The following is a 57,671-nucleotide window of genomic DNA, read 5'->3' on the forward strand; positions in this document are numbered from 1 at the left end:
TCTTTAGGATATAGCAAGCGAATCGACCGGCCAAGTATGAACAATATGGATCCCACAAAGGTTTATAGCGACACTTATTCTTACTCGGAAGGAAATGACAGGCTTGTTCCGTCCATCATGGATAATTTAGAGTTTAACTATGTCTTTAAGGGAAACCTTAATGTAGATCTGTACTACTATCACACCTCTGACGCCATACAGAGCCTGAGACAAGTGGTTGATGATTTATATACCAAGTATTATCCCAAGAACTGCCTAACCATAAACACCTACGGCGGAGATGTTAGTTATAATTTCTCGTGGGGTAAATTCAACTTGTATACAAGTGCCTCTATGTACTATCTGAAGGCCAAGTCTATGGCAGAAGAACTGGATGATTCGGATTTGAAGAGTTTGAACACGACTCTCTCTGCAAATCTTAGTTATCGCTACAAGGCTATGACCATTTTTGCAAATTATTATCATGTATTTCCAGGAGTGGAAGAATCTTTTCATACCGGGAATATCGATTGCTTAGGTTTGGGCTGCAAAATCAATCTCCTAAAGAATAAGCTCTTGCTGAATGTTCTGGCGCAGGATATCTTTGGAGGTACCAAAGCTCATAACCGAGTGGCATACAACGATTATATGTTCAGAAATAACATAGATAATGACAATACTTCGTTACGTGTAGGGTTAACGTATAATTTTGGAAAGCATAAAGCCAAACGAACGGATGTAAATATCAATAACAGCGAAATGAATCGCCTGCCGGATATTAAGAAATAAAAATAAGAGAGATGAAAATTATTCAAAGTTTTTGGACTGGGTAGATTCAAGTACCAATTGCGAATTTACTGAATCTTTTTGTTAAAAACAAATGTTGGTGATTTAAACATTAATTTTTCTCTTGGTCTCCTATTAATTTGTTCTGTATATATGCCAAATACTGTATAGATATCGTGTTTATATTGAATCCTTTTGGTACATATTGTTTTACTTTCATAATCTTAGATGATTTTTATATTATACTCTCTTTATAAATGTGTTCTCTACATTCTTATTCAATAAAGGTTCCAGATGAAAAAAGAGAGGCTTGGTATTGTTTCCAGCCTCTCTTTTACTTACATTATTGTGGGGACCTATTCAAATTTCTGTACCTGCATGCCTACATAACGTTCATAGTAACTACGTACATAGACATTATCTATGTCCGATTCATCTATCGTAAAGCGAAGACAGTTGGCTGATATGACCTTACCATAACCTGCACTTCTGTCACCATTGTTAACTGGATTTGGTGTACTTGCCCAGTAATAGCCACTAACTCCTAAACCGGTTAATTTCCCATCAGTGTATTTTCCAAGTGCTGGAAGATAGAAATAACTACTTCTTACTGATGCTTCTGGTTTGCCAGAGATATCTACACTAAATGGAATATCTAAACCTAAATTCCACGTAAATGTACCTGGATAGCTCATCGCAGAACTAAAATTAAAAATTTTGCTCTGTTTCTTTATCCAGATGCCTCCTACATAAAGATGGTTTGCAAATACCCATAAAGTTGTTTTATCCAATTGTGGAGATGCTGCTTCACTAACATACCATGTAAGTGCTTCGAAGGTCGGCTGATCCTTGCATGAGTTTATAGCCTTTGTCTGGACATTTTTCGTGAATGCAGTATTGTACCATCTTGAGTCCGCTGATGATTTTGCATAGTTTGTATTTGCAGCGTTGTTGAGTAAAGGCTGACTGGTCTCATACCCATTCCAATAATTGCTCTTTGCATCCCACATGTAATAATCGGTCTTGCGAGAAGTATATGTCGCCATGCCAAGGTCAGTACTGATTTTCTTATTCTTTCCAGCAGTACATGTTATACCACTATATGTATATGAAATAGTGCTATTTGTACCAGTTACGGAATCATATAGAGTATAAGTAACCTTAAAGGTTGAGTAAGTTCCTGGAGCTACAACCATTATGGCTGCATTCTTAGATGCTGTAGCGGTAGTAGGAATAGGGAAACCAGTTGTTGAACTTGTTCCGTTCAAAGTCAAGGTTACACTGTTAGAAGAAGAAGAACTAATTGCAGTTCCTAAACCGTTGTCGCTAAAATTGAACGTTCCAGCAAGGCTTTCACCATTAGCCGCTGTAACATTGATTTGTGTTACTACAGCAGAAGCAGCCAACTCCTCTTTTGAGTAGTATGGCATAAATGTTATGTACGAAGCCTTATGACTGAGATTAAACTTATAGGATCCATCTGTTTTGCGTGTTGCAGTACCGACACCGCAGTCTCCAACAGTTCCTAACTGAGTCGCATTGTTGGCTTCGTCCTGATTCTGACTTGTTGCTATTGTAACAGTGTTACCTGAAGTGCTTGCTTTCCCTGTGTATCTAACAGGATAGCTCGCTGCCGTATAAGTTCCATCGAAATAGAACTTTGCAGAAGCTGTTGTTGATGTAATATCGTTGGAACTACTTGCTGTTAGTGTAGGAGATGATGTAGAGCCACTATTTACCCAAATATTGTCATCTGTAGTCCAGTAGAAATCTACCCCTGAGCCATCATAAACGCCTGAGGTACGTGTCTTAGCCTCTGAAGTAATAGAGAAAGAAGTCTTACCTGTTAAATCCTTATCCTTAGCACTATTGTTAGAATCCGCGTCACTTACATTGTCATTAGAACAAGCCGTCAGCCCCATAAGCAAGCATGTAGCAAACAAACTTGTGAACTTGTTAATCTTCATAATTCTTATTGATAATTATTTTGAGTTAATCTGGGTCAACATCAAACGTGTTACTGTTGTCATCATCTGCCTTTTCGTGATCAGACTTAAAGGGTGAGTTTGTACCCATGATTGGTTCTGCCAATACAGGAATAACTGAAAGCTCGGGGCGACAGTATTCCTTTTTTACATAACTTTTTCTTTGCATATCTGTTTTTTTATATGATTATATCCTCTCTAATCTACATGTGGCATCTCTGTAAATCACATTATTTATTAATAGATGTCATCGATTTGGTAGGGCAAAGGTATTTATAAATTTTTAGATAAATAATTTTTTTCTCTATAATTTAGACAATAAAGGTTATGTTTATAAAATCTTAACTAACACTTCTTATCTTCGGCTACATTTTTGGCGTATAGGTCACAGTTTTTGCTAAGAAAGACAGGGTAATAGAAAGACAAGGTAACAGATGAACAAGTTTTTAGTTAACAAGTAAACCAGTTGATAAGTTAACTGTTATATGCTTTGTTTACTATTAACTGGTTTATTCTTTTTCAAAACCTCAAGAAAACAGACAATTAAGAATAATTAATGCACAAAAACATTTTGTATGTAAGAGAAAGACTATCTTTACGCTTAAATAATAATTTAACACCAATAACTTATGAAGAATGAAGTACTTATTAGAATAACAGGAGAGCAGACAGGCGATAGTTATTTAGCAAAATCTTATCCTGACAATGACTATGACAATGATGGCTGGGGGGAGTTATATGCTGTTCCCGTTTATTACATTAATATTATCAATATTAGCACTCCATCTATTGAGCGCAGATGGAAATGCTTAAGATTCATGCCTTATTGGAACGACCCTGTCTTACCCTCTCCCCATTATAGGTTGCGAAAGTGGACGGTTGCAGGGTTGAGTGATGGTAAAGAACGCTTTAAGGTAGCATATTACGATGCGACATACGGAACTAGAAACAGTTATTCCCCTCATAAAGGTGCAATCCAAATCCAGAATAGTTTTCTTATTCATAGCGGTCCTCCTACCTTGGAGGATAGTGGGTGGGGAAGTGCTGGATGTGTTGAGATTATTGGAGATTTTTCCGAATTTAAGGAAGATATCAAGACTGTATCGGGAATAGGAGGATATTTGCCGAGCGATGAAGTTATTCACAGATTGACAAAGGCAGGAAAGTTATATATAGAGATTGAGGCAGCTCCAAAGCCTTCTATTACTCCAATGTCAAATCGGTATAGGTTTAAAATATAACAATAATATGAAGAGATTAGCATTATATTTCGCAGGTCTGGTTTGCATACTTTGTAATTGTACGGCGCAAACAGTATTATCGTCGGCAAAAGACAATACACAACAAAATCAGAATAAGCAACTGCAACAAAACGCCAAAGGGCAGGAATCTACCCCTACTTACAGCATTATATCTGTAGAGAACACTTATAAACTACGATGGACTGGTAAGGCTTTTACTGGTGTTCACAAAGACAAAGCAAATACATGGCTTATCAAGGCTGTGGTGAAAGGCTTGGATGCCAAATGGCTCAAACATCCTCTTTCGATTACAACAAAGGATGTAAGGTTGCTTAAAGACAGCCTACGAAAAGAAGTAGTAACAATCATAGCCTTGGAGTCAGCAGAGGCGGGATGGAGTTTTACTACCTTCAACAAAGAATATTTCATGATAGAAGAATGCAAGGCACCCTTGTATGCTGTTCCATACTTTATAAACGGCAGTGTCTACATCCTTTGTATTACCCCATCATTTAAAATCATAGGCAACGAGATGCGCCCCGCTATTGACAAAAAAACATTGCAAGAAAGCGTATTGATACCACTGATGAACGTATTTAGTTGACGAGTTGCTTGCTAAGAAAGACAGGGTAATAGAGAGACAAAGTAACAGAGGAACAAAGTTCTTTTGAGTAACAAATTTACGAGTGGACAAGTTAACGAGTTGTTTGTCTACTTGCTGACTTGTGCACTCAAAAACTCGTCACAAAAACGTTCTTATGTTACTTTGTATTTTAACGTGTGTTCGACGAATTCAGAACAATGCAAGCTGTGTGTCAACGGTCCTTTGTACATTGATGCACGGCTTCTTTGGAAACAGGCAATAAGCAGCAATTGCCCCTAATAAATTGACGATGAAATTGTCAAAGCATCTATGTCTGTAGTGTTCCACCTGCGCAATGTTCTTAAGTTCATCATTCACTGTTTCAATAATGGCTCTTTTTCTAAGTAAAAGTCTGTCTGAAACGCTCATTAACGCTCCTTTCATGTTACTCTTCAATTTGGTAATAAGCTGTATTCCATCAGCGAAAAGCCTTTGAAAGGGCTCTTGCTGATGTAGCCTTTGTCTGCATAACTTCTACCTTTGTCGTCGTAGAATTACGATGATATTTTCTTTTTCCTGTAGGTATTAGCGTGTATTTGCTGTCATTGTATCAAAAAACTTGCAGAAGTCATCTGCCATACAAAATATTTCAGTAACTTTGTCCTCGGTGATCATAGCGATTTTTGTTTGTAATTGTTTGTAAATCAACACCTTAAAATTACAACAAATTTTGCTAATCACCAAATTTATAGACACTTATAATTCATCGAACTCACGTTATAATAGAGTGGTTTGCTTAATCGTGAAGTTGAAAGGTGAATAGATAGTGAGAGAAAAGAATAAAAATAAAACAACGAAATAATGAAGAAATATCTGTTACTCCTACCCATCTTAATTTTATTTGGCTGCAAAAATAATCCAAGTACAAAGGAAAATAATCCTGATAACAACGATTCGACTAAGGTGCTTAATACGGAGAACAAAACCTCTTTGCCTTTAGCAATTCAACAACAGTTGGGAATATCGGAAGATATGATATTGCCATTTGATTCTATAAGAATGGATTCGCTAATACAAGATTATAAAATTGCTTTATCTGATGATTCCGAAGGCGATGATTATGAAGAGCCAGAATGGTTTTCTGATAATGAACAGTACATAAAAACTTTAATTCCTTATGCTTTTAACGATTTGATAAAGCGAGGATTTGTGCCTTTGTCTGCAATTCAATTTCAGAATAAACTAAAAACATTGGGTTTGGAGATGCAAGAAAGAAAGAAAATCCCTGTAATCAATGAAAAGAAGCATTATTTTACTATGCCTTCTTTTACTTATGAGGCAATCGATGATATGGCATCAGATGGCTTAGACAAAAAAGAACTTAACTATATCAAATATGGAATGTCGAATGATATATTTGTAAAAGGCTACAATTTTATTTTGCCAACAACATATATTACGGATTACTTAAAGGAAAAGAAAGGAAACGTCGTATTTAGTTTAAGCGACGAAACAATTCATCTGAATAAGTTTTTATTAAACAATGATAAAGCAAGTCTTGCGTGGCTAAAACAGAATAGTCCGTTATCATTGATAGCTCTTCTTAAGACTTATGGTTACGATACCAACGAATCAATCAATAATATCGTTCTGGCGGATATAGCGCATCGATATTTACAAGATGGAAGCGCATCTTACATGCTAAACACATTCATACGTAAAATATTCTTTAATAAGCCACATATGGAGATTAGAGAAGGATTATTAAAGTCTCTACTACGCTTACCCGTAAATGAAAAGAATAGTATATGGTTAGCAATGCTTGATATTTATATAGATTTCCTTATTAAAGATGCAACCAAAGACACCTATTATTGGCATTCTTGGTTTACACAAAAAGAACGTTACAAGGCTGCAGCTTATTTCGCATATTATTTGTTTAAGCTAAGAGCAAAGTATAAAGAAACGAGCCCAATCTTTTTTTCTCATGAGCTATATTACAATAAAAACTTCTACAAATATCTTTATGAACAGAAGTATTTCAATCTTCCTAAATTCAAGGAGATATGCGATTCTGTCTACGAAGAATATGATGTAGATGTTAAAACGTACCTTAATAGGGTGGGGAATAATGGATGAACAAAAGGAAAATCCCGAAGGAGAAATACGTTTGGCAAGTCGGGAAGATACTGTAAAAGTTCATGAGTTGGCTGTATGTCATTGTGCAAAGATATCTTTATGTTATTCTGTCTATAGAATGGAGACTCTATTAGTGACTGGATAGGGAGAATTGCAAGATTAGGATGCTGAAAGCTTAAGGATTAATTTTCAAACAGACAGAAGAGCTTTTCCGCCGATCCATCTCCCTATATAATATAAGGTGTAATCCACTTTAGAGCCTCCCTAAGGAAGAAAAATAATATTTTTATTAAAATTTTCCATAGAAACGTTTGGAGGTTTGTAGAAAAGTCCATACCTTTGCATTGCTTTTCGGATATAACGTGATATTTAATCTAACTATACGATAAGCCGGGACATCTCGGAGTGAGAATTGTCGCCGATAAAGAAAGAGTTCTTTGAAAAGATTTACATAAACAGAGAAGTAGTACAAGAAGCGTCTGTTTGATTTTATATCAGATAGATGGGTAAAAGAAACGAACCGATCAATTCATTGTCTGTACTTTAGTAGTATTGCTACGAAGTATGGATCAAAGAAAAAGGTGCTTTTTACTTGATATTATTTAGGATAAGCGTTCTGAAACAGAGATTATTCGGTGAAAGTGTTTTGGTTTGTGGTATTCATTATCACTTATCATCCATCACTTATCACCAAACCATATTTTACAATGGAGAGTTTGATCCTGGCTCAGGATGAACGCTAGCTACAGGCTTAACACATGCAAGTCGAGGGGAAACGGCATTAAGTGCTTGCACTTTTTGGACGTCGACCGGCGCACGGGTGAGTAACGCGTATCCAACCTTCCCATGACTAAGGGATAACCTGCCGAAAGGCAGACTAATACCTTATGGTCTTCACTGACGGCATCAGATGTGAAGTAAAGATTTATCGGTTATGGATGGGGATGCGTCTGATTAGCTTGTTGGCGGGGTAACGGCCCACCAAGGCAACGATCAGTAGGGGTTCTGAGAGGAAGGTCCCCCACATTGGAACTGAGACACGGTCCAAACTCCTACGGGAGGCAGCAGTGAGGAATATTGGTCAATGGGCGAGAGCCTGAACCAGCCAAGTAGCGTGCAGGATGACGGCCCTATGGGTTGTAAACTGCTTTTGTATGGGGATAAAGTCAGTCACGTGTGATTGTTTGCAGGTACCATACGAATAAGGACCGGCTAATTCCGTGCCAGCAGCCGCGGTAATACGGAAGGTCCGGGCGTTATCCGGATTTATTGGGTTTAAAGGGAGCGTAGGCTGGAGATTAAGTGTGTTGTGAAATGTAGACGCTCAACGTCTGACTTGCAGCGCATACTGGTTTCCTTGAGTACGCACAACGTTGGCGGAATTCGTCGTGTAGCGGTGAAATGCTTAGATATGACGAAGAACTCCGATTGCGAAGGCAGCTGACGGGAGCGCAACTGACGCTGAAGCTCGAAGGTGCGGGTATCGAACAGGATTAGATACCCTGGTAGTCCGCACAGTAAACGATGGATGCCCGCTGTTGGTACCTGGTATCAGCGGCTAAGCGAAAGCATTAAGCATCCCACCTGGGGAGTACGCCGGCAACGGTGAAACTCAAAGGAATTGACGGGGGCCCGCACAAGCGGAGGAACATGTGGTTTAATTCGATGATACGCGAGGAACCTTACCCGGGCTTGAATTGCAGAGGAAGGATTTAGAGATAATGACGCCCTTCGGGGTCTCTGTGAAGGTGCTGCATGGTTGTCGTCAGCTCGTGCCGTGAGGTGTCGGCTTAAGTGCCATAACGAGCGCAACCCCTGTCTTTAGTTGCCATCAGGTTAAGCTGGGCACTCTGGAGATACTGCCACCGTAAGGTGTGAGGAAGGTGGGGATGACGTCAAATCAGCACGGCCCTTACGTCCGGGGCTACACACGTGTTACAATGGCCGGTACAGAGGGACGGTGTAATGTAAATTGCATCCAATCTTGAAAGCCGGTCCCAGTTCGGACTGGGGTCTGCAACCCGACCCCACGAAGCTGGATTCGCTAGTAATCGCGCATCAGCCATGGCGCGGTGAATACGTTCCCGGGCCTTGTACACACCGCCCGTCAAGCCATGAAAGCCGGGGGTGCCTGAAGTCCGTGACCGCAAGGATCGGCCTAGGGCAAAACTGGTGATTGGGGCTAAGTCGTAACAAGGTAGCCGTACCGGAAGGTGCGGCTGGAACACCTCCTTTCTGGAGAGGATGTTTATCGGTTGAATAATGACGAGTATCTTGAGATGATTTCTTAAGTATATCAGTTTGTAATTTGACGGTAATATCAAGACTTGAAAAAGAACCTTGGTTCGTTTTTCTTCTTGTACTGCGCTGACTCTGTTTTCAAGAATAAGAGAAAGGGAAGTCTGATAAGATAGCCTCAGTGCTTTCTTCCAACTCAGTCCTATAGCTCAGTTGGTTAGAGCGCCACACTGATAATGTGGAGGTCGGCAGTTCAAGTCTGCCTGGGACTACACATCGGCTCGGTCGGATGTGCTCCAGGCTTCAGTTCCTTGAAGGGGACATAAGCTCATGCAGATGTTTCTTAAGGATTTCTTCTCTCTTTTCCCTTGGGGGATTAGCTCAGTTGGCTAGAGCACCTGCTTTGCAAGCAGGGGGTCAACGGTTCGAATCCGTTATTCTCCACCATTAAAGGTAATCATTTGTTTTAAGGTATTTCCTTATTCATTTTCGATTTTCCTTTATCCGATCTTTGACATATTGACACAAGCAAGACTGTAATGTAGAGCTGGTCTTTTTTTAGACCAGTATTCTAAAAGAGGTTTTACTTCTTTAAATTAGAATCACACAACAGCTGAAAGTATGAGCTACATTCTTTGTAAGGAATTACAGAGAAGGCGAAGAAAGTAAGAAAGGGCGCATGGCGGATGCCTTGGCTCACGGAGGCGATGAAGGACGTGATAAGCTGCGATAAGCCTTGGGTAGGTGCAAATAACCTTTGATCCAGGGATTTCCGAATGGGACAACCCGGCAGGCTGAAGGCCTGTCATCACTGCTAATGCAGTGAGGCGAACGGAGGGAACTGAAACATCTTAGTACCTCCAGGAAGAGAAAATAATTTAATGATTCCCCTAGTAGTGGCGAGCGAACGGGGAAGAGCCCAAACCTGTGACGTAGCAATGCGCCGCAGGGGTTGTAGGACCACGCTGTCGTACTTTGATTGTGAGGCGAATATACTGGAAAGTATAATCATAGAGGGTGATAATCCCGTATCCGAAGCATGATGAGACGTAGTGGTATCCTGAGTAACGCGGAACACGTGTAATTCTGCGCGAATCCGCCGGGACCATCCGGTAAGGCTAAATACTCCCGTGAGACCGATAGTGAACGAGTACCGTGAGGGAAAGGTGAAAAGCACTCCGATGAGGAGAGTGAAATAGTTCCTGAAACCATGCGCCTACAAGCGGTCGGAGCTGTTAATTCAGTGACGGCGTGCCTTTTGCATAATGAACCTACGAGTTACCATGTCTGGCAAGGATAAGTGCCATTAGTCACGTATCCGCAGTGAAAGCGAGCCTGAACAGGGCGTCGAGTCAGATGGGGTAGACGCGAAACCAAGTGATCTACACTTGCCCAGGTTGAAGTCCGGGTAACACCGGATGGAGGACCGCACGGATAAGCGTTGAAAAGCTTCCCGATGAGGTGAGTGTAGGAGTGAAAGGCCAATCAAACTTGGAGATAGCTCGTACTCCCCGAAAGGCATTTAGGTGCCGCGTGCATCGATCTCCATGAGAGGTAGAGCGACCGATAGGTCAAGAGGGCTTCACCGCCTATCGAGACCTGACGAACTCCGAATGCTTATGGATAGCAGATGTGCAGTAAGGGGGCGGGTGCTAAGGTCCGTCCCCGAGAGGAGAAGAATCCAGACCGCCGTCTAAGGTCCCGAAATTCTGTCTAAGTTAGTCTAACGAAGTCTGGTCCCCGTGACAGCTAGGATGTTGGCTTGGAAGCAGCCATTCATTCAAAGAGTGCGTAACAGCTCACTAGTCGAGGGTCCGGGCATGGATAATAATCGGGTATAAGTCAGATACCGAAGGCGCGGGATAGCAATGTAAATTAAAAGTATCGGTAGGGGAGCATTCCATCGACGTTGAATGGTGAAGGTAACTGATCCTGGAGTTTATGGAAAAGCAAATGTAGGTATAAGTAACGATAAAAAGGGTGAGATTCCCTTTCGCCGAAAGACCGAGGTTTCCCGGGCGATGCCAATCAGCCCGGGGTTAGTCGGGTCCTAAGTCTCAGCCGAACGGCGAAGGCGATGGCAGATGCGGTTAATATTCCGCAACTCGCATATTCAGTGATGTGGAGACGGAGCAGTGACACTGCCGCGCCCTGACGGAATAGGGCGTTTAAGTCTGTAGGCTATGAGGATGGCAGGCAAATCCACCATCCGAGCTGAAGGATGAAAGTACAGGTTGTCCTTCGGGACGACTTGAGTGCAGGTAATCATACTTCCGAGAAAATCCGCTAAACTTAATGTTTATGCGACCCGTACCGCAAACGGACACACGTGGTCGGGTAGAATATACTAAGGCGTTGAGAGATTCATGGTTAAGGAACTAGGCAAATTGACCCCGTAACTTCGGGATAAGGGGTCCTCATGTATAATGAGGCGCAGAGAATAGGTCCAGGCAACTGTTTAACAAAAACACAGGGCTGTGCAAACTCGAAAGATGACGTATACAGCCTGACACCTGCCCGGTGCTGGAAGGTTAAGAGGAGATGTCACCAGTAATGGGAAGCATTGAATTGAAGCCCCAGTAAACGGCGGCCGTAACTATAACGGTCCTAAGGTAGCGAAATTCCTTGTCGGGTAAGTTCCGACCTGCACGAATGGTGTAATGATCCGGACGCTGTCTCAACCATGATCTCAGTGAAATTGTAGTATCGGTGAAGATGCCGATTACCCGCGATGGGACGAAAAGACCCCGTGAACCTTTACTACAGCTTAGCATTGACCTTGGTCATCCGATGTGTAGGATAGGCCGGAGGCTTTGAATCGGGAGCGCCAGCTTTCGTGGAGCCATCCTTGAAATACGGCCCTTTGGCTGTCTGAGGTCTAACGCGCCTAAAGGTGCGGACACTGCTTGGTGGGTAGTTTGACTGGGGTGGTCGCCTCCAAAAGCGTAACGGAGGCTTCCAAAGGTGCCCTCGGGCCGATTGGTAACCGGCCTTACAGAGTGCAATGGCATAAGGGCGCTTGACTGGGAGGGAGACATCCCGAGCAGGCAGGAAACTGGGGCATAGTGATCCGGCGGATGTGTATGGAAACTCCGTCGCTCAAAGGATAAAAGGTACTCCGGGGATAACAGGCTGATCCCCCCCAAGAGCTCATATCGACGGGGTGGTTTGGCACCTCGATGTCGGCTCGTCACATCCTGGGGCTGGAGAAGGTCCCAAGGGTTGGGCTGTTCGCCCATTAAAGTGGCACGCGAGCTGGGTTCAGAACGTCGTGAGACAGTTCGGTCTCTATCTATCGTGGGCGTTGGAGTTTTGAGTGGTGCCGTCACTAGTACGAGAGGACCGTGATGGACAGACCTCCGGTTTACCAGTTGTGCCGCCAGGTGCACCGCTGGGTATCTGAGTCTGGACTGGATAAGCGCTGAAAGCATCTAAGTGCGAAGCCATCCGCGAGATGAGAACTCCTCATAAGGGTCGTCATAGACGATGACGTTGATAGGGTGCAGGTGTAAAGACGGTGACGTCAAAGCCGAGCACTACTAATTGCCCGAAACTTTCTTCGGTTCTGCCCCGATTTCTTTAAGGAGAGGGCAGGACAGGTGACTCACACTTTGAGCTGTGTTGCTCTTCATTCTTTTTTGCTTGTGGAAATAGGTCACCTTATACTGTTGATGTTTAATAGTCAACTTGAAAAGAATTATCAGGTGGTTATTGCGGCGGGGTCTCACCTCTTCCCATTCCGAACAGAGAAGTTAAGCCCGTTTGCGCCGATGGTACTGCAATGCAATGCGGGAGAGTAGGTAGCCGCCTTCTTTTATAGAGAGAGCTTTGAAGAGAAATCTTCGAGGCTCTCTTTTTTTGTTTTATCTTTGGATGACTCCGGTCAGCCGTCTTATATCCTACTCGCAATCCCTACTCTCAAATCCTTGCCTTAGCCTTATTCCTAACCCGATTATAACCAACTCATCCAAATATACAATACATCCAAAAATACAACACATCTAACACAGACAGCTTTTCTTCTTTGTACGGATACATTTACAAAATAATGTTGTATATTTGCCTTAAAATAACACATGACATAGTAGTCTGCGGACATTAGGTCTTACGGTGGAGGAGGTGTTGTGGTGTAGGAGAACTAGGTCTCTTTGTGCTGTGATGAGAGTCACAGTAGGGACTGATGTCTCTCATATTTATGTTCTAACTTCACCACAAACACTATTCTGACGCTCCAAAATATTATTTGACGAATACTCATCATCCGAAGACCTGCCCTACAAGTTCAACGGCAAACAGTTCGATGAAGAAACAGGTCTGTACTATTATGGTGCAAGGTATATGAATTCAGTCACGAGTATTTGGTATGGAGTTGATCCGTTAGCAGAGAAGTACCCTAACTATTCGAGCCATATATATTGTATGGATAACCCGATAAAATCAGCTGATTTGTTTGGAACGGATATATGGAATATAGATGTGGGAAGTGGAAACGTTGTTCAAAAGATTAATTATATAGGTAAAGATATAATAAATCTTGTCTATAATGTATCTGAAGGTCTGTATGAAACAAGAATATCGTCTATTATGGGGGAAGAGCTTTCTTTAGAACTCCCTTTCCAAGCTATAACACAGTTGAGTGAGCGAGAAACTAAAGTGTCAGATAAGAATGGTGATTTCTATAGAATTAATAATGGTAAGTGTAGTTCACAGATATTTGAGTTCCTTTCTGAGAATACTGCTGTAGAATGGATGCAGATCAAAACCGTTCATAAAAATAATGCTATTGACTTCATAACAACAAGCCATCAAAATGGTTCAGAAGATGCTGTTAATTTCTTATTGGATGGAATGTTAAGTACTGGGTATGACATAAAAGAATTAAATCATAATCATCCAGAAGATTATTATGATGTAAGTTATCCTTCAGGAGCATATACTAATCCTAGAAATCCAAGCCAGACAAGAGGGACATGGGGTGATGTAGGTTTTGTACGTTATTATTCAGAAAAATTTAAGAATTCTTCCATTAAGTTCCAAATATACTTTAAAGATGATGATAGCTTTAAATACATTCAATACACAAAAGATTCTAAAAAAGAAGATTATGTTAAGTAAGTGTTTTATTTTTTCTTGTTTTTTGTGTTGCTTTTTGTGTAGTCATGCACAAGGAAGATTTTGTAAAAAAGATAATACTTGGAAGTATAGCTTTATTGCTCGTGAAATAGAAATTGATACTTTTTTTATAAAGTCTTTCAATACAACCATGTATGATTTGAAAAAGAATTATATGGATAATATGAGATTATTAGCAGTAAATGATCGTGATTTAAATTTCTGGCTTAGTTTTAAGTCTATATCAGATTCTTCGTATATAATTAAGGCAGAACTTGACATCTATCCACCTGTTAATCACTGTGATTTTTTCAGATATAAAGGTTATACATATTGGGTCAATACTAAAGAGATTCCTTGTAATTTAATAAAAAATAAAAAAAGGTGGCGGAGAATAAAGTTTGTGGAAAAGCCACGTATTCATACTCCAATTTATTTTATTCTCAAATATTTAAATACAACACAAGAATTAGTATATATAACCTCTACGACTGACTATTTCAGATATTAATATTAGCAAATAAAAACTTTAAGGACAGAGATACCTGGTATTGTTAGTGACTTCGGCAACTATCGTCCCTGGACTGCAAGTGAACAAAAAGCTGCTATAGATCAGAGGAACTCGATCATTTATAATTTCTGGAATAATAGGAATGGGCTCATAAAGTAACAAGGATACTTCGTGTTTAATTATTATAAAAATGAAAAAGTTCATAAATATCTTCTGTCTTCTATTCGTTTTTGCTGTTTGGGGATGTGAGAAAGGAAATACTGTTGATGGTACTTTTAAAGATTCTATTATAGTCTTTTTTAGTCCGATATTTTCATCGCATAACGATTCTCCAAAAGAGTTATTGATAAAGTCAAAAAAGAATCAGGTTAATGACACTGTTTTTATGTCAAAGAAGGACTTTTTTTCTATAAAGAACTATATTCAAAAGCAAATCCCATTAACAACCAAAGTAAAAGGTGTTCCAGAAATGCTAATTAAATCAGGGAATAAATCTATATTTCTTGTTAGACTTAGTAAGCGTTATACAACTGATGTAGAAGGACGTGCTTTGATTCCAAACAAGAAGATAATACAATTAATAAATGATTCTATAAAGGTGTATAATTATTTTTATAAAGATGATATTTTATTAGGAGATATGTATGACAAAGTACCTCAAGATTATAAATACTATAGAAAGTCTGGAGATAACAGATATTTGCAAGACAGGGGTATAAAAATTTGGATAATAGAAAGATAAAAGCTTCCATGAAAATTATTTAAAGTGCAGACGATGACTTATCCTGACGGTGAAGTGGTGACTTATCACAACAATACTGCTGGGCACCCTGTAGATGCAAAGGATTATAATAACTTTCTGAAAGTACGAGGGTGGCAAGTTGTGAGTACCAGTCAAGTCTTTCGACCTCAAAAGGGTGATATAGCTATATTTAGAGATTTTCAAGGAGGCAAAAGGTATCATTCAGCTGGCCATATTCAAATGTTTAATGGGGATAGGTGGATTTCCGATTTCAGACAAAATGGTTTTTGGGCAGGAGGTGATTATAGACGTCATCACCCCTCATTTGTGATATTAAGATTCGGCAGAAAAGAGTAAATAATGAAAAAGTCAATTCTATTTTTGGTTTTTGCTTCACTGATAAGTGGGTGCAAGTTGGCAAGTTCTAAAAGCATTTTATCCAATAAATATAATGAGAAAGTCATTTATGCTAAAAGAAAAAAAATGAAGGATGATATAGATAAAAGAGTATTTTCCTTTTATCGGGAATTTCTTAGTAAGTATATCTTAACAGATAAGAATCCATATGTAATAGGAACTTTGAAAAATAAATTTAGCAAAAGCTTACTACATCGTCTTCATGAATGGTATATAGAAGAATATGATGATTCTGATGGACAAGGGCTTGCTTTATGGCTATTTCGAGTTGGAGGACAAGATCCCGATAATCAAGACATGCTTTCATCACTAAAAATGGAACAGCTTGGACATGACTGGTACAAAATAAAATTGCGTGATAAGAAGAAATGGGGAGAATACAAAGTAAAAATAATAAAACATAATAACAGTTTTGTTATTGATGACCTTATAAATAATAATATTCTCTTATAGGAGTTTAATTTACGAAAAACGTAAGTCTTTGCATTCTAAATATAGAAACATTTGTCTCATCGAGGAAAGACATATTTGTAAACCGGATAGGAACGGGTATTTAATTTTGGCAACTTCTTATATGGATTTAGTGGACGCCAACTTGGTGTAGCGTTATCAATGTTGAAACTATGTGGTCACATTAATAGTCTTGTAAATTCCCCACAGAATGGTTACAAGCCCCAGTTGGATTCTTCTGATGATCAATACTCCATTGAAAAAGGATATTTCTATTCTCATAAAGGACCAAAAGTAGGTTATATAGCCTATGAGATAAATGTGCCAACTTATAGGAAAGGTGCAGCGAGGAAATTAATAGGAAAATTTTATGACAAAACAAGAAGAAAGTAATAATATGAATTCTAAGATAAAGATATTGCTTCTATTTATGGTCCTTTTCGTCTTTGGCGACTGTACTTCTGAAGTCAGATATAGTAGTCAAATAATAAACTATGATTATCGTAATTTTGATGGAGTCTTAATCTATAATAGAGATTCTGAAGTTATAATATTTGAGTTATTTAGGGCAAAAGAAAGCGGTCTTGTTTTTGTAGACAGTAATTTAAAAATAATAAAAAAGCCAAGGAACTATATTTTAAAAGATAAAGAGATAATTAAGCTGATTAGGGCTTATAAACGGCTAAAGCTATCATATTGTCGCATAGACTACGATAAAATAATAAGAGTCATATGTAATGGTATAGACTATATAAGAATAAATAAAAATCACAATGACAAAGTATATCTTTTCGAAGAGCATAAACATGAGTATAAATATATCGGAAATGATTGGTATGTAAAAAATATAACATATAATTAACTTGAAGTAGGTTTAACAACGTTTATGGCCGCAATGGCTCATACGTCACCGCTGGTCAGCAGGACTATGCTGAACGTATGAATCATATTCAGACACAGAAAGAAGGGTGTTAGAAGATGGTGGTTATGTTCCTGTCTCTAATTGACCACATGTTGTGTATCAACCATCAACTCCTGCAGGAGTTGTTAATCAGCTATCAGCTAAATCATAGATTAAAGGTTCTCCAGTTAGAGATGTTACATTTAAAATGAATAGAGAAATAAAAGATTCAGTTCATGCGAGATAAGAGAGTAAAACTTTTTGTGATTATATTTTCTTTATATGTGCTATATTTAAGTATTAGTGTAGTACTGAACGGGGAAGTCAGTTTAAAATATAATGCAATAAGTATGGAAGATATAAATCATATTATTCATTATGCATTGTTAGTAATAGTCTATGAAATAATAGTTTTACTTGTATTACTATTACCCTTTTCTCATAAAAGGAAGTGAGTGAAAAATAATTTATCGTTAACTCAAATGGAACATGCTCCAGATTGAAAGTTACGAAGATCAGAAAGATGGATAATTTTAAACATTTCTCATGGGATGATATTATCTCTTTTTCAGAAATAGATAGACCAATGTGGCATTATCATAAAGGTGGTAATGGGGATTGGAAAGGAGAAGGAAAACCAGCCAATGGCTATCTTCTTGTGGAAATTGAAGGCATTCCTTATTGGGCAGATGCCATCGGACAAATCCCGTTTGCACTTAATGATTATAGGAATTATTATAAGAACAGTTTTGATTCGGAGTATGCAGAGAGAAACACTATTGCGGATGGTACACAGTTCGCTAATGGCAGTTTGTGGAATTTAATATTTCCGTCTTATGACTATTGTAATGAAATAGAATGATTATCCAGCAAGTAATATGGGTGTTTATATTTTAAAGTAAAATGAAGATCGAAGTTAAGAAAATATTATCTATTGTTATGTTATCTTTGGTGTATATTTTAGTGACCACCTTTGTTCAATATAGATACAAAAATAGTTTTGATATAGGGGACGGTATCCTTTATTTTTACAGCAACACATTATATACGTTAGGTTTCATAATTACCTTTCTTATATACGGAACTCCGATGATACGAAAATGGATATCTTCATTCATAGGTGTTGTCTTCATTGTTTGGTATCTATGTATATGGATTGATTGCATAAATTACATGCCATATGAGGCTCCGTTCTATATAGCATTTGGATTCTTAATATTCATAACCGAAATGATTTTCTTGTGTTTTTTATATAAGAAAAATTCTGTCAAGAAAGGGCATCAGTGAATGGATATAATGATAGTTATTCATATTGATATATATTAAGCTCATGAGCCAGATAGGGAGCCAAAAGGAAGAATACTCATCAAGTGAAGACCTACCGTATAAATTCAATGGCAAACAGTTTGATGAGGAAACTGGTCTGTATTATTACGGTGCAAGGTACTTGAATCCTATGGCAAGTCTCTGGTATGGGGTGGATCCACTAAGCGAGAAATATCCATATATTGGTAGCATTGTGTATTGTGAAGGAAATCCCATTATTCAAATAGATAACTTTGGTTTAGTCCTAAAAAACCGAATAGGAAAGTAAATAATAATTCAAATCAATTTCCCCTACGTATGAAATAGGAGGCATAATATATCGAGGGGGGACAAATGGTTGGAGAGAAGCCGCTTGAACCAGTTCACCCCAAATTTTATTTTTTATTCACTTCTGTTGGATTGGCAAAATCAGTATCTGCTTTATCCAATATCAATATTAGCTCTATTATAAGTATTTCTTCAAAGAAAGTATCATCTTTTCTTGAATCAGTCCCTCAACAGATATATAAAGCTTGTAGAGCTATAAAAAAAGGTGGTCCAACCTTTGCACAGTATAAACGTCAATATTGGTGAGAACATTCAAAAAGAAACCTCTCAGACTTATATTCAAGGGAAAATGGAACAGTTTGGAGACAGTATGAGGAATTACATCATCGCTTTATAACACAAAGAACAAAATGGGCACCCAATTGGCTTAAAAATAACAGAATCAATTTAAAACGTGTATCAAGCTTGGAACATGTATAAACAGATCCTTACCGTGCAAGAACAGCGCCGAAGTGGACTAAAGAAGAGTATAATTTAAAAACAAAATAAGATGTTTAGCTTTTTCAACAGAAATAAAATAGAGGAACAGGATATCTCCTTTCTTAAAAATGTGATTTGCATTTTGCCAAATAGATGGAACTTTCTACTAAAACAAATTAATAGCAAACATATTATAGGAAAATGTAAAAATAAACATTATGGAAAAGGATTTTATAGTTTAATTCTCAATAGAGAATATCACGACTACAGTGATTACAACTATCCCGAGTTAGTAATACTGTCAGGTATTCTTATTTGGAATAAAAAAAGACAAGAGTATGTAGAAGTACAACTAGATATTTCGTTTGGTACAATAATTGGCTATTATTTTAATTCAAAATATAGTTCTCTAGATTGGCATAAAATCTGTCTAAATACGCTAGAAGAAAATACATATGCAAATCATTCAAACGGAAAGAAAAATATCATACAAATGTTTTTACAAAAACTTTCTTTAGAAGAACAAAAGAAAATAGATATAGGTGATATTAATGAACTTGAGATTGGAGGAAAAATATATTATACTATTAAAAATTTAGATGATGGGGATTATATAGCTATTAATAATGCAGGAGAAGTCTTCTCTATAACTCATTCCCCTTTTGAAATAAAGAAGTTGTCTACCTCTATTGATGCATTTCTCAACAAACATCATGACTATTAATCTATGATGGAAATATCACGTTGCGTATACCTATTAGTAATGGTAAATCTGGCAATAAGTACAGCTGAACCTACGTTTATAATATATAATAGTTGAACCTGTTTTATAGGTATGACTTTATTGCAATAATCGTATCGCTTCAAGAATAGGAACGGGTACGTTCAACAACGTCTATGGACGTAACGGCTCATACGTCACTGCTGGTCAGCAGGACTATGCTGAACGTATGAATCAGATTCAGATACAGAAGGAAGCGTATTATAAGAAGGTGGGTGTAGCACCTGGTGTGCCAACAGAGAAGGGTGCGTATAGTAATCTGAGGGCTACAGGAACAGCTGGACATTCAATATTTTGGAAAATAGAGAAAAGATGAAACAGATTATAATATTAATTACATTTATCATTTTTCCCTTTCAAATAGGAAAGGCTAATAGTCTTATTTCTTTAAAGAGTGATATAGATACTTCTATCGTTATACAGACTCAAAGACAAAAATGCATAATTGTCCAATTAATTAATAAATTTACGGATACGGAAGGATTGACCAAAATACTTCTAATTAAAAAAGACAAAAAGAAGCTTATAAGTAAAACTTTACCATCGGCAGATGACATAAAAAATCTCAATATTAATATAAATAAATACAGGACAGGCTTCATACTTAAAGCTCAATATGGTGGAGGAGATAATTTTTACAATCGCGATTTCTATTTTAAGTGGATTAAAGGTAGTTTCTTCTTATATAAAATTGTAGGTACACACGCTAAGCCTAATTTCACTAAAAGTATAATTACAGTAAAGAATATTCTGCCATTTATAAATATCAGAGATTTCAATATCCAATGTTTTTTAGAGAATACTCCATAAGTTGTTTCTTCAATTGATATAATAATCTATTCAAGAGAACAACCGCTTGATGGCTTTAAGTGATAAAGCAAGTTGAATCCTTACTCTTACAATGTTGTTGGTGTTCACTAATGGAGAGGCGTTACTTTTGTCAAAGAATAAACTAGGTGTTCCATTGTTACTCTAAAACCCTAACATAGTTTTTGTTTTTAGTTGCTGTCACTTTTAACATTTCTCGTAAATATCTTGTTGTCAAGGTGTTGAGCCATGTAGAAAAGTGACGGGAGTGACAGGAAAATTGAAAGGTGGTTGTTTTTATGGTGTTCGACTAATTATGCAGGGGGAGAGATATTTGCTTATTATGAAAAAGAAAAGGGCATAAGAAGGGGTGTAATAAAGATTCATACATTGAGAATAGTAGGTGGTTTTTTGTAAAGTAAAAGATGCCCTTTTGCAACGCAAAAGATGCTCTTTTGAGGTGTGAAAGACGCCCTTTTGCAATGTAAAAGGGCATCTTTTGGAACGGCATTTGTAAGTCTTTGATAGAGAATGGCATACAAGTCTGAATGCTTTGCATAACTCCTGATTTTGTGGACATGCAACTTCAAATCACTGTAAACATATTTCTGATTAGTCCGTAATGGGGCGATGGTATATGAAAGGATGGATAATCTTACGAGGATCTGTGCTGGAGCGTTTTACCACAAACAGCCATATCTTATAACTATAAGTCTCCCTTTCCCACTCAAGGACAAAAGCCTACCGTATACCATTTCCGTTTTTGCTGTCATTTCTGTCACTCCGTTTGTGTCTTTAATGGTCTGAATATAAGCCAATTACAGGAAGTGTTAAAAGTGATAGCAACTAAAAACTAAACTTAATTAGGGTTTTGATGGTTTTCGTTTGGTTACATTTAAACACACAACGCCCTTCATCTTTCTCCTGTTTTCCCATACTCTAAAGCCCCATTTACAAAATAAAGTTGTATATTTGCCTTAAAATAACACATGACATAGGAGTCTGCGGATATTAGGTCTTACGGTGGAGGAGGTGTTGTGGTGTAGGAGATATAGATCTTTTTTGTGCTGTGAATGAAAGTCACAGTAGGGACTGGTGTCTCTCATAATATATGTTCTAACCACAAACACTACTCTGACGCTCTAAACTCTTAGTCGATGAGCATTCAACATCCGAAGACCTACCATATACGGTTTCTACGACAAGAGGCTATAGACAACAAGAACCTGTAGACAATGTAATGGTGGGGGAGCCCTTGGAAAAGTTTTCTCAGGATTATTAAATGTTTTTGAGAAAGTTGCACAACGTGCTACCCCAATATTGATACCAGCCACAACAATTTATATGAATGAAATTAATGATGGTAGAAATCCACAAATACAATAATACAAACAGATGAAAGAGCTTATCAAAGATTTAGAAAACTGTTTAATTGAATGCAGAAATCCGATATTAAGCAATATGGATCAAGATTGCGACAGAAAAACAGAAAACGATATTGTAGAGGCCTTTAAGTCCATAGGGCTGATATGTTGCCAAGAACTTATGGACTTGTATCTCTGGAAAACAGGATGCACTAAAGAGTTTATTTTTGATTTGGGCGAAGACGAAAATGAATGGAATCACTTTTTACTTTGCTCATATGGTAACTATGCGTCTTACATGGATTCTAGGAATATTATGATTTCGAACAAGAGCAACGATGCTGTCTATGCAGAAGACCACTATATGTATCCTTTTATTTATTGTGGCGTTTATGAAGATCCTATACTCATAGATCTTAATCCTAGTAGGGAGACTTACAAGGCTTTATTCTACTATAGCCCTGAAGTAACATTGTCGGAATATCCTATTATGATTTATGACTCTATTGAAAGCTGGATAAAAACAATTATTCAATGTTATAAACAACAGATTTATCATATAGATAGTAATGGATTTTTTCAGTATGATAGAGAACGTGAACCAAAACTATCACGAAAGATGAATCCCAAATCTGTGTTCTGGAAATTATTTGATTAATATCTTTAAGAAGTTTTAGTTCTCCAACACAGATTGGTCACGACCATTACACCTATGATGCCTACTTGCCATACGGTGAACTCCTTGTGTAGCAGTGAAGACCTGCCGTATAAGTTCAATGGCAAACAGCTTGATGACGAAACCGGCTTGTATTATTATGGTGCAAGGTACTTGAATCCTATCATGAGTCTATGGTATGGGGTGGGGTTGCACATGAGCTTGTTTTACTTGGTTCAGATGTTTCTAAATATGTAGAAGCATATAGAGAGAATAAGAATAATCCTGCAAAAGCTAGTGAAGTTATAGACAGAATGATGTCTCAGGACCCTCATGGAGACAAGGATCATGCAGATTTGGAAAATAATAATTTATCAAATATAGGAGTTGTCAATTATCTAAACACAATGAAAGAGATGGGATTTAACCCTATAAAACAAGTAAAAGAATAAAATGAAAAATCTCAAATCACACCTTTTACAGTTTTCTATTGCTTGGGAGGCTATAGGAGTATGTATGCTGTTTTGTTTTATCTCATGTAACCAGCAAAATAAAGAGATATTTATAGGAGAAGTGAAGAATCAAATTGAGGTAGAATATTTTAGAGATTCTATTTTAATAAAATCCTTGGATAAAAATGGGAAAGAGGAAGAATTCGTCCGTAGAACCAAATTACCAAGGAGAGGTAACACATACCTTGATGAAGAACATCATGTAATCTTTTCTCTCAAGGATACTACCTATACTTATAGGAGTTCACCTTTAGACGAGGTGACTGTTTTTATTAAGAAAGAAAAACGAAATATGTTCTCTTCCACGAGAATGGAAACTGTTAAAATGTCTCTTAAGAAGTATGAACTTATCGAGGGTATATACTATACTTCAGATTTCCACATTAAATCATTTGTCGCAAATCAATATGTAACATATAACAATAAATAATACCTATGATGCCAACGGTAGTCCAACACTGGTAAGGAATGAATCAGCGAATAAGAAAGTATGTCTATAGATAATATTACGAAAACGTTTTTTGTTTCGGTTCTCTTTTTTGCACTTTCGGGTTGTACAATCAAAAAGGAACCATTTTCTCTATCTCTACAATATGTGCTTGACCAATTCTCTAAAGAGCATCCAGAGTATAATGTGATACAAATACAAGTGTCTAAAATTAATAATTATAACTTGTTATTTATGACAGGGTTAGGTGCTTATGACCCGGACATGATTGATGGTTATTATATCTATAATGGAAAGTTAATAACATATTTCCAGACGGATAGTTTAGATAGGACACATATAGTAGACACAAAAGTCTTAAAGAAATATAGTGGCAAGATAGATGGCTACAGAAATGTTTTCCAATCAAAAGGTATAACGGAGCCAATTCAACGAGCATTTCTTATCACTAATGAAAATAAAATCGTTAGAATTCCCAAAGGTTTCTCCTTATTATCTAAGGGAGGAAGATATGTTGATACAAATGTTATAAAGAATACGGGATTAAAGAAATTTCTTCATAGCTATATTGAAAACAATCCTTCAGTATTTTCTTCATAGCTATATTGAAAACAATCCTTCAGTATTATTTGAGCTTCGTTTTAAACAAGAGAAGGGTAGGCAGTATGTTATCTTCCGTCCAATGATTTTTTATGATTCTTCAAAACTTAATGGTTATTTCTTTTGGAATGGGCACTTGATAGTGCTGTATAATCTAAAACAATCAGGAGATTTATTGAACAAACAGAAGCTCTTGCATAGTCATAAGATACCCAATTATCGAAGTCTATTGATTGACGATTGGAACTTCCCTTATCCCATCAAGTTAGAAATAATAAATGATAAGGCGCTAAAAGAACTCTCATTAGACGAAGGATACTCCTTATGATCAGGTGATTGGGACTTGAATCTCCCAATCTAATAAATGTAAAGCCCCGAAATGTATAACATCTCGGGGCTTTACTCTTATCTCGTTCTGGACTATCTCTTTCCGTTAGCAGTCCATATTTTCCCGTCTTTAGTGTATAGAATATGCAATGAAGAAGCATCGATTCTAATTATTTTTAGACCTTCTTTCAAGTCGATATTCACTAAAGTGTGGTCACCTTCCTTTTTAAAAGTTACGCCTTTCAGGTCAGGGATACCGTCTGAAAACCTAAAATAATAACTGTCAGCAGCTTTAATGACGGTTATAGAACCATTTTCGGCACTTTTCTTTATTCCATTACCAGAATAAGTGATTCTTCCTTTGTATGTTCCTATAAATATTTCATTGTCTGTTGGGTCATCTGTCTTACTACAAGAGATTGAAGTAAGAGCTACTATGAATAAGCAAATCAAAGTAGCTAAACTGAAGATTCTTTTCATACTTATTTTCTTATTTTGATTTTAGTGATTCCTAATTACCTAATATTATTTCTTAGCTTTTTCTTTCAAATAAGCTAATTTCTTTTCTAATAGTTTGATAAGATCTTCTGGCTTATTGTCTGAATCTGATAAAAGCGAGTCTACCTTTTCTTCTAAAGAGCCTTTTAACTCCATTGATTTATCACGCATTTTTCTGGTAAGACTATCTAACTGATCTTTCAAACCATCAACTTTATCGCCTATAGAATTCTTTTTACATAAGGTTTTATCTTTGTCAAGTGCAAAAAGTATACCTATACTTGCAACTGTGCCAGCTGCTACTCCTAATACAATGCTTCCAAATTTTGACATAGCTTTTCTGTTTTAATTATGTTATAAAGTGTAAGACTTATGTTGCAAAAATATGTTTGTTATGATGACCTTTGTCACATAAGCCAACTAAACTCTGATATAAAGATACAACATAATGATGATAAGAACAAACCTTATACGAGAATTCCGATAGAATGATACAAAAAATAACATTCAACCTGTTTATCTTAGGATAATGTTTTGTATGTTAACTTTTTTTCTATCTGATAAATAGAGTCTACTAAAAGATAATATTTATCTGACAGTTATAAAATTTATAACAGTCAGCATTGGTATTAATAAGTGCTTGTATGAGGATAATTTATGTGTCAACGAGCATTTCAGATGCTGTTGAAAGTATAATACTCTTTGCTGCTGGGTACACCACTTAAAGTTCTTCTGATAAATATAAACTTTCTGGTAAAGAAGTACTTATATGTGAACTATTAAAGAATAGAACATCTTTACGCAAGATTGCTAAGCTTTCTCACGTAGATAGGAATACCCTTGCACGGTTTATTAGTCTCAAAGGATTGGTAAAATATTAATGAGCTATTTTACGGGCAGGGATATAAAGCGATATAACTATGAGGGGGCGGATCTATGGCTTATTGCCACATTCCCATCGCTTCATTATGACATCGAAAAATACCCATCTTTTAAGCAATATTTACTATCTTATGGCATTGAAAGACTGTAGCAAACTGGAATGGTCCACAATGTTAACGGTGTCAAAATCAAGGCTCGCAAAAAAACAATAATAAGTGGTTTGGAACACAAGATAGTATCAGTTATTGGGACGTTTTATCACCGTTTATCTTGTCACTTTTCTTTATGATTTCATCCATGTAAGAATAAAAAAGCGGTGCAGGAACGTGGGCGGTTGTGCCTGTTTGGTAGACACTGTTGCAGATGTAAAGCAGGTCGGCGGTGTCGCCATGTAGCTCCATGATTCTTCTTGTGAGTTGGTTTCGGGCAAACATACGTTTCATGAAACGGGCAGAAAGACAGGAAGGTAACTTGTAAAACCATAGTTCGTTGTAATATTTTGACAATGTAACACCCCGTGAAACGACTATCTTTGTAGTCTCTCGGATGACCTTTATGACGTTTCTGAGTAAGGAAACCGAGTTCATCAGACTGCGGGCAGCCTCCGAACTGTTGGTGATATCCCCGTGTTTTCCAGCCACACTAATGACTGCGGCATTCACTGCCATGTGTATCCATGTCCATTCCAGCATGTCATGTGGATGTTCTAATTTGATATTACAAGAAGTAAACAACTGGTAAATATTTTGATAATTGGTGATGTTTGTATGGTCTTCTCTCTCTAACATGAAATGATTGAACAGACAAGCCTCCAACTTCATCTCCTCCTCCGTGTCCCCTTTGCGGAGCGAACCACCTGCAACAGGGAATCCGAGGATGTAATGATATCCCGTCATCATCTCATGAAGCTGTTGTTTGTCGTACCATATATTACAACATAACAGTACCGTTCCCGTTATTCCTGCATGCTTTATCTCCTGCATAACATCAGCAATTTTCCCTTGTGTGATGCTGATGACGATCATGTCATACGCCCGTTTTGAGCATGTCAGTACCGTGTATTCACTTGTCGTCCCGATGCCTTTCGTCGTCTTTCGCCCATCGAGCAGAGAGACCGTGAGGCGTTTTATGTTCCTCTTTCTGCTCCCTTCCCTTATGTAATGTTCAACATTGTGTCCTGCCTGTTTGAAGACAAGTCCGTAAGTAGTGCCAATAACCCCCAATCCTACAACCAAAACATCCATGTTGTGATACGTTTTTATTTTACAAATCAATAGCTTTCATTCCCACATTCCTCCCCAATCTGTCCATATTTTGTGTATAAAACAGAGTCGGAACGTCGATACAAAGGTAATTGTTATGGGTAGAAAAGTAGCGTTCTTAAGCGTTAATTAATATTACTCCTTGCGTCAGAAACATCTATAACATCAGACTTTCAGAAGATTACCGACAGACGGAACACATCTAAAGCGAGTATGATATGAGAAAAAGTAAAAAAGGGATAGGAATGTTTGTTCAGATGATTTATTTGATGTACTTTAGCCAACAAAATGACATAAATATGGACTTTAAATCTCAAACACCCAATTCCGAATTCCTAACTGAGGACCAAGAAAAGCTTTTTTGGGCACAGCGTGCTATGGAAAAGTTCAAGGAATATGACAAGAAACGCACTGCCTATGTGCACCAATTGGAGCATGATATTAATCGTATATAATGGCGAGTATGTTTAATGACGAAAATAACACTTTTATAACCAGGTTGCTCTTATGTAACAACTCTCTTTCTTGTACACCTTCTGCAATGTATGAGGGATGTTTTTGTCCGTCATATTATGTATTAGTGGTCAAATTAATTTCACTCTTGCTAAAAGATGCTCAATGCCTAAATAAAGAGTGCATAAACGGTGTTACATATCAAATTGTAAGGTATGCTTATTCAAATTATGTGGACTCAGTTTACAAATACGAGTTAAAATTAGCTATAAACTACGATCTGGCAAAAGGGGATAATCAAAAAGGGAAGGAGCTTTTTTTTATAAACACTTTGTCACGAACTGATGAATGGATAAAATATTTTTTTGAGAAATATCCTAATCTTACCCATCCATCTGTTAGAAACCTACACTTACAGGATTATTAATTATGTTACTTCTTTCTCCCACAAATTTGAGGAAGAGAAGTCTCAATTAAATGATTTCTTTGAATTAGAAGAGTCAAATATAGAGAAGGTTAAAATGTTCTCTGGAGACATTCACTTTGGCAAATGTGTTATGGCGGTGGATTTTAATTGTGGGAAGAGACTTTATTATAAGCCGAGGAATGCAGACAACGAACATTTTTTAGTAGATTATATTCGTTTCTTATCTACTTTGGGGTTGAAGATTAAACTTAGAATCCCTAAGTTCAAGAATTACAAAGATCACTTTTGGCATATACACAAAACATATGGCTCAGAACTAAACTATCGATCTGACTTAACTACATATTATCATAATTGGGGTGTACTTTTATGCGTATTCTACTTTCTAAATTCGCAAGATATTATCCCTGATAACATTTAAATATGCCTATGACTTGATGCTTAAGCACAAAGAACTAATTTTAGATTTCTTTAATGCATATAACTTTAATGCAGAAACAAGTCGCGTATTACTACACCCAACGATTATATATACGAAGTCATCTAGACTTTTCCCTCTTTCTTATCTTTTTCAGAAAAATCAGTATAAATGCGATATAGTTCCATCCCTCCCAACTGGTTTGTGTGGTATCGAACCTGTTGAGTACGCTCCTGTATGAGTCCATCCACGCATTGGTCTTTTCAATGCTGTATCTCTCCTTGTAAAGCAGCTCATCAAATAACTCGTCATCTCTCCGCATCCCTCTCCGCTTATTGAAGGCGACGTTTGGGAACACCTCCTGCTGATGGCAACCTCGCCTGAATAGTGCAGAGTCAAAGCCAGCATCTGCATTGAGAAAGAGTCCCGATACGGACAAGCCTGAATCCTTAATCCCTGCGAACAAATCCTGAAGAACCAGGGAGATGTTGTGAAGGTTGTTGTGAGAACCCGAAACAGGTGTGGACATGGCAAGCGGTATGCCTTGCCGGTCTGTGACATAGATGGCATTGGTGGTCGTTCTTTTCTTGCATCCTTGGTATCCACAGCACTCCCCACCGCGAAGCGTGGTGGTGTGGCTGCCGTCCAAATCCACACTGGACATGTCCAAGAAAGACCTGTGACGGCTCAATATCATGCCCCAAACCTTTTTCCATTCGCCGTTCCTCGACCACTTGCGGAAATGGGCATACACACTCTTGTAGCTCAAAATCCTCCCCGTGAAGATGGCTGAAACGGGAAGCATGTGCCACTGACAGCCCGTTTTCAACTTGTAGAGAATGCACTGAATGACCTCCACCAGGTCACTTTTTGTAACATAACCGCGTTTTTCCACCGACAAATATGGCAAGATCTCAGATTTTATTGTATCTTTGTCCAGTACTTCGTACATGAGAGGAGTGTTTATCTTGGTTTTTACAGTACAAAGATAATAAACACCTCTCAATTTGTAGAGATTTTAAAAGTCTAGATGACTTCGACGTCAACTCATCAATTCATAAACTCTTAAACTCGTCAACTCAATATGATTGAACACCAACTTATCGTATCTATTCTGCTGATTGTAGCCATCTGTTTGCTGTTGATGGTTAGCCATCGCATCAAGGTGGCCTATCCCGTGATGCTTGTTTTGGGCGGCATAGCCCTGAGTTTCGTCCCCGGCATGCCCCGTTTGCGCATCCATCCCGATGTGATATTCCTCGTGTTTCTTCCTCCGATACTCTACGAGGCCGCAGCTGCCAACTCGTGGAAAGAGCTGTGGCACTGGCGGCGCATCATCGGTTCGTTCGCTTTTATCGTTGTGTTTATTACGGCTTTGGTTGTAGGGTATATTGCCAACACGTTCATTCCAGGGTTCTCTGTTGCCCTAGGTTTCTTGATTGGCGGCATCGTTTCGCCGCCCGATGCCGTGTCGGCTGCAGCCATCATGAAGTTTGTTAAAGTGCCGCGGCGCGTGTCGGCCATACTCGAAGGCGAGAGTTTGTTCAATGATGCCAGTTCGCTTATCATCGTAAAGTTTGCCCTTATCGCCATTGGTACGGGCCAATTTGTGTGGCATCAGGCCGCCGCCTCGTTCGTTTGGATGGTTATTGGCGGTGCAGGTGTGGGCGTGTTGCTGTCGTATGTGATTATCAAGCTGTACAAGTGGCTGCCGATGGACGAGAATATCGACACCATGTTCTCCATCATCAGCCCCTACTTGATGTACATCTGTGCCGAAACGGTTGAGGCTTCGGGCGTGTTGTCGGTGGTTAGCGGCGGCTTGTATTTCAGCTATCGCCGAATACTCATCATCGGTTTCTCGTCTAGACTGCGGGCCGAGAACGTGTGGAACTTCCTTATATTCTTGCTCAACGGGTTGGCTTTCCTTTTTATCGGACTAGACTTGCCCGAGATAATGGCTGGACTTAAAGCCGATGGCGTTAACCTTTGGACTGCAACAGCCTACGGACTGCTGATTACGGGCGCGCTGGTTATAATACGTATGGGTGCCGCGTTTAGCGCGGTGTTCGTCACGCGCTTTATGAGTAAGTTCATCACTGTGGCCGATTCGCGTTCGCAAGGAATGGCCGGCCCCTTGGTCTTAGGGTGGACGGGCATGCGCGGCGTGGTGTCGTTGGCGGCTGCTTTGGCCATTCCGCTCTACATTCCAGGCACACAGACGCCCTTTCCCGAACGCAGCATGATGCTGTATATCACCTTTGTGGTGATTACGCTCACACTTGTTTTTCAGGGTTTAACGCTCCCAGTGCTGCTTAAATGGGTGAAATTTCCCAACTACGACGACCATCTGCCGCCCGAAGAGACAGAACGCATCATACGAATTGGTATGGCACAGGCCAGTCTGGATTTCCTTCAACGCAACAATAAGTGTGCGGATGTTAAGCGTTCGGCCCTGTTGAACAGCCTGGTTACGCACTGGAACGAGCAGTTGGAGAGCGAAGGGTTGGCCACATTGTACGATGACGAGCTGCGCAAGAACTATCATAACATACTGAACGAACAGCGGTTGTGGCTGAACAAGTTGAATAACGAGAACGAAAGGGTGGACGAGGAGATTGTTCGACACTTCATTCACCGCATCGACTTGGAAGAAGAGTGCCTGCTGAAAGAGTGAGACCGCTTTGGGGCGTGCGTGGTTGCGTTACGGCTTGCGGTGGTGGGCTGTTTGATGTAAAAGACTTGCCGATGCCGTTGCGCGGGCAACGAAAGCGTGTGGGCAACGAAAGCGTTATTAGTAAAGGCCTTTCGGGTATTTCGCTCGCGCCAATCGTCTTCTTAACTATTTTTCACCAGTACCCCATTGCTTGCTATTGCCAAAGCGGGTAATAATCAAATCATCTATAATTATGAACATTTACGATTTCCTAAAAATCAAATGTATCAAGGGGAATGTCTGTCTTGAACGAGGAATCTATGATTCTTGTTATGGGCGGGAATGGGCATACCGTTTCGGTAGCAGCCTCATGTGGTTCAACAGGCAGCAGCAGTGATTGTGATGGTACAGCTGTGTGCAACTGCCAATGCCCCATTGTGCATCCTAAACCCAAGCCAGAAAAACCAATTAAGCCTGTAAATCCAGGAAAGCCCTAAAGCCTTCTATTTTATAGTGCTTATCTGTGTCTTTAAGATATAGGTTCGGTACTTTAATTTGAATTAGAAGGATATGGCATCTTTAGTATGCCATATCAATTAAATATTACCCATCAGAGATGGAATAGCAATATTATATATGAAATACTTATTTTCAGCAATAATTATCTTTATTTATAGTTTTTATTCCTCTGCTCAGAGTTTGGATACATTGCAGGCGAAAAGCTTACCAGAAGTAATCGTTAATGGTGCCAATCAGATAGAGACTCCAAGAAAAACCATTTTGCGTCCAACAGCATTGGAAAGGAAGCACGCTACTAATGGATTTGAACTGCTGGACGTGATGAACTCTCCCGAATTAGAAATTGATACCCACACATATAACATTACCACAAAAAGTGGCGGAAGTGTCGTGATATGTGTTAACGGAATGGAAGTGTCGAATGAAGAAGTTGCTATGCTCAGGGCAAAGAATGTGCAATCTATTGAGTATATTCGTACACCTGAAGGAAAATATGCAGGGAAAGCAGGTGTTCTAAATTTTATTACAATACAATACAAATATGGAGGAAATGTATATTTTTCAGCAGAGGAAGGATTTGCTTACAAACAAGGTAATTATCTCGGCTATATAGACTACACTCATAAAGGTTTGACACTTTCGCTTACAACCTCGTTTGACTGGAACCATGACCACAGCTATAGCGAGGGTGTGGATCAATATGTTTTCTCTGATGGTAATATGCTTGAAAGAAGCTATACCCCAATATCGTCATTCTGTAAGACCAACTATCAAGGAGGAAAGCTCAAACTTACATCTATTGGTAGCAACCATCGACTCAATATATATGCTTCTTTTGTCCGTCAAGCGGTACCGCAATCTGTTTCAATTAGCAATGTTGCATATAGTGGGGTGTTCATAGGCACTACCCTGAAGAATGTTACGATCCAGAGCAGAAATATCTCTCCTTCTGTTTATACAAACTATACACTGTGGCTTCCTAAAGAGCAGACGCTTGATTTTACAGGTTCTTTCTCTTATGGACATAATAGATATTCAAGTTTATATGACGAGACTGAACATTCTTTTATTTCTACAAAAAGTCATGAAAACAATTATGCAATTACAGGAAGAATTCAATACTTCAAATCATTAAGAAACAACTATACTTTAACAGCTGTCGCCTCTCACGAACATAATTATTATAAGGATACTTACAATGGCAACTTGGATGGCAATCAAACACTTATAACAGATGCCACTACGGGAATGCTTCAAGTTAGCAAAAATTCAGAAAAATATTACTTCTACCTATCTGCCGGAATTTCCAATACTGCAGTAAGTCTGAATACGAATCATTATGATTATTGCCATCCTATTGCTTTTTATGGAGGAAATTATACAATAAATAGTCATAATTCACTATCGTTGAATGGACTCTACACTCACACTCTCTTCGACCCTTCAAACAAAAATTCAATGGCAATAAGGAAATCTTTCTTTGAAGTGATAAAAGGAAATCCTCATCTTGGTACACTGCGTGTATTTAATAACACTTTATCTTATAACGGACAATTTGGGAAATCGAAAATATCTGTATCCTATAACAACTTCATATACTTCGATAATATTTGTCATGTGTATAGTGCTGATGAGCAGACTATATCCGATACGAAAGTTAATGAGGGTACCCTTTATGGAAATATGCTTACGGCATCCTACTCATATAATGTTTTTAACGATAAGTTGCGCCTGAACCTTACGGCTATAGAGGAATACAATACTCTTAAAGGCAAGCATTATGATATTTCAAAAAACACCCTGAGAGCTCGTTTGTCTGCCACTTACCTTATTGGTAATCTACTACTTAAAGCAACTTATAAGACTCCATATACTACTCTGTTTGTGAGTGAACCTTGTTTTACACATAGAAAGCCCGTGTATGAACTTTCTGTAAGTTGGAAGCATAAGGCTTTTTCTATTGAAGGGGTGATACGAAATCCTTTCAAACGTTACAATGTATCACACACTTCAATGAATTATGGCTGCTACAATCAAAATAACTGGAGTTATAGCGAAAGTAATGGAAGATGTATAAATCTAAAACTAACATACAATATTGGTTATGGTAAGAAAACAGAGAAAGGAGAAATAAATATTGATAAGTCTATCAACAATGCTCTTCTGAAAGCATATTAAAAATACCGAAATAAAATATATTTGCATATACAGGATTCTGACAATAGCTTTTGGTTTTATTAGATAGTTTTACATAGAAAGACTCTAATGAAGAATAATACAATATGGAGCAGCGCACCTAAAACGAACATAATATGAAAAAGTAAAAAACCGATTGAAATATTTGTTCAGATGATTTGTTTGATGTACTTTAGCCAATAAAATGACATAAATATGGACTTTAAATCTCAAACACCCAATTCCGAATTCCTAACTGAGGACCAAGAAAAGCTTTTTTGGGCACAGCGCGCTATGGAAAAGTTCAAGGAATATGACAAGAAACGCACTGCCTATGTGCACCAATTGGAGCATGATTATCAGGCACTAAGGAAGAGTTATGATGAATTGGAGAATGATATGTACGGTGATGTACACGACATGACAAAGGCAGAGCAGCGGAGGCGCAAGAAAATTCAGGCTTATGATAAGATCATGTCGGGCTACAGTGCGTTGCAGTTCATGCAAAAACGTTACATGGTTGACGGTGAATACACAGAAGAGTTTCAGGCTTTTATGCGTAATTACGATGCTGCTTCGATGAAAGAACGGATAAAAAGTCTCGTGGAAGAAAACAAGAAACTCAAGAGCGACAACAGAGAGTTGATTTGTAAACTGGTGCAATGTCGTGAACAAATAGCTCAGTTGGAGCTTGGCGAGCATAACCAAAAAGAAACAGAGGAATAAAGGAACGGACTGTTTGAAATACTTTTACGAAATCTGATTGCTGATGACTGACGAAAGCAGCTGAATCCTTCTTTTACGCACTCTGTAACGTGTTGATATCTAATCGGTTATAAAACGCCTTGTAAAAGGGCATCTTTTGCGTTGCAAAAGGGCGTCTTTTACACATCAAAAGGGCATCTTTTACCATGCAAAAGGTGCCCTTTTACGATGCAAAAGAGCACCGTTTGTTTTGCAAGAGTGAATTAATTTTACAGTTAGAGATGGTTTCATGCCGTGTGGGAAAGGATAACGTACCTTTCCTTTTCCGCTTCCTTATGCCTTTCGTGGTTATCAACCGTTGGTTTAGATGCGATGTCTAAACCCTTATAAGTCAGTTTTATACATAAAAATGAGAGAAGGTACACCTCACGATGCACCTTCTCTCCGTTCTTAGTCATTCTATTATTTTGAGCCTCTTGTCGGATTCGAACCAACGACCCCGAGATTACAAATCACGTGCTCTGGCCAACTGAGCTAAAGAGGCGGGTGGACAAGCGACTCCTATCGCACCGCTACAACCTTCTACCCTTGCTCCGTTCCCGTCCTGGGGGATTCGAAAGGAGCTGGTCGTAGGAGACTTGTCCATGTTTACTTTACGCACTATTGCAAAAGCGAGTGCAAAGATACATAATTTATTTAATAATGGCAAATGTGCCAGTATCTTTTCTTGTTTTTAACAAAAAAACGTAATTTAGACGGTCTTATACCTTATTTATAATAATAAATCTGTAATTTTGTATCATGATTTATGAGGAATATAAACAACTCTCGGCATACGCTCGCTATGATGGCTTTTACCTTTCCATCCTTTGGGTAGCGAGTTTTGCTTGCACACTGGGTGCTTCATTGTTGCCGATATTAGGACATTTCAGTACTTTACTACTGTTTTCCAGCCCCTTTTTTGTGGCTTATCGGCTCAGACTCTTTCGTGATGAGGGTCGTAATGGCATCATAAGCTATGGGCGAGGACTGTTTTATTGCTTGCGTGTTTTCTTCAATGCGTCGGTTCTTTTTAGCCTTTTGCAGTGGCTTTACATGAATTATTTAGACAACGGGCGCATCTATCGGATGATGACAACACTCTTCTCATCGCAGGAAGGACGGCAAGCACTTACCGATTTTGGACTGTCTTACGATCAGTTTCAGTCCACTCTGCCCGATATTCTTCAGCCCACTTTCTTTGCATCCGTGAGCTTTATCTATTCAATCATCATCGGTGTCTTCTGCAGTTTGATTATTGCAGCCGTGATGACCAGGACCGTTAAGCGAGTAGGATAGGGCAGAAAAGAACGAAATAAACAAGAAAAAACGACATACCTATTTATCAAGCGATGGATATATCAGTGATCATACCCCTCTATAACGAGGAAGAAAGTTTACCAGAATTACATGCATGGATACGTCGTGTGATGCAAGCTAACGGCTTCACATACGAGATAATATTCATCAACGATGGCTCAACCGACAACAGTTGGCGCATCATTGAGGAGCTTCGGAGCAAGGACGAGAACGTTCATGGCATAAAGTTCCGTCGTAATTATGGCAAGAGTCCTGCCCTATACTGTGGCTTTAAGGCAGCCCAAGGTGACGTTGTCATCACGATGGATGCCGACCTTCAGGATTCACCCGACGAGATTCCAGAGCTTTATCGGATGATAACCGAGGAGCATTACGACCTTGTCAGTGGTTACAAACAGAAGCGTTACGACCCTTTGACGAAGACCATTCCGACGAAACTCTTCAATGCTACGGCACGTAAGATCAGTGGTGTGCATAATCTTCACGACTTCAATTGTGGGTTAAAAGCCTATCGGAGTGATGTTGTAAAGAACATTGAGGTGTACGGAGAGATGCATCGTTACATCCCTTACCTTGCCAAAGAGGCTGGATTCGGTCGTATCGGTGAGAAAGTTGTGCACCATCAGGCACGCAAATATGGCAAGTCAAAGTTCGGAATCAACCGTTTCTTTAATGGTTATCTCGACCTTCTGACGCTTTGGTTCCTCACTAATTTTGGTAAGAAACCAATGCATGTCTTCGGTCTGATGGGTAGTTTCGTGTTCTTCATTGGCTTTATTGCGCTGATATGGCTCATCGTTGAGAAGGTCATTATGCTCGTCAGTGGCGTTTATGGCGACCTCCTTTCCAATCATGCTTCCTTCTTTATAGCCCTTGCTGCCATATTGTTGGGAACGCAACTCTTCCTTGCCGGCTTCATTGGCGACCTCATCAGTAGGAGCAATCCACGCAGGAATGATTATCAGATAGAGAAGGAGTTCTAATCTTTCTTACGACTCTTCTGGCATGAAGGGTTGTGAAGTGCATGGAGTGGGGTGGTGATGTCATCATAGATAGTTGATGAAGAACGACTTACGCCTCACTATTATTAAACAACGAATAAAACATGAATCAACAGTTTATCAAACAGATAACAGGGACGAATAAGGACGGAGAATCACGTGTTTTCACGATGCTTAGAGGTAGTAGAGTACAGCTTCTGTTGCTCTTCGCAGTGCTCCTTTCTCCCTTCTTTTTCACATCTTGTTCGGACATAGACTGTCCTGTTACCAACGGCGTGTCAGCCAAATACGTGCTGAAAGGCGACAGTCTGCATGACACGCTTACCATATCCGCCATCCGTGATGGGCTGACTGATACCGTTTTGGTCAATCGGTTGGTTGGAAGTAAGTCTTTCCAGCTACCTATGAGTTATGCTGGTGCAAGCGATAAGTTGCGTTTTGTCTTTACAGACACACTGGGTCATACCACTGTTGACACGTTAACCATTGCGAAAACCAGTGTCAGTCACTTTGAAAGTGTTGACTGTCAGCCTGTTTTCTTCCATACCATAACAGGTGCAACAACGACAGGACGGATCGTAAACAGGATAGAAATCAACAATCCAAATGTAGATTATGATGGATCGAAAGAGAATTTCCACCTATATATTAGTCGTCATTAGCAGTCTTCTGCTGCTTCCTTCGGTAGCTTCAGCACAGCGTCGGAAGCCCGTTGCGACGGTGAATGAAGACAGCATTGCCTTCTTTCGGGGTATTGCAGTAGGTACAGATGTGGTTGGACCTGCCATGCGTTTGCTTGCCAATTACGGTCAATATGAAGCAATGGTACGTGTAAACATCAAGGATCGGTACTATCCCATCGTTGAAATAGGTGTCGGACAGGCTGATAAAACCGATGAAACGACAGGTGTAAGGTTCAAGACCAGTGCTCCTTATGCCCGTGTGGGTGTCGATTTCAATGTCTTGAAGAACAAACATGACATCTATCGGCTCCTTGTAGGAGGCCGTTTGGGCTACACATCTTTTAAATATGACGTGACAAGTCCCGGTACTTTCGATCCCGTTTGGCATGTTCAGGTACCTTACGAAGCCAATGGCGTCAGCAATAATCAGCTGTGGGTTGAAGCCGTTGGAGGGGTTGATGCCAAGATATGGGGTCCGTTGCGCATGGGATGGAGTGTCCGTTACAAGACGCGTTTGTATCAGAAAGCCGGTGCAAATGGCGAGGCATGGTATGTTCCCGGCTATGGTCGGGGTGGTACGTCACGCCTTGGTGCTACGTTCAATGTCCTGCTTGAATTCTGATTCAGTCCCTTTTTTTAATTCTAAAGAAACAAACATTATGATTAAAAAGAAACTATATTGGCAGATTCCATTCCTTATTATTCTTATCGTTGGCTCGATATGGATTGTACGTTGTCAGCGTTCCATGCCTTATCAGCACAATACGGGAATGATTTTCGGAACGGTTTATCATATTACTTACCAATATAATGAAGACTTACAGCCAGCTATTGAAGCTGAATTGCAGAAGGTGAACATGACATTCTCCACCTTTGAGAAGAACTCACTCATCTCACAGATCAACCAAAACAAGCCTGTTAAGGTCAACGACATGTTTGCTGATGTCTTCAATCTCGCTGAAAAAGTGTCGAAAGAGACCAATGGTGCCTTTGATATTACCGTTGCTCCAATGGTTAATCTGTGGGGATTCGGGTTTAAAACAGGGCAACATCCATCAAAGAAAGAGATTGATAAACTACGTAGAATTGTTGGTTATCAGAAGGTTAAGCTTGTTGGTAACACCATTAAGAAGACTGATCCACGTATCATGCTCGACTGTTCTGCCATTGCTAAGGGCTACGGTTCAGATGTTGTTGCACGTTTCCTGAAGCGCAATGGTATTCATAATTTCATGATAGAGATAGGCGGTGAGATTGTAACGATGGGCAATAGTGAGCAGCGTTTGCCATGGAAGATTGGTGTTACGAAGCCTACTGACGATAAGTTGAACAACAATCAGGAGCTTGAAACCGTGCTGAATGTTACGGATAAGGCGATGGCGACAAGTGGCAATTACCGTAACTTCTATTATAAAGGTGGGAAGAAATATGCACATACCATTGATCCTAAGACGGGTTATCCAGTACAACATTCATTGCTTTCAGCCACTGTCTTGGCAAAGAACTGTGCTACGGCAGATGCCTATGCCACCTCTTTTATGGTGATGGGGATTGACAAAGCGCGTGCACTTCTTGAGAAACATCCAGAGCTGATGGCGTATTTCATCTATTCAGATGCAAAGGGTAAGCTGAAGGTATGGTATAGTGAAGGTCTTAAACCACAGGCACCAGGTGTCTGATGGTTAAGCATTGAGGATCAGAAATGGGGATTTGAAGATTGCAATCAGGGCTTTGGTGGTTACTATCAGCCCTTCCTTCTCTTCAAATCTTCATTCTTTCACTCCTCATTTCATCCTTTCTTCATCTTCTATCTTTGCACGATGAAGTGTTGAGAGATGTGTTTTCAGGTAGATGAGGTAAAGAGTTGTAGCTTATAAAGCATATGTCTTGAGTTCTGAATATCGGACATTGCGCCTTAATTTTCATTGTTTTCACCCTTTCATTTTTTTAATTTTAAACTGTTGATTTGCCCCTTCAACGGTTCTAAATCCTCTAAAGAGAGCCTCCGTTTATGCTCCAAATATATAATAAACTCCTTGAGTTACCCCTGTTTATCGGCATCAGTAATACCGAACTGGCAGACATTGTAGGGAACACGAAGTTCGGGTTTCATAAGCTGTCAGAGGGTAAAATACTCGTAAAGGAAGATGAAAAATGCGAACAACTCTACTTTCTTGTAAGCGGTTCGCTGCGTGTTTTGAGTCGTGCTGACAATCATCGGTATAGTATTGAGGAGCAACTGAAAGCGCCAGCTGTCATACAACCGGAACATTTCTTCGGTCTTATTCAGCATCACACCAAGACTTTCTCGGCTGCAACAGCCTGCAGTCTGCTCTCTTTGGATAAGACAGAGGTACTCCGATTGATGGATGAATCGTTTATATTTCGGCTTAATTTCCTCAATACTGTTTCTATGCAAGCCCAGAAAGGTAGCCATTATCCATGGCGACAGCAACCTACGGACATTCGCGATCAGTTCATTTCTTTTCTTCGTCTCCGCTGTATGACACAAGCCGGACCGAAGGTTTTACGCATCAAGATGGAGGATCTTGGACATGAACTGCACCAAAGTCGGATTAATGTCTCCCACATGTTGAACGCTATGGAAGCTGAATCTCAGCTTACCATATCACGTGGTATCATCACAATTCCTCTGTTAGAGAACCTCAGATAATCTGTTTTTCTTTCTTAAGGCTTATGCTATAGGGTTTCACTCTGATATTTGTTCACCTTGGAAAGGGGCTATTTGAGAGTTTCTTCATCTGTAGAACCACTGGTAACACCCAACTGTTCTCCTTCTCTTTTCCCCTCCTTACCTTACCTTTTTCCTCTTTTCCCTTTTTGTTTTGACAAAAAGAAACCTGCCCCTTTGTCTGCAGGAAACCCTCGTATAATGCTATAATACCGCAGGATCTCCTCTGAGAAAGAGGCAGGAGAAACGAAAATTAAAACTCGAGAGACGCTTCTCCCATCCGTAGCTGCATCACGCAGCCTATGTTATTAAAGTTACTCATCATAATAATGGGTCGTTGGTAAAGCTCTCAAGAATACTTTTCTGTGTTGTATTCTCCACTTCACCCTGACCTTAACTACCGTATCTCTGTACTCATCCATGCAACATTGTTGTGCATGAAGATTGAGGTATATGGTTTGTTAGTCCATTTGTTTCAGAACCTCCGTTTGTCAACAAGAAGCTTTCCCTTTCTACAGAGATTACCGAAATGGCAGGCTTTCGGTAGCATTCTTTTATCATTTGCTTCACGGTTATTATAAGTTAATATTATATTATTTTCCGCAAAGATAATCAAAATAAAGATAATACATCGCTAAAAAGCAAAAAAATCACAAGAAAAGATAATATTTTGCCGAATAAGATGGTGTGTATGTTTTCCTTTTTTAGTTAATTTTCGCCTGTACTCGTCTTGCTATCGCCTGTTGGAGGCTACTTTTTGGGGCAATCATCATCCGTTCAGAACCTTCTTTGTTGTATATGTTTACTTGGTTAACAAGCGTGAGAAGGGTCTTCTTCAAGTATTTCTTTTGTTATTATTCAGGTCTTTTCTTTGTGTTATAGCGTGTGGAAAGACTGTTTTTCTTTGGTTCTTTTGTTCTGAAAGGCTATTTATTTCTTGTATAACCTACTACTTATCCAACTCTCATATACAGTCTGTTATACAAGAATAGTTTTATTTTTTGTTTCCTGTCACTTTTAACATTTCGCGTAAGTGTCACGTTATTAGTATCTTAGAAAGCCGTTTGGAGTGACAGAAATGACAGGAAATTCAGAAATGAAACATGGCAGTTCCTTCTCCATTCTGCAGGAGAAGAAGGCGCAAAGGACTGCCAAGCAACGTCCCTTTAGTATGTTTTGATAGTGTAATTGTCCTTGATAAGTTCAAGTAAATGGATGGGAGGGGAGTCCAGAACATGCCCTTCCGTCTTGATAACGTTATAATGACGCGATGAGGTTATCTATATTTACAGAGCAAGAAGTGTTCCCTTCAGGTACTTCTACATGCTTGATAATCATATCATTAGGTTGGTATTGTTCTGCAATGTGAGCATCAGACATAGAGAAATCGGAGCCATTTACCTTGGTACTCTTTCTTTTTTTAAGTTCCGCTTTACATCTATATATAGCCTTAGGATAAGGGCTTATCATTTTCCTCTTGTTGGTTTTAAAGGAATCATTATCGTCAATCTTTATCTCAACCCGCATAGGATAACTGATAATTATCCCCAATTCCTGATAATTTTCTAAGCCAAAATCCTTTATAGAGCTAAGTAATAACTTGGTTCTTACGACTGAACTACTAATCTGCCAGATGGCTTTTTCATCAAAATTAGACTTCATTTCAGAATAGACGATATAGTCCTTATCTCCCACTTGTAGTAAGAAGATACCATCACAGTCGCACTGATAGCTGCAGTTTTGGAACTCACTGTTAAAAGAGCCCTTACATTTCTTTAGCAAATGGTTCTCTATTTCTATTATTTTTCCATCATGTTCATAAGTAGCTTGCTCAAGCTTATTGGGTTCTGTCTGGTGCTCAGATTTGGTTACTTTACCGTCATGTTCTTTAAAAAAGCAGGCTTGTAAAAGGCAATTGCGTAGGACAGAGAAGTCTATCATTGGTCAGAAGCATTAAGGGAGTACAACATTTCATCAATCTGTTCATCCTGTTTACGCATCTTTTCTACCGTTTCATAGAAGGTCTTCATTGGTATTCCACCTTCTTCCACAGGCAGTTCTTCTATCACAACCTTACCTGTCTCGTCATCTCTATGGAAGAAATATGCCTTCACATTGTCGCCATCAAGGAACGTTTTTTCTGATAAACCATTTGCGGTGCAATACTCTTTAAAGGTTGCTTCATCCTTCTTACGGATATTACCTAACTTGATAAGCTGGTTCAATCTATCCATAAAATAATCGCTATGTGTCGTGATATGGAACAAGAAACCATTGTTGATGCATTCCGCAATAAGGTCTGCCACCTGAATCTGCATGGATGGATGCAGATGTGCTTCAGGTTCTTCCAGACATATTGCTGCGTTTGCGCCAGGGTGATTCTTTAATAGAAACAAAAGCGGACTAATCTCCTTTATAGAGGAGGCTGCGGCAGACATGTTTACGTGTTCGCCTCCATCAAGTACCAGAAATTCCTTACCTTCTTCCGTAACAACATCCCCATCAGTTATCTTCTTAATCTGGTTAAGATAAGGAGATTGCTCTTCTGTAGACCATATTGAAGTGCAATAGTCGTTATCAAATAAGAACCTGCCATACATTCCCTCTGGATTTATAGAGCTGGTAAGGGAATAATTGGCATTAATCAAAGCTCCGTTTGCAGGTGGAAAGATTAAAGTAGCGACATAAAAGTTTTCAAGTAATCTGTGGGAAAGTGCCGTCAGACTATATCCCCCTACTGTCAGCGCAGTATTTCTAATGATATTTCTGTTTGCTTCTTTACCATTAATTGAGATGTTTAGAGTATTACCTAATCTCTTTTCTGTCTCCTCTTCTGTTGCTGCTACCTCTTGATATGTGACATGAAGGGGCTCACCAAACTCTGGAAAGAGGAATTCAACGTCACACTCTATGGTCGGATCTCCTAATAATGCGCGCATAAATGCTGCTACATTATCATGAAGATATGTTGAAAGTAAATCACTTGAAAGCGTAAAAGAGCCTGAGGATTCCTTACCTATCAAAGACTCAATTAGTTTTGTGCGCTCTTTTAAATCCAATAAGTTTGTGAAAAGATAATAAACGAGATAATTTGCGTAACTCTTTCCCAGCTTTGACATACCCGTAAACACCATGAATGGTGCTACCTGGAATGATACTTCCTGTAAAGGTCCGAACTTATGAATGTCTATAATTATCTTTTTCATATGATTCAATATTGGTAAAATGGGTTCTATATCACGGACTTGGCGGAGTGATTAGAAACCATATATTATGGCACAAAGATACGAAAAATAATGTATTAAGGGAAAAGTATATGAGAAATTATTGGTTAGAAGACAGTTGAAAGGGAAGGACAGCCCTTCCGTTGTAGGGTCTTGTGGAGCAGAGGAATAGATAAAAAGGAGAGCGCATCATCCCTCCTTGTTGTAAAGTAATTTCCCAATTGCTTTTTAATAGATGGTCTTTTGCATTGCAAAAGATGCCCTTTTACGAGGTAAAAGGTGCCCTTTTGAGGTGTAAAAGACGCCCTTTTGCAATGTAAAAGGGCACCTTTTAGAAGGGTGTCTGTAACCATTTGTATCTCTGATAGTTACAAAGCCAAAAATAAGAGGAAATCTGTTGTTTTTCGATTTGGCGTGGATAAAAAGTGTAAAGATTTTGTTAAGTAGATAATTAGATGGGTTGGTACGTGGGAAAGTAGGTGAGTTCATGGGTTGACAGGTGTAGGGGTTGGATGCTATAGATACGGTTTTATTGCTTGACAGGTATACGGATGGGCTGTTATAGATACGGTTTCATGGGCAGGGAAGTGTAGGGGTTGGGTGCTAAAAGTATAGGTCTCGGGCGTTGAACATTGCGCTTTGAGGCTAAGTTTTTATTCTTTTATTCCGTCATTTTTTTAGTCTTAAACGGCTGGTTTGCTTGCTTTTAACTCCTTCAACTGTTATGATGTCATCGTAAGAATGCGCCTGTTCCCGGCGTCTAAATAAACAGACGATGTGCGGAATGTGATTTTTTATTTGTAAGTTTGTAGGTGAAAATAACACTTATAAGGAAGAATATAACTTTATATGAAACGCAGAACGTGGCGCAAATATCATAAATGGACGGGACTTATCATCAGTTTCTTCTTGGTAATGTTTTGTCTTTCGGGAATCGTTTTGAACCATCGTCGGTGCTTTGCTGACATCAATGTGAGCAGAGCAGTGCTACCTGGTCGGTATGATTTCAAGCATTGGAACAACGGATTGTTGCGTGGAACACTGCGTTGTAAGGATGATAAGGGGCACGACATGGTGCTCATCTATGGTGCTGCAGGCGTTATTCGGACAGATACAGCAGCGTCAATCTTCATTGATTATAACCAGGGATTGCCTTCAGGTGCTGATTATCGGCAGATGAGAGGAGTGGTACGGACGAAGAACGGACAGGTCTTTGCTGCAAGTGTCATGGGGCTTTACCAACTCAAACCCCACCATGGCTGGCAGTCGGTGGCACTTCCTGAGATGGATTCGGATGATCTGTTGAGCGACATTACCACACGGGGTGACACGCTGGTGGTGCTCTCGCGTTCCTATCTTTACTATGCTACGGCACCTTACCGACAGTTCCATAGGGTAGAGATACAGCCTGCTGTGGGTGATGATGGTAAGGTTTCACTCTTCCGACAGGTGTGGTTGCTGCATAGCGGTGGACTTTTCGGAACCGTGGGGAAGCTGATAGTCGACCTCATAGCACTCATTCTCATTGCTCTTTGTGTGACGGGTGTGTGGTTCTGGGTGCGTCCGAAGCATATGAACGTTCTGAATTGGCATAATAAGATTGGTGTGTTTACCATCGTATTGACGCTCTTCACGGCGATAACAGGGTGGGCTTTGCGCCCTCCAGTGATGATCCCACTGACCATGAACAACACCCATCCGCTGCCTGGAACTGTCTTGGCAAGCGATAACGCATGGTATGATTGTCTGCGGATGATACGTTATGACGAGCAGAATCACGACTGGTTACTGTCTACATCAAAGGGCTTTTGCTCCTTATCCTCGCTGACATCAAAGCCACAACCCATCACCATTGCACCGCCCGTCAGCGTGATGGGGCAGACGGTATGGCAACATGACGAGAGTGGAATGTGGCTTGTAGGCTCTTTCGATGGGCTTTTCCGGTGGAACAGACAGGCTGGACAGATTGAGCCTTACAATAATATGATGGTTGCAAGGGCTACTATTCCGGGGACAGCTGCCGCCGGTCAGATGGTAGTAGGCTATAGTTCCGACTTCACAGGTGAGGAATGTGTGGCTGATTATTACGATGGTACGTTCTTCTCTGCCCAACCTGAAGAGTTGAGAACCATGCCAATGTCACTGTGGAGTCTTGCCTTAGAAGTGCATACGGGTCGTATCTATGCTGGTGCTATAGGCTCTTTCCTCTTTATCTTTGCTGCCGGATTGTTCGTAATCATCGCACTGTGGTCGGGTAAGAAGAGCTAAAAGGCTTCTTACCTTATATATAAGAGGCGTGAAAAAGAGGTATAACAGGGATAAAGAAGATATAAAATACGAGTAAAAAAGTCCGAGGAATAAAAAAGCTCAAGCCCATGGATTAAGGTTGGAAAAGGAAGTAATGGCGCAATGAATATTAAGGTTTAAAGGACAAAGGGCAATGTGTGAAGCTTAAAATTCAATATTCTTCTGCCTTTCTTTGCTGCAAATTTATGATTATTTCCCTAATGAAACAAATAAATGAGTGGGTTTCTTGGGGTTTGTACCTTGACCTTTGAGGTTGGGAAAGATACTAAGGGGTATAAAAAAAAGAAACGGCTGAGCAATTGCCCTTCCGTTATCTCCGAATAATTACCGTCTCCCGACGTCAATCTTTCTACAATCTTTACCTAAAATATAACTAAAAACCTAAATCTATTACTAACCTAAACAAATCTCTTATCGAATAATCCTGAGCAATCTTTAATACCCTTTGAAGGTGTAATACCTTATTGTGTGTATTTGATTCTCTTGAATTGCATTGCAAAGGTACGGATAACTTAACATCTAAACAAGAGAAACATTAAATAATATGTTAGGTTTAAAGTTTTTTTGATTTAGGTCAAATATATTTCAGATTCATTACATTTCTCACCACAAACGGCGTCTTCTGCCTCTGCGAATCTCAAGTCGCATGGGGTCGGATATCTCTGCCTGTGTGATGAGGTTGCAGTAACGGTGGGTCAATGGGCTTGACTTGACGTTCTTGCGCGACCTCACTTCCGAGACGACACACGACGGATTGCAGGGTTCATTGACGTGAAGCACCCTGCAGATGTGGTGAACAATGGATTTGAAACACATCGGATTGCCATTCATTTCCAGTATCTGACCGCTCTCCCATACGATGTGAGCCAGTTCAATAAGGTCGCGTTGTGTTCCTGTCCAGTATAATTCTTCCTCCTCGCTGCGGTTAAGTAGTTCGCGGAAGTTGTCGATAATAATAGATTTGAGTTTATGCTCATCGTCTTTTGTCCACTCTTCGGACGCTCTCAAAACAATGTTTTTCTTCATTTTCATAGGACTCTTCTACGTTAATTGCTTTTCTTTTTATGATAATGTGTACATCATGCTGCCTTCACTCAGTTGTCAGATTGGGGCCAGTAGGAGAAGTTACGGGCGACAGCAGGGGTGATATGCTGAAGAGCTTGCTGGGGAAATGCTACTTCAAATATCGCTGCAAATATACAAAACAGTTGTGCACAGGAAGTTCAATCATAAAAAATATTTTATTAAATAAACGTAAATCCAAGTCTGCTTTACGTGTTTTGGGCTTGTACTAACGTATCGAAGCTGTGTCCACCGGCTCTTATTCTGATCAGTAAGGGTGGTGGAGGAGGTGGTGATAGGGCGGATAATGCCTGCCATGAAACAATCTTACGAAAAACAAAGGACTATTGATGCTAAAACGAATGATAATGGAGAAAAACCGTCTTTGTAACTTATCGTATATCAATGGATTACAAAACGCGAAGGAGATGGGGAAGTTTTATTGTAAAACAAATTCACGATTGGAAAACAGAAGACGCCCTTTCGCATGGTAAAAGACGCCCTTTTACACATCAAAAGATGCCCTTTTACCATGCAAAAGAGCATCTTTTACAACGCAAAAGGGCATCTTTTACAACCCTCTTCATAACCTCTTGTATTCCAAAAGGTTACAAACCCGAAAATAACACATAATCACTTATATGGCAGTAAACCATCAAAGAAAAACCGTAAAGATATTTCATACGCCCACATTCCCCCTCCAACCCATCGCAGAAACAGCCCTCCCAAAACCGCATCCGCCCACCTGCCCCAACTCACTGACCTCGTTACACCTCCTGCTTTACAACCTTTAGGATAAAAGAAGTTTATCCTTCCCTGTAACACCGCTCATAAAACAGAACCAGATCCCACTTCCTTTACTATTTCATTGATTGCTATGGTCGGAAAAATCTGCAATAATTCCGACCAAAAAAAGGTTAAAATGACAATATAGTAGACAACGAAAAAGCCCCTAAGCCATTATGACTTAGGGGCTTCATACACCACATTTCGCGGAAAGAGGGGGATTCGAACCCCCGAAACGCTTTAGGCGTTTACACGCTTTCCAGGCGTGCCTCTTCAACCACTCGAGCATCTTTCCTTATAGATTCCCATGCAGTAAGGACTGTGAGGGGCTCTAAAAAGTTGTACAAAATTAGTTCTTTCCTTTTATAATTCAGTAGTAACGCAACAGATTTTAAACTTCTTTAAGGAACACCCTTGCCACATTTTCATTCGTCCGTCGTGCTATTTCTGCCTCATCAACACCGTAGCTTTGGGCAAGTGTGCGCATCACTTCAACAATGAAAGCACTCTCATTGCGCTTCCCACGATGAGGAACGGGCGCCATGTAAGGGCTGTCTGTCTCAAGAACAATACGGTCTAAGGGTACTGCTGCAGGCAGATCTTCGCACAGATGACTGCTCTTAAACGTTGAGACACCACCTATTCCGAGGCAGAATCGGTCGAAACGGAGGAAGGCTTCTGCCTCCTTTTGGTTGCCCGTAAAGCAATGGAACACACCGCCAGGCAGCTCTTTCTCATACGGACGCATGATGTGTAGCATCTCATTCTGTGCCTTCCGACAGTGTATCATCAGTGGTAATCGGGTCTCAACGCTCCACTTTACCGCCTCTTCAAAGGCTGCCAACTGCTCCTTTTCATACTCACGTGACCAATAAAAGTCGAGCCCCACCTCGCCAATAGCAATGAAAGTCTCACCCGGTTGGGTTCTTCCTTCACGCTTACGTGCGATGGATTCCATCAGTCGACGGTGCATCTTGGCAAGCACTTCCTGCCAGTCGGCACGTACTTCTTCGGGCTGTAAGCCAATCATTGGGTAACAGGTGTCGGGAAAACGGCGACATACTGCCAGCACCGTGTCCACAGAAGGGAGGTCGATAGCAGGTATAAATATCTTCTCAACCCCTGCTTCTCGGGCACGGGTGATCACTTCTGGAAGATCTTCCTTGAAGTCTTCAACATCTAAATGTGCGTGTGTGTCGATTATCATTGTTATAAAAAGAGAGCTTGAAGGGGCTGGGGTGAGGCTTTTTTAGCGTTGTCTGTTCAGCAATCTGACGGCATAAGCCTTCATTTCTGCCTTACGTTCTTCGGGTAAACTGACATCATTAAGATACTTACTTGCCACCTCAAAGTAATGATTTATCTTATCCTGTGCCAGCTTATCTACACCTATCTTATTATATAAAGCCGTCACTGCAGCCACCTTTTCATCACGGTTGAAGTTCTCACATGCCACCCATCGCTCCAGTTCTTTGCGCTGTTTAGCATCCGCTTTGTTAAAGGCATTGATGAGCATGTAGGTCTTTTTGTTCGAAGTAATGTCTCCTCCAATTTTCTTTCCGAACACTTTCGGATCGCCATAGACGTCAAGATAATCATCTTGAAGCTGGAAAGCAAGACCTATTTGTTCACCAAACTTATATAATTTGTCGGCATCTTCCTTCGGTGCATCAGCCAGAATAGCTCCAGTTTTCATAGCACACGCCAGCAGAACACTCGTCTTGAGGCGTATCATCTCAATGTATTCCTCTTCCCGAACATCGTTTCTGTGCTCGAACTCCATGTCATATTGCTGTCCTTCACCTATCTCTAACGCCGTCTCAGCAAACAAACTCAACACCTCATGCAGGTGTTTATCACCGCAACGTGCCATGCGTTCGAATGCCAAAACAAGCATAGAATCACCTGAAAGGATGGCAGTATTAGCATCCCAACGCACATGAACAGTCTGCTGACCACGCCTAAGTGGTGCGTCATCCATGAGATCATCGTGCAGAAGTGTGTAGTTATGATAGGTCTCAAGGGCACATGCCGGAGAGAGAATGGTCTCTGGATCGTCCTTAAAGAGGTTGTATGAGAGCAGCATCAGCGTTGGTCGGATGCGCTTTCCACCCAGTTCCAACACGTATTTGATGGGTTCATACAGGCTTTGTGGCTTACGATCGTAAGTCAGATTATTGATATATGCGTTTACTTTCGCGAGTATTTCGTCAGCAGTATACATTGATAAAAGTGCTAAAAGATTGTTTTATTCGTTCGTTATTATCCCCACAGACCTCGTCTATGAGAGCTTGAAGACCACTGGTATCTCCACCATTGAGCGGCAAGGCTTGTTCTTTGCGATGCCAGGTTTCCATGTTCCCATTGTCTTCAGTACGCGAAGTACCTCGGCATTGAGCACCGGTACCTTCCCACTTCGGATGGTAACGTCGCTCACAGAGCCATCAACATTGATGATAAAGGTGATGTTCACCGTACCAGAAAGTTGGTTTTCCTTCGCAGAAGCAGGGTATTGCAGGGTCTTTGTGAGCCATTTCATGAACTCAACCCAGCCCCCTGGGGGTGTAGGAGTCTCTGAAAGAATACGCTTACTGACCTTGTCATCATAGCGTTCCACCTCCACTTGCGACGGGTCATCAGTCATTTTCTCCGTCACTTTCTTCCCATCTTCTTTCACTTTAGGCGGATCTGGCAGCGTATTGATGGTCGGCATGATGATAGGGACATCACTAACCTGTGGCGCAGCAGTCTTCTTATCATTTGAATTCATGCTTCCTGCATCGTGCGGAGTAACCTTATTCGGTGTGTCACTACGCTTAAGATTCAGCATATCATCCACCGTTGGCTTCTTCTCATCCTTCGTTTTGGCAAGGTTCTGCTGGTCAATGGCAGGTAACATCTCCATGTCGTGGAGTGTGACATCATGCAATGAACGCTTCGTATTGCTGTCATCATCAGTCCCAGAGCTGTTATATTCCATTGCAACAAAGAAGATAGACAGTGCCAGAATGACTCCCAAGAGGAAGCCAACCCACCGTTTGTTCTCCAAGTCTGCCCTATTTGACTTCTTTATTTCCAATATAAGATACTAAACAATAGCAAATACCGTTATACTAATCACTGTGACTTATCAGACAAAAGACCGTCTGATGCACAGAACTTCAGAAGACAAAAGTAATAAGATATTCGGAAAAAGATGTATCTTTGCCGAGAAATTAATTTAGATTAGATGAAAAAAGTCGTTTTAACCCTCCTCACTCTGCTGCTCGTTATGGGCACAAAGGCACAGGAGAGTCAGACTGAATATAATTTTCTTCGCCTCCCTGTGAGTGCGCATGCGGCAGCTTTGGGTGGTGAAAACATTACGATTATTGAGGATGACCCTGCCCTTATGTTCTCTAATCCAGCCCTTGCATCGTCCGTAAGTGACAATACTGTGGGGCTGAACTATATGAATTACATGCACGGAGCCAACTACATGGGTGCTTCTTACACCAAAGCGCTTGGCGAAAAGGCCACGATTGCGGGCGGAATACTGTACATGAACTACGGAAAGATGAAGCAGGTGGATGAGAATAACGTACAGACGGGAACGTTCAACGCCAGCGATATTGCTCTGGAAGGAATCTTTTCGTATGAGCTGGCACGCAATCTCGTGGGTGGTATCACGGCAAAATTCATTACTTCTTACATCGGAAACTACAACTCAATGGCTGTTGGTGTAGACCTCGGATTGAACTGGTATGAGCCTGAACGCCAATGGTCAGTGTCTGTTGTAGCAAAGAATCTCGGTGGACAGGTCAAGGCTTACGAGGAAGATTACGGTAAGATGCCGTTCGATCTGCAACTTGGTGTGAGCAAAACCTTTGCTGCTCTGCCCGTCAGAGTGTCTGCAACACTCGTTGATATGACGCATTACAACTATCGTTTCATCAATCATCTCAACCTTGGAGCTGATGTTTTGCTCTCTGATAACATATGGATTGGTGGCGGATACAACTTCCGTAAGTCCGACGAGATGACCATTGGCAAAGGCGATGACGCCGGTGCACACGGTGCAGGACTGAGTCTTGGAGCAGGAATCAACCTCGAACGCTTCAAGCTCAACCTTGCTTACGGCAAGTATCATGCGACAAGTAGTTCGATATTGGTCAACTTAGCCTATTCATTTTAGCATCTTTCAGGACTTTCGAAATTTACTGTAATATTACAATAAATTTCGAAAGTTCTTTTATTCTACCCCTTCTCAGTCTGCATTCTGCTTTTTTTTACTAACTTTGTGGTCATCCTAAAGAAGATGACATATAACATACTATATTAATAAGGTATACAGAATGAAGAAAATAACCATAGCCATTGACGGCTTTTCATCATGCGGTAAGAGTACGATGGCAAAGGATCTTGCCAAGGAAATAGGCTATATCTATGTTGACACGGGCGCTATGTACCGCTCGGTAACGCTCTATGCACTGCGTCATAACCTCTTCAATGCCGACGGAAGCATACGGGAGGAAGAGCTGAAGGCACAGATGAAGAATATAAACATCAGCTTCCAACTGAATAAAACGACAGGTAAACCCGACATTTTCCTCAATGGTGAGAACGTGGAGAAGGACATCCGAAGCATGGAAGTATCGTCACACGTTAGCCCCATCGCCGCCTTACCTTTCGTCCGTGCAGCCCTCGTGGCACAGCAACAGCGCATGGGAGCAGGGAAAGGAATCGTCATGGACGGTCGAGACATTGGTACGGTGGTCTTCCCAGATGCTGAACTGAAGATCTTCGTAACGGCATCTGCCGAGGTGCGTGCCCAACGTCGGTATGACGAACTGAAGGCAAAAGGAATGGAAGCGAACTTTAATGACATTCTGAAGAACGTTGAGGAACGCGACTATATCGACTCTCATCGCGCCACTTCTCCACTCCGCAAAGCACCTGATGCGATCGAACTCGATAACAGCAACCTCACCATTGCGCAGCAACAGCAGTGGCTTTACGAGCAATATCGTAAGGTGGCAGAATGAGCCATTAGCCTTTTTGCAGGTCCAATTATCTTAACCCTTCAGACGTTTCATCTCCTTATCAAAGTCTGAAAGGTATTCAATATCTTGTTTACGGCGGAATGTTTCATACTCACATTCCGCCTTTATCTTTGCTTCTAATGCTGAAACACTCCCCGGACCATCTAATATTGGTCTGCCAGCAACCGTTAAAAAGCCATCCAAAAGATTACTCCAATCCTTCATTGTCATGACAATTTGCTGCTCTGCACGGTCTTCAGCCAAGTCAAGATAAGCAGAAACGAGTCTATTGATAGCTGTCATATGCTTTTGATTGAGGTAGTTCTTAGCTATAACTACGTCTGATTTCATTATTTTACCGTCAGGTGCATGTCTCCATGTCGTCAATCCCATATGTGGTTGGCTGGCATCAGCGTTGTCATATATAATCTCAGCTGCCGTCTTACCAGATATAGCCCAGTGTAATTTATTCTGTACTGATGCAAAGAAACGTTTTGTTTCTAGTGCATGCTTGTCATAATCTACTGACAAAGCATAAATATCTGTGATTTTTTGATAGAACCGGCGCTCACTGGCACGTATCTCTCTGATATCTTCAAGTAAATCTTTAAAGTAGTCATGTCCAAACTTTTCGCCTTGTCTCAACCTTTCCTTGTCAAGGACATAACCTTTGGTAATAAATGTATCAAGTGTCTTTGTTGCCCATTGACGAAATCTTGTAGCCTGCTCAGAGTTAACTCGATAGCCTACAGCAATGATGGCTTCCAAAGCATAAAAAGCTACATTGCGCTCCACTTGTCGGTTTCCTTCTGTTTGAACTATCCGAATTTTCCGGATAGTTCCCTCTTCAGAGAGTTCTTTTGAGCGGAAAATATTCTTTAGATGCTCATTTATTGTACGAACATCTACAGAGAATAGCTCTGCCATTCGCTTCTGAGTCAACCAAAATGTACCATCTTCATAGCGCACTTGAATACTGACCTTACCATGATCGTTACTGTATAATAAGATATTACTTTCCATAATCTTTTAGATATTATCATAACACTATCATATCTAACCATAGTGTCCTAAGTTATGCTTGGCATGCGTTCTTTTATCATTTGGCTAATTAGGAAGCTTCAATATTCAAATGACTTCAACTATAGGCAGCCTTCAAGGAATATGCAAAGATAAGTAAAAGTCTCTATATCTGTATTTTTTTAGTGATTATTTCTCCTTATTCCACCTGTTTTTATGTCGTTATATGAATATTGATTCTTACAACCCTCGATAACAGCAACCTCACCATTGCGCAGCAACAGCAGTGGCTTTACGAGCAATATCGTAAGGTGGCAGAATAAGGAAGAATAGGTAATATTGTAAAAGAATATACAACACGCAATTCAAAAGAGGCTCTTTTGGATTGTAAAAAACGCCCTTTTGCGTTGTAAAAGATGCCCTTTTACCATGCGAAAGGGCGTCTTTTGTTTTCTAATAGTGAATTTGTTTTACAATAAAACTTCCCCATCTCCTTTGCAGGGGGTGGGGAAGCGGGGTTAAGTTTTTAATGGTCAATCGGTTTTTTGGCTATGTCTGATTATTTAATAATCGTTTTCTTACCATTGATAACATAGATGCCTTTGGCAAGTTTCTGTAGGCTTCGTGCAGCCTTCAATACTTGTTTGCCATCGAGGGTATAGACATCATAAGTAACGGGAGAGGTGCCATCGAGGCTCTGGATACCCGTGGTGACAGTGAGCATAACGGGCTCTGACTCAGCGCCATCAGCATAAACGGCAGTCACACTGTACTGATGATTCTGTCCGTCGTTGGCTATCTCGTTGCTAAGGGTGGTGTAGGTTTTGCCTACATAGGTGCCATCCCGATAGATATTGTACAAGATTGGACCTGTACCCGACTCAAAAGTGGCATCGTCAACCATGAAGACAAAGACGTTATCTTTCTTTGTTATGTGGTGAATAGCAAAGAACTTTGTACCCTCAGGAACGGTCACTGCCACCTCAGTCCATTTACCTGAACCCTGCACATGTGTGTCTCCGACCTTCTTGAAGGCAGCAATCTCGTTGTTCGTCATTGAGGTAAGCACATCGAAACTTTCCGTTCCGTAGTTTCCGTCTTGTGCTGGGAGATTGTTCACCCAGAAGTGTATGGTCTGTGCTTTTCCTGACAGTTGCGGACTGATGAGCCAGTTGTCAGCATCAATATAGTCGTTACCCATGTTGTCAACCTGGTAGATTGCGGCTGCAGCCTTCTCTCCTGAGTGTGGCAGAACATTGCTGTCAGCGCCCTCGAAGATATCAGCTGGTTCCCAATTGATGAATGCGAACGCCTCACCTTGGTGGTTATACTGTACTCCATCGACGAGATTTCCTGCGAAACCATGGTCGTTATCAACCGTTGTCCATGCACCAAAGCTGGTTCCCCAAGCCTCATATTGCTCGAAGTCATCGTTAACATCGGTTGTTGATGAGGATGGTGCATCCCATGAAAGCTTCATTGTTGCGGCTGTATTGTCCACAACACGCAGGTTCTGAGGCGTAAGTACGTCGGCTTTCTCCAGTTTCATGCTCTCTTCAGCAGTGTTGTTTTCTGGGTCATAGTCGTCCTCATAGTCAACAGTTGCCTTGATATTCAGATTGTCCGAAGCCTCAAGACTCGTCGTTTTGTAGTCTACGTTGAAGGTCTCATCTTGTAGGAGAGAGAGCGTTTTCGAGAGTTCTAACCCCATGATGACCTTATCATTGGCAGTCAAAGTGACCTTTGCATGTTCCATTTTCTCCATTCCAAGGTTGGTAACCTTGACCGTTAGATGTGCCGTCTGTCCCTTTTTCACCTTCTCAGGTACTGACAAATCAATGCTTGCATCCCTCTCTAATGGGTCAGCAATGTTGATATTGTCAATGAAAACAGGGTCGTCCGTGATGACATCAGCCTTTCCGATGATGCGCATGAGTACGTAATCTTCACCTATCAGTTCGGTAGGAATGTCGACAACCTGGGTCTTCCAAGCCCCATTTGTTGATGGAACGGTATTCGTCCATAGTAGTTCTGTGACTTCACCGTCCTTCTTTTCGAATCGTATTTCCACCTTTTCTTTTGGTGCTCCATCACCTCTATAGTCGAAGATGAGCTTCGGACTCGTTGCCCCTTGTAGGTTCATCTTACCACAAAGGATGGTTGAGACGCCAGGTACAGAGGGTCGGAAGAGGAGTGAACCGAAGTCATTATCGGATGAAACATCGTTGGTTACGGTCCATGAAGCATTCTTGTCAGACCGCTCCAGACCTATGAACAGGTTCTCGATGGTTCCATTCTTGAAACTGTTATGGTACGGAATGGCGTAAGGACTACCAATAAGTACGGTCCCAGCAACCCAGTTACTGAGTCCGGAAGGGTTCTCGGCGATGATAGCCCAGCGCTGATAGCGTTGTTCACCCTTGTTAGTATTGAGTCCGGTGATGGTAAATTCGGTCTTACCCTTTACCGATCCGACCTCTTCATCAACCCTTCCTTCCTCGGTGATGTTGTGGATTCGGTACGTAATCTGCTCTGGAAGGATGACGCCATTGTGCACACCAGCTGGCACATCCCACCTCAATTGAACTGAAGTAGTCTGATCCTTAGCTTTTACTTTGCCCATTACAGGTACGTCTTGTCCTACATAAACCGTGACAGAAGCTTTCTCTCCGAAGTCGAAACTGTTGTAGGCTATGATGTCATAGGTGTTCTCTCCGCTCGCAGCAGCATCATCCGTAACCGTCAGAACACTGCCTGGTGCGGGGTTCTCGATGGTCTTTACGGTGCGTTTACCATTGAGAACGACCATCTTAGTGATGTTTGTCAGTGCCGAACCATCGATGGCTTTCGTTGGAGCATGGAAAGAAATGGTAGCCTTAAGAGCTGCTGTTGCGTCAGGGGTAGCCGTCAGCTGGGTAGCGGCAGCAGGTGCTTTCGCCTCTGCAGCCCCCTCAACAGCGATGGAGTCGAGGACAATCATGTATCTGTCAGGAGCCGAAAGGGCATGGAACCCGATGCAATAATCACCGTCAACAGTGGGCTTTAAGGTACCAGAATAGGTCTTGAGGTCAGCCCCTTTGATGTCAGTAGCAGGAAGAAGCACGCCCTTCATGGCATCAATCGTCTTCCCTTTGCCCCATAGAACCTCCATACGTTCATCGAAATCCTTCAACCCTGCGGCAGCTTTGAACGATACTTTGTAGGTCTTTCCTTGCTTCATTTGTATCGGAGGAGTCATCAACCAGTCGTCAGCAGTATTCTCTTTGCTGAAGTTATATTGGTATTGCCCACCCTTGGCAGCGCTCCATTTCCAGGTGCTTTGGTCCTTGTTGTTATCTATAACGGTGTAGAGGTCGGCACTGTTAACCGTCGACAGGTCATCGAAGAACGGCACATTGAGCGCATTACCAAACACTTCACCATTGGTTGTCACCTTAACGCTGCGCTTATCTCTATTGATTGCCTGCACAGAATACGAATAAGCTGACAGTGAATCCTTGTGAATCACTTCGCTGAAGTCTGTTACTGACAGTCCTTCAGCCACTGTCTTGCTCTGTCCGTTGACGTTTCGGATGACGTCATAGGTGAGTGTTCCGAGGTAACCCTTGTGTGTTCCTTGCAGCGGTTTGTCCCACTTGAGGCTGACATTCCCCGTCTCGTCAAGGTTGAACGACACGTTCCTGACTGCCTCTGGGGTGTCATAGCCAACGTAGGTAGTGATCTTACTGCGCGGACCAGTGCCTGCTTCGTTTGCCAGAAGGACCACGAAATTGTTAAGACCTTCGCCGACTGTGATGTCGAGTGTGGCTTGCTTGCCAGCTCCGATGCTACCTTTCGCAATCTCTTTCTCGTTGGCATAGAGTGTATAAG

At 40.4% G+C, this 57,671-nt stretch carries 45 protein-coding genes, 4 tRNA genes, 3 rRNA genes, 1 other RNA gene and 6 pseudogenes (2 of these 59 only partly in view); 41 read left to right on the forward strand and 18 right to left on the reverse strand.

The features are described 5' to 3' along the window. Nucleotides 1–768, forward strand: partial view of an outer membrane beta-barrel family protein gene (locus ACZ48L_RS11260; protein WP_314696290.1) — the 3' end only. The gene continues 1,521 nt to the left of window position 1, outside the view; 768 of the gene's 2,289 nt are visible here — the last part of the coding sequence; the start codon falls outside the window, past its left edge; it ends in the stop codon at nt 766–768. A gap of 353 nt (nt 769–1,121) precedes the next feature. Here the strand turns inward: ACZ48L_RS11260 and ACZ48L_RS11265 are convergent, their stop codons facing one another. Next, nucleotides 1,122–2,732 (reverse strand): fimbrillin family protein, encoded by a 1,611-nt coding sequence (locus tag ACZ48L_RS11265; protein ID WP_025792961.1) that lies wholly within the window; start codon nt 2,730–2,732, stop codon nt 1,122–1,124. Nucleotides 2,733–2,757: 25 nt separating this feature from the next. Next, nucleotides 2,758–2,919, reverse strand: a complete 162-nt coding sequence (locus ACZ48L_RS11270; RefSeq protein WP_199897306.1) for a hypothetical protein — start codon at nt 2,917–2,919, stop codon at nt 2,758–2,760. A gap of 460 nt (nt 2,920–3,379) precedes the next feature. On the opposite strand from ACZ48L_RS11270, the gene ACZ48L_RS11275 reads away from it, so the two are divergent. Both ACZ48L_RS11275 and ACZ48L_RS11280 read left to right on the forward strand, forming a co-directional pair. Then, the gene (locus ACZ48L_RS11275; RefSeq protein ID WP_044114047.1) at nt 3,380–3,991 is read left to right on the forward strand and encodes a hypothetical protein; all 612 of its coding nucleotides are present in this window, start codon (nt 3,380–3,382) and stop codon (nt 3,989–3,991) included. A 7-nt stretch (nt 3,992–3,998) separates the two neighbouring features. After that, nucleotides 3,999–4,595: a hypothetical protein gene (locus ACZ48L_RS11280; RefSeq protein WP_025792959.1), complete on the forward strand. Its 597-nt coding sequence runs from the start codon at nt 3,999–4,001 to the stop codon at nt 4,593–4,595. Between the two features lie 189 nt (nt 4,596–4,784). On the opposite strand, the pseudogene ACZ48L_RS11285 reads toward ACZ48L_RS11280, so the two are convergent. After that, nucleotides 4,785–5,069: pseudogene (locus tag ACZ48L_RS11285) on the reverse strand (transposase); the annotation flags it as partial. A 366-nt stretch (nt 5,070–5,435) separates the two neighbouring features. Between ACZ48L_RS11285 and ACZ48L_RS11290 the strand changes: the two are divergent. From ACZ48L_RS11290 to ACZ48L_RS11395, 22 genes and pseudogenes are all read left to right on the forward strand, one after another. Then, nucleotides 5,436–6,713 (forward strand): hypothetical protein, encoded by a 1,278-nt coding sequence (locus ACZ48L_RS11290; RefSeq protein ID WP_025793079.1) that lies wholly within the window; start codon nt 5,436–5,438, stop codon nt 6,711–6,713. Nucleotides 6,714–7,417: 704 nt separating this feature from the next. Continuing rightward, nucleotides 7,418–8,948, forward strand: a 16S ribosomal RNA gene (locus tag ACZ48L_RS11295). Nucleotides 8,949–9,149: 201 nt separating this feature from the next. Continuing rightward, nucleotides 9,150–9,223, forward strand: a tRNA-Ile gene (locus ACZ48L_RS11300). Between the two features lie 98 nt (nt 9,224–9,321). Beyond that, nucleotides 9,322–9,398 (forward strand) — tRNA-Ala (locus tag ACZ48L_RS11305). A gap of 212 nt (nt 9,399–9,610) precedes the next feature. After that, nucleotides 9,611–12,513, forward strand: a 23S ribosomal RNA gene (locus tag ACZ48L_RS11310). Nucleotides 12,514–12,651: 138 nt separating this feature from the next. After that, a 5S ribosomal RNA gene (rrf, locus tag ACZ48L_RS11315) occupies nt 12,652–12,764 on the forward strand. Together the 16S, 23S and 5S rRNA genes with 2 tRNA genes alongside form the textbook arrangement of a ribosomal RNA operon. A 420-nt stretch (nt 12,765–13,184) precedes the next feature. Then, a pseudogene (locus ACZ48L_RS11320) lies at nt 13,185–13,412 on the forward strand (RHS repeat-associated core domain-containing protein); the annotation flags it as partial. A 15-nt stretch (nt 13,413–13,427) separates the two neighbouring features. Then, nucleotides 13,428–14,066, forward strand: coding sequence for a JAB-like toxin 1 domain-containing protein (locus ACZ48L_RS11325; protein WP_081767872.1), 639 nt, complete (start codon nt 13,428–13,430; stop codon nt 14,064–14,066). Nucleotides 14,067–14,764: 698 nt separating this feature from the next. After that, nucleotides 14,765–15,316 (forward strand): hypothetical protein, encoded by a 552-nt coding sequence (locus ACZ48L_RS11330; protein WP_464722053.1) that lies wholly within the window; start codon nt 14,765–14,767, stop codon nt 15,314–15,316. Nucleotides 15,317–15,349: 33 nt separating this feature from the next. Further along, a complete protein-coding gene (locus ACZ48L_RS11335) occupies nt 15,350–15,673 on the forward strand; it encodes a hypothetical protein (RefSeq protein WP_025792773.1) in 324 nt (107 codons plus the stop codon). A gap of 3 nt (nt 15,674–15,676) precedes the next feature. Continuing rightward, on the forward strand, nt 15,677–16,186 hold the full coding sequence (locus tag ACZ48L_RS11340) for a hypothetical protein (protein WP_025792772.1): 510 nt from the start codon (nt 15,677–15,679) through the stop codon (nt 16,184–16,186). 367 nt (nt 16,187–16,553) lie between these two features. After that, nucleotides 16,554–17,045 (forward strand): hypothetical protein, encoded by a 492-nt coding sequence (locus tag ACZ48L_RS11345; RefSeq protein ID WP_242401756.1) that lies wholly within the window; start codon nt 16,554–16,556, stop codon nt 17,043–17,045. A gap of 562 nt (nt 17,046–17,607) precedes the next feature. Continuing rightward, nucleotides 17,608–17,946 (forward strand): hypothetical protein, encoded by a 339-nt coding sequence (locus ACZ48L_RS11350; RefSeq protein ID WP_052341970.1) that lies wholly within the window; start codon nt 17,608–17,610, stop codon nt 17,944–17,946. A 492-nt stretch (nt 17,947–18,438) separates the two neighbouring features. After that, nucleotides 18,439–18,678, forward strand: a pseudogene (locus ACZ48L_RS11355) (RHS repeat domain-containing protein); the annotation flags it as partial. A 549-nt stretch (nt 18,679–19,227) separates the two neighbouring features. Continuing rightward, nucleotides 19,228–19,881, forward strand: a complete 654-nt coding sequence (locus tag ACZ48L_RS11360; RefSeq protein WP_025792766.1) for a hypothetical protein — start codon at nt 19,228–19,230, stop codon at nt 19,879–19,881. Between the two features lie 124 nt (nt 19,882–20,005). After that, a pseudogene (locus ACZ48L_RS11365) lies at nt 20,006–20,242 on the forward strand (RHS repeat-associated core domain-containing protein); the annotation flags it as partial. A gap of 8 nt (nt 20,243–20,250) precedes the next feature. After that, nucleotides 20,251–20,748 (forward strand): hypothetical protein, encoded by a 498-nt coding sequence (locus ACZ48L_RS11370; protein ID WP_025792765.1) that lies wholly within the window; start codon nt 20,251–20,253, stop codon nt 20,746–20,748. 1,392 nt (nt 20,749–22,140) lie between these two features. Then, a complete protein-coding gene (locus ACZ48L_RS11375; protein ID WP_464722054.1) occupies nt 22,141–22,767 on the forward strand; it encodes a hypothetical protein in 627 nt (208 codons plus the stop codon). A 53-nt stretch (nt 22,768–22,820) separates the two neighbouring features. Continuing rightward, a pseudogene (locus tag ACZ48L_RS11380) lies at nt 22,821–23,022 on the forward strand (RHS repeat-associated core domain-containing protein); the annotation flags it as partial. Beyond that, nucleotides 22,959–23,216, forward strand: a complete 258-nt coding sequence (locus ACZ48L_RS11385; protein WP_025792763.1) for a hypothetical protein — start codon at nt 22,959–22,961, stop codon at nt 23,214–23,216. The pseudogene ACZ48L_RS11380 and the gene ACZ48L_RS11385, both read left to right, overlap by 64 nt. 1 nt (nt 23,217) lies before the next feature. After that, nucleotides 23,218–23,706 carry a hypothetical protein gene (locus ACZ48L_RS11390; protein ID WP_025792762.1) on the forward strand — a complete coding sequence of 163 codons (489 nt, stop codon included), beginning with the start codon at nt 23,218–23,220 and terminating at the stop codon, nt 23,704–23,706. A gap of 60 nt (nt 23,707–23,766) precedes the next feature. After that, nucleotides 23,767–24,324 (forward strand): hypothetical protein, encoded by a 558-nt coding sequence (locus ACZ48L_RS11395; protein ID WP_242401755.1) that lies wholly within the window; start codon nt 23,767–23,769, stop codon nt 24,322–24,324. 420 nt (nt 24,325–24,744) lie between these two features. Here the strand turns inward: ACZ48L_RS11395 and ACZ48L_RS11400 are convergent, their stop codons facing one another. Both ACZ48L_RS11400 and ACZ48L_RS11405 read right to left on the reverse strand, forming a co-directional pair. Continuing rightward, complete coding sequence (locus ACZ48L_RS11400; RefSeq protein WP_025792761.1) at nt 24,745–25,131, reverse strand: hypothetical protein; 387 nt, start codon at nt 25,129–25,131, stop codon at nt 24,745–24,747. 45 nt (nt 25,132–25,176) lie between these two features. Then, complete coding sequence (locus ACZ48L_RS11405; protein ID WP_025792760.1) at nt 25,177–25,482, reverse strand: YtxH domain-containing protein; 306 nt, start codon at nt 25,480–25,482, stop codon at nt 25,177–25,179. A 392-nt stretch (nt 25,483–25,874) separates the two neighbouring features. Here ACZ48L_RS11405 and ACZ48L_RS11410 point away from each other — a divergent pair. Beyond that, nucleotides 25,875–26,030, forward strand: a pseudogene (locus tag ACZ48L_RS11410) (master DNA invertase Mpi family serine-type recombinase); the annotation flags it as partial. Nucleotides 26,031–26,273: 243 nt separating this feature from the next. On the opposite strand, the gene ACZ48L_RS11415 reads toward ACZ48L_RS11410, so the two are convergent. Next, nucleotides 26,274–27,275, reverse strand: coding sequence for a ketopantoate reductase family protein (locus ACZ48L_RS11415; protein ID WP_025792759.1), 1,002 nt, complete (start codon nt 27,273–27,275; stop codon nt 26,274–26,276). A gap of 236 nt (nt 27,276–27,511) precedes the next feature. On the opposite strand from ACZ48L_RS11415, the gene ACZ48L_RS11420 reads away from it, so the two are divergent. Both ACZ48L_RS11420 and ACZ48L_RS11425 read left to right on the forward strand, forming a co-directional pair. Beyond that, nucleotides 27,512–27,748, forward strand: coding sequence for a hypothetical protein (locus ACZ48L_RS11420; RefSeq protein ID WP_464722055.1), 237 nt, complete (start codon nt 27,512–27,514; stop codon nt 27,746–27,748). A 363-nt stretch (nt 27,749–28,111) separates the two neighbouring features. Next, nucleotides 28,112–28,594, forward strand: a complete 483-nt coding sequence (locus ACZ48L_RS11425; protein WP_025792757.1) for a DUF4135 domain-containing protein — start codon at nt 28,112–28,114, stop codon at nt 28,592–28,594. Nucleotides 28,595–28,712: 118 nt separating this feature from the next. Here ACZ48L_RS11425 and ACZ48L_RS11430 read toward each other — a convergent pair whose 3' ends face one another. After that, a complete protein-coding gene (locus ACZ48L_RS11430; protein WP_025792756.1) occupies nt 28,713–29,543 on the reverse strand; it encodes an IS5 family transposase in 831 nt (276 codons plus the stop codon). Nucleotides 29,544–29,675: 132 nt separating this feature from the next. On the opposite strand from ACZ48L_RS11430, the gene ACZ48L_RS11435 reads away from it, so the two are divergent. The 4 genes from ACZ48L_RS11435 (at nt 29,676) to ACZ48L_RS11450 (ending at nt 34,667) form a co-directional block, all read left to right on the forward strand. After that, nucleotides 29,676–31,268 carry a Na+/H+ antiporter gene (locus ACZ48L_RS11435; RefSeq protein WP_464722056.1) on the forward strand — a complete coding sequence of 531 codons (1,593 nt, stop codon included), beginning with the start codon at nt 29,676–29,678 and terminating at the stop codon, nt 31,266–31,268. A 275-nt stretch (nt 31,269–31,543) separates the two neighbouring features. Beyond that, nucleotides 31,544–31,744, forward strand: coding sequence for a hypothetical protein (locus ACZ48L_RS11440; protein WP_148295460.1), 201 nt, complete (start codon nt 31,544–31,546; stop codon nt 31,742–31,744). A gap of 139 nt (nt 31,745–31,883) precedes the next feature. Beyond that, nucleotides 31,884–33,944, forward strand: a complete 2,061-nt coding sequence (locus ACZ48L_RS11445; protein WP_025792755.1) for a TonB-dependent receptor — start codon at nt 31,884–31,886, stop codon at nt 33,942–33,944. Between the two features lie 213 nt (nt 33,945–34,157). Then, nucleotides 34,158–34,667 carry a hypothetical protein gene (locus ACZ48L_RS11450; protein ID WP_156098242.1) on the forward strand — a complete coding sequence of 170 codons (510 nt, stop codon included), beginning with the start codon at nt 34,158–34,160 and terminating at the stop codon, nt 34,665–34,667. A 449-nt stretch (nt 34,668–35,116) separates the two neighbouring features. Here ACZ48L_RS11450 and ACZ48L_RS11455 read toward each other — a convergent pair. Both ACZ48L_RS11455 and ffs read right to left on the reverse strand, forming a co-directional pair. Then, a tRNA-Thr gene (locus ACZ48L_RS11455) sits at nt 35,117–35,190 on the reverse strand. Nucleotides 35,191–35,194: 4 nt separating this feature from the next. Continuing rightward, nucleotides 35,195–35,290, reverse strand: an RNA gene (ffs, locus tag ACZ48L_RS11460) — signal recognition particle sRNA small type. 157 nt (nt 35,291–35,447) lie between these two features. Here ffs and ACZ48L_RS11465 point away from each other — a divergent pair. The 6 genes from ACZ48L_RS11465 (at nt 35,448) to ACZ48L_RS11490 (ending at nt 40,363) form a co-directional block, all read left to right on the forward strand. Next, nucleotides 35,448–35,984 (forward strand): DUF4199 domain-containing protein, encoded by a 537-nt coding sequence (locus tag ACZ48L_RS11465; protein ID WP_025792753.1) that lies wholly within the window; start codon nt 35,448–35,450, stop codon nt 35,982–35,984. Between the two features lie 53 nt (nt 35,985–36,037). Next, entirely contained in the window at nt 36,038–36,988 is a 951-nt protein-coding gene (locus ACZ48L_RS11470) for a glycosyltransferase family 2 protein (protein ID WP_025792752.1), read from the forward strand. Between the two features lie 122 nt (nt 36,989–37,110). Next, a complete protein-coding gene (locus ACZ48L_RS11475; protein ID WP_025792751.1) occupies nt 37,111–37,668 on the forward strand; it encodes a DUF6452 family protein in 558 nt (185 codons plus the stop codon). After that, nucleotides 37,625–38,311 carry a DUF6048 family protein gene (locus tag ACZ48L_RS11480; protein WP_025792750.1) on the forward strand — a complete coding sequence of 229 codons (687 nt, stop codon included), beginning with the start codon at nt 37,625–37,627 and terminating at the stop codon, nt 38,309–38,311. The genes ACZ48L_RS11475 and ACZ48L_RS11480 overlap by 44 nt, the downstream gene beginning before the upstream one ends. Nucleotides 38,312–38,348: 37 nt before the next feature. Continuing rightward, nucleotides 38,349–39,368: an FAD:protein FMN transferase gene (locus ACZ48L_RS11485; RefSeq protein ID WP_025792748.1), complete on the forward strand. Its 1,020-nt coding sequence runs from the start codon at nt 38,349–38,351 to the stop codon at nt 39,366–39,368. Between the two features lie 332 nt (nt 39,369–39,700). Beyond that, nucleotides 39,701–40,363 carry a Crp/Fnr family transcriptional regulator gene (locus ACZ48L_RS11490; RefSeq protein ID WP_025792746.1) on the forward strand — a complete coding sequence of 221 codons (663 nt, stop codon included), beginning with the start codon at nt 39,701–39,703 and terminating at the stop codon, nt 40,361–40,363. Between the two features lie 1,275 nt (nt 40,364–41,638). Here ACZ48L_RS11490 and ACZ48L_RS11495 read toward each other — a convergent pair. Then, nucleotides 41,639–42,322 (reverse strand): hypothetical protein, encoded by a 684-nt coding sequence (locus ACZ48L_RS11495; RefSeq protein WP_025792745.1) that lies wholly within the window; start codon nt 42,320–42,322, stop codon nt 41,639–41,641. Continuing rightward, nucleotides 42,319–43,587: an AAA family ATPase gene (locus ACZ48L_RS11500; RefSeq protein WP_025792743.1), complete on the reverse strand. Its 1,269-nt coding sequence runs from the start codon at nt 43,585–43,587 to the stop codon at nt 42,319–42,321. Before ACZ48L_RS11500 ends, ACZ48L_RS11495 begins: the two co-directional genes overlap by 4 nt. Before the next feature lie 867 nt (nt 43,588–44,454). Here ACZ48L_RS11500 and ACZ48L_RS11505 point away from each other — a divergent pair. After that, a complete protein-coding gene (locus tag ACZ48L_RS11505) occupies nt 44,455–45,873 on the forward strand; it encodes a PepSY-associated TM helix domain-containing protein (RefSeq protein WP_025792742.1) in 1,419 nt (472 codons plus the stop codon). A gap of 642 nt (nt 45,874–46,515) precedes the next feature. Here ACZ48L_RS11505 and ACZ48L_RS11510 read toward each other — a convergent pair. From ACZ48L_RS11510 to ACZ48L_RS11530, 5 genes are all read right to left on the reverse strand, one after another. After that, complete coding sequence (locus tag ACZ48L_RS11510) at nt 46,516–46,938, reverse strand: hypothetical protein (protein ID WP_008822905.1); 423 nt, start codon at nt 46,936–46,938, stop codon at nt 46,516–46,518. A gap of 1,029 nt (nt 46,939–47,967) precedes the next feature. After that, nucleotides 47,968–48,055 (reverse strand) — tRNA-Ser (locus tag ACZ48L_RS11515). A gap of 96 nt (nt 48,056–48,151) precedes the next feature. After that, nucleotides 48,152–48,967 (reverse strand): TatD family hydrolase, encoded by an 816-nt coding sequence (locus tag ACZ48L_RS11520; protein WP_025792738.1) that lies wholly within the window; start codon nt 48,965–48,967, stop codon nt 48,152–48,154. A 42-nt stretch (nt 48,968–49,009) separates the two neighbouring features. After that, nucleotides 49,010–49,984, reverse strand: a complete 975-nt coding sequence (locus ACZ48L_RS11525; RefSeq protein WP_025792736.1) for a polyprenyl synthetase family protein — start codon at nt 49,982–49,984, stop codon at nt 49,010–49,012. A 57-nt stretch (nt 49,985–50,041) separates the two neighbouring features. Next, nucleotides 50,042–50,839 (reverse strand): energy transducer TonB, encoded by a 798-nt coding sequence (locus tag ACZ48L_RS11530; protein WP_025792735.1) that lies wholly within the window; start codon nt 50,837–50,839, stop codon nt 50,042–50,044. A 150-nt stretch (nt 50,840–50,989) separates the two neighbouring features. Between ACZ48L_RS11530 and porQ the strand changes: the two genes are divergently transcribed. Both porQ and cmk read left to right on the forward strand, forming a co-directional pair. Further along, on the forward strand, nt 50,990–51,934 hold the full coding sequence (gene porQ, locus ACZ48L_RS11535; protein WP_036868811.1) for a type IX secretion system protein PorQ: 945 nt from the start codon (nt 50,990–50,992) through the stop codon (nt 51,932–51,934). Between the two features lie 160 nt (nt 51,935–52,094). Next, entirely contained in the window at nt 52,095–52,784 is a 690-nt protein-coding gene (cmk, locus tag ACZ48L_RS11540; protein WP_025792734.1) for a (d)CMP kinase, read from the forward strand. 30 nt (nt 52,785–52,814) lie between these two features. Here cmk and ACZ48L_RS11545 read toward each other — a convergent pair whose 3' ends face one another. Next, nucleotides 52,815–53,804, reverse strand: coding sequence for a virulence RhuM family protein (locus ACZ48L_RS11545; RefSeq protein WP_025792732.1), 990 nt, complete (start codon nt 53,802–53,804; stop codon nt 52,815–52,817). A gap of 556 nt (nt 53,805–54,360) precedes the next feature. Further along, nucleotides 54,361–57,671, reverse strand: partial view of a choice-of-anchor J domain-containing protein gene (locus ACZ48L_RS11550; RefSeq protein WP_464722057.1) — the 3' portion only. 1,087 nt of this gene lie beyond the right edge of the window; only the last 3,311 of its 4,398 coding nucleotides appear in the window; its start codon lies off the right edge, out of view — the gene reads right to left on this strand; it ends in the stop codon at nt 54,361–54,363.

The organism is Prevotella histicola, assembly GCF_055385135.1.

Coding starts and splice junctions, on each gene's coding strand:
- ACZ48L_RS11265 (WP_025792961.1), bottom strand. CDS start 2,732: ATGAAGATTAACAAGTTCACAAGTTTGTTTGCTACATGCTTGCTTATG.
- ACZ48L_RS11270 (WP_199897306.1), bottom strand. CDS start 2,919: ATGCAAAGAAAAAGTTATGTAAAAAAGGAATACTGTCGCCCCGAGCTT.
- ACZ48L_RS11275 (WP_044114047.1), top strand. CDS start 3,380: ATGAAGAATGAAGTACTTATTAGAATAACAGGAGAGCAGACAGGCGAT.
- ACZ48L_RS11280 (WP_025792959.1), top strand. CDS start 3,999: ATGAAGAGATTAGCATTATATTTCGCAGGTCTGGTTTGCATACTTTGT.
- ACZ48L_RS11290 (WP_025793079.1), top strand. CDS start 5,436: ATGAAGAAATATCTGTTACTCCTACCCATCTTAATTTTATTTGGCTGC.
- ACZ48L_RS11330 (WP_464722053.1), top strand. CDS start 14,765: ATGAAAAAGTTCATAAATATCTTCTGTCTTCTATTCGTTTTTGCTGTT.
- ACZ48L_RS11335 (WP_025792773.1), top strand. CDS start 15,350: ATGACTTATCCTGACGGTGAAGTGGTGACTTATCACAACAATACTGCT.
- ACZ48L_RS11340 (WP_025792772.1), top strand. CDS start 15,677: ATGAAAAAGTCAATTCTATTTTTGGTTTTTGCTTCACTGATAAGTGGG.
- ACZ48L_RS11345 (WP_242401756.1), top strand. CDS start 16,554: ATGACAAAACAAGAAGAAAGTAATAATATGAATTCTAAGATAAAGATA.
- ACZ48L_RS11350 (WP_052341970.1), top strand. CDS start 17,608: ATGGATAATTTTAAACATTTCTCATGGGATGATATTATCTCTTTTTCA.
- ACZ48L_RS11360 (WP_025792766.1), top strand. CDS start 19,228: ATGTTTAGCTTTTTCAACAGAAATAAAATAGAGGAACAGGATATCTCC.
- ACZ48L_RS11370 (WP_025792765.1), top strand. CDS start 20,251: ATGAAACAGATTATAATATTAATTACATTTATCATTTTTCCCTTTCAA.
- ACZ48L_RS11375 (WP_464722054.1), top strand. CDS start 22,141: ATGAAAGAGCTTATCAAAGATTTAGAAAACTGTTTAATTGAATGCAGA.
- ACZ48L_RS11385 (WP_025792763.1), top strand. CDS start 22,959: ATGGTATGGGGTGGGGTTGCACATGAGCTTGTTTTACTTGGTTCAGAT.
- ACZ48L_RS11390 (WP_025792762.1), top strand. CDS start 23,218: ATGAAAAATCTCAAATCACACCTTTTACAGTTTTCTATTGCTTGGGAG.
- ACZ48L_RS11395 (WP_242401755.1), top strand. CDS start 23,767: ATGTCTATAGATAATATTACGAAAACGTTTTTTGTTTCGGTTCTCTTT.
- ACZ48L_RS11400 (WP_025792761.1), bottom strand. CDS start 25,131: ATGAAAAGAATCTTCAGTTTAGCTACTTTGATTTGCTTATTCATAGTA.
- ACZ48L_RS11405 (WP_025792760.1), bottom strand. CDS start 25,482: ATGTCAAAATTTGGAAGCATTGTATTAGGAGTAGCAGCTGGCACAGTT.
- ACZ48L_RS11415 (WP_025792759.1), bottom strand. CDS start 27,275: ATGGATGTTTTGGTTGTAGGATTGGGGGTTATTGGCACTACTTACGGA.
- ACZ48L_RS11420 (WP_464722055.1), top strand. CDS start 27,512: ATGAGAAAAAGTAAAAAAGGGATAGGAATGTTTGTTCAGATGATTTAT.
- ACZ48L_RS11430 (WP_025792756.1), bottom strand. CDS start 29,543: ATGTACGAAGTACTGGACAAAGATACAATAAAATCTGAGATCTTGCCA.
- ACZ48L_RS11435 (WP_464722056.1), top strand. CDS start 29,676: ATGATTGAACACCAACTTATCGTATCTATTCTGCTGATTGTAGCCATC.
- ACZ48L_RS11440 (WP_148295460.1), top strand. CDS start 31,544: ATGTCTGTCTTGAACGAGGAATCTATGATTCTTGTTATGGGCGGGAAT.
- ACZ48L_RS11445 (WP_025792755.1), top strand. CDS start 31,884: ATGAAATACTTATTTTCAGCAATAATTATCTTTATTTATAGTTTTTAT.
- ACZ48L_RS11450 (WP_156098242.1), top strand. CDS start 34,158: ATGGACTTTAAATCTCAAACACCCAATTCCGAATTCCTAACTGAGGAC.
- ACZ48L_RS11465 (WP_025792753.1), top strand. CDS start 35,448: ATGATTTATGAGGAATATAAACAACTCTCGGCATACGCTCGCTATGAT.
- ACZ48L_RS11470 (WP_025792752.1), top strand. CDS start 36,038: ATGGATATATCAGTGATCATACCCCTCTATAACGAGGAAGAAAGTTTA.
- ACZ48L_RS11475 (WP_025792751.1), top strand. CDS start 37,111: ATGAATCAACAGTTTATCAAACAGATAACAGGGACGAATAAGGACGGA.
- ACZ48L_RS11480 (WP_025792750.1), top strand. CDS start 37,625: ATGGATCGAAAGAGAATTTCCACCTATATATTAGTCGTCATTAGCAGT.
- ACZ48L_RS11485 (WP_025792748.1), top strand. CDS start 38,349: ATGATTAAAAAGAAACTATATTGGCAGATTCCATTCCTTATTATTCTT.
- ACZ48L_RS11490 (WP_025792746.1), top strand. CDS start 39,701: ATGCTCCAAATATATAATAAACTCCTTGAGTTACCCCTGTTTATCGGC.
- ACZ48L_RS11495 (WP_025792745.1), bottom strand. CDS start 42,322: ATGATAGACTTCTCTGTCCTACGCAATTGCCTTTTACAAGCCTGCTTT.
- ACZ48L_RS11500 (WP_025792743.1), bottom strand. CDS start 43,587: ATGAAAAAGATAATTATAGACATTCATAAGTTCGGACCTTTACAGGAA.
- ACZ48L_RS11505 (WP_025792742.1), top strand. CDS start 44,455: ATGAAACGCAGAACGTGGCGCAAATATCATAAATGGACGGGACTTATC.
- ACZ48L_RS11510 (WP_008822905.1), bottom strand. CDS start 46,938: ATGAAGAAAAACATTGTTTTGAGAGCGTCCGAAGAGTGGACAAAAGAC.
- ACZ48L_RS11520 (WP_025792738.1), bottom strand. CDS start 48,967: ATGATAATCGACACACACGCACATTTAGATGTTGAAGACTTCAAGGAA.
- ACZ48L_RS11525 (WP_025792736.1), bottom strand. CDS start 49,984: ATGTATACTGCTGACGAAATACTCGCGAAAGTAAACGCATATATCAAT.
- porQ (WP_036868811.1), top strand. CDS start 50,990: ATGAAAAAAGTCGTTTTAACCCTCCTCACTCTGCTGCTCGTTATGGGC.
- cmk (WP_025792734.1), top strand. CDS start 52,095: ATGAAGAAAATAACCATAGCCATTGACGGCTTTTCATCATGCGGTAAG.
- ACZ48L_RS11545 (WP_025792732.1), bottom strand. CDS start 53,804: ATGGAAAGTAATATCTTATTATACAGTAACGATCATGGTAAGGTCAGT.